Below are 57,671 nucleotides of genomic sequence, written 5' to 3'. Positions count from 1 at the left end.
GTATTTAGCACGTTTTTGTTCGTCACTTAACACTTCATATGCTTCCGCGACTTCCTTAAATTTGTCTTCTGCGGATTTATCTCCGGGGTTTTTATCGGGATGATATTGGACAGCTTTCTTTCGATAAGCTTTTTTAATCTCCTCTACAGTTGCTGTTTTAGACACCTCTAATACTTCGTAGTAGTCTCTTTTTGTTGCCATTGGTATGTCTTCTTCTATTTTATTTTGCAACAATTACTTTTGGGTATCGTATCACCTTATCATCAAGCATATAACCCTTTTGTATACTGTCTACTATTTTATCTTTATCATCTTCCGATTGAGCCGGAACTGTAGTTATGGCTTCGTGCTTATCCAAATCGAAAGGATGGCCTATAGTTTCCATCTCCTTCACTCCATGTTTAGTTAGAAAACCTGCAAATTTATTGTATATCAATTCTATACCTTCTTTTACAGCCTCTATATCTTCTGTTTTAGAAATATTTTCCAAAGCACGCTCAAAGTCATCGACAACAGCTATAACATCTACTAAGACACGTTCGCTTCCCGACTTCAACAAATCAGCTTTTTCTTTCAAAGTACGTTTGCGATAGTTATCAAATTCAGCATTTAAACGTAAATAAGAATTGTTCAATTCATTATATTTCGATTCCCAATCAGTCACATTGTCATTAGCTTCCGTATTTTCAGTTTCTTCAGCCTGATTATTTGTCACATTTTCAGAATCGACAAAATCGTCTTCTTGCAAATCATGTTCAAAACTTTTCTCACTCATATCTCAATATTTATATCATTTTCAAATAATTACATACAAGAATAAGCAAGCCACTTTCTACTATGGCCTACTAATACATATTTTTATAAACAAAAGGCTTGCCAAAATCTTAGATTCTCTTGTTCTGCCATTTACCGCGCATAAGATACAAAACAGAAAATATCAACAATGGCCCCCAATAGAAATACTCCACTGTCCAGCACCAAGTGACAGACATCTGTTTGTAAACCACAATTGTCACCATAGCAATTATATAAATCGCCATAGTAATCATTTCAAGAATAAGGGCTATCCGAGTATTTCCTGTTCCCGAAATAGAATTGAAAGCAACTATACTAAGCGCCGATATAGGAAGAGAAAATAGAAGTACAATCAAAGGGGCCACAGTATCTTTTATTAATGAAATCTGATCCTGAGGAGCTATAAACGATATCCAAAACTCAGGAGCAACAAGTGTAGCGGCAATCATTATAACAACAATACCCAGATTAAGCAATGCCACCTTTTTAATAAGAGGCAATACCCCTTTCACATTCCCCATTCCTATAGTATTGCCAACCAATGTATTTGCGGTAGTAGCCAAAGCGCTCATAGGAATAAAGTAAACCATATAGAAACTACGGACCAGATTGGTTATCTTCAAATCATCTTCCGAATGCTGTTCTATTGCCATAAAGAACAAAAACCAGGTAGACATGGATATGATATACTGCATCATTGTGAAAGATGAAATATGAAGAATACTCCTTATAATTTTGAAGTTAAACTTCATTTTCATAAAGCCATATTTCTTAAAATCGACTGTGGCAAAAGTATATATAGCAAAAAATAAAACTGATGCTATTTCAGACAATACAGCAGCGATTGCAGCACCTTCGATTCCCAGTTTTGGAAAGCCGAAGTTACCAAATATCAACAGGTAGTCTGCGATAATATTTACAACAGCCATAGTAATAGCATTGTATGTCAACACCTTTGTTCGTGCAATCCCTACATAAAACGCCCGAAACATGACATTGATGGCAGCAAAGAAAAATCCATATATCCGCCACGACAGATAAGCCTCTGTGGCAGCATATACTTTAGACGATTTCATAAACATCGACAAGACATTTTCTGCCAGAAAACCGGACAAAAAGAATAGGATGAGAGCAAATGCTTGTAGAAAAATAATTCCCTGAATAACGATACTGCCTATTTTATCGTAATTTTTTTCTCCATTGCGACGGCTAATCATGATCTGCCCGCCAATACTGAAACCGAAGCATACTGTAAATATGGCAATATAATAAATCCCCGCCAACCCCGATGCACTTTGGTAAATACCGGCAATACCCGGCTGTCCCGGATCGGAAACGTGACCGAGGAAAAATGTCCCTGTAAGTTGTACTATATTTTGGGCAAGCAAACCTAACATAATAGGCAAACTTACCTTCCATATATCCTTATACGAATATGCCATTGAAATTTAGCTATAACGATGTATAGCTCTTTTTAATGAAATCTTTATTTTACCAGTTTGTTAGTCTTTGTGTCGGGAAAGGCTACCCATGGTTTAAAAACTTTAGCCTCTTCAAATTCCATTTGGGCATAAGACATGATAATAACAATATCTCCGGGTTGGACAAGTCTGGCCGCAGCGCCATTAAGGCAAATAGCCCCTGAGCCTCTCTCACCTTTTATTATATATGTTTCGAGGCGCTCTCCATTGTTATTATTTACAATTTGGACTTTCTCACCTTCGATCAGGTTTACAGCATCCATCAAATCTTCATCAATCGTGATGCTACCTATATAATTCAAATTGGCTTCGGTCACTGTAACACGATGCAATTTTGATTTCAGAACTTCTACGATCATCTTTTTATTTTCTAAATCAGCTCTTAGCTTTGTATACAATATTGTCAATCAAACGTACTTCGCCACAAAATATGGCGATACATCCCACTATATAATCGGAATCTACCCAATCTGAAATTGATTGCAATGTATATCCGTCTACTATTTCATAATACTCTACCTCCAGCTCATCATAAGCATTGAGAGTGTCGGTAACATTTTTCAAAACTTCTGCGACTGTACAGTCTGCTATCCATTCGCGGCTTTCAAATAATGTTTTGGATATAGCAACAGCTATTCCTTTTTGCTTTTGAGTTAAACGTTCGTTCCGGCTACTCAGGGCTAAACCGCTTTCTTCCCGAACGATGGGCATCGGAACGATTTGCACAGGCAATTCCAACTGTTTCACCATAGCCCGGATAACAGCCAACTGCTGAAAATCCTTTTCTCCGAAGTAGGCTCTATCCGGCTTTACTATATCGAACAAACGACTTACAACCTGCGCCACTCCGTTAAAATGTCCCGGACGGTGAACACCTTCCATCACTTTATCTATCAGCCCAAAATCGAACTGACGAGTATCCGGCTCAGGATATATCTCTTCTTCGGAGGGTGCAAATATGATATTAACACCTTCTTTTTCTAAGAATTGAGCATCTCTGTCGAGATTTCTCGGATATTTCAGAAGATCTTCCTTGTTATTAAACTGAGTTGGATTGACAAATATACTAACAACGCAAATATCGTTATCAGCGACGCATCTTCTCACCAAAGAAAAATGCCCCTCGTGCAATGCCCCCATAGTGGGAACAAATCCAACCGTTTTGCCCTCCGAATGCAGAGATGAAACCACATCTTGCACTTCTCTCACAGTTCTCAATATATCCATTTATCCTATGCAATAAAAGCGGGTACAAAGCAAGCAAATAATTATGGAATCTCGAAATATTAAGAACTTTTTATGCTATTTTTTAACGGGGATAACATCAAAAATGTTAATGAAACAACCTTGACATTAATCGTAATGAAATTTTGTAATGCAAAGTTTGCAAAAAACAAGATTTTTTTTTATTATCTTTGTAGTCTCAATTCAGAAGAGGAAAATTAAATGGGTACAAAGAAGATTTTATACATTACGCAGGAGATTACTCCTTACTTACCGGATTCGCCAATTGCTACAACTTGCAGATACCTCCCTCAAGCCATTCAGGAAAAAGGTCAGGAAATAAGAACTTTCATGCCTAAATTTGGAAATATCAACGAAAGAAGAAACCAATTGCATGAAGTTATACGTCTGTCGGGGATGAATCTAATTATAAATGACACAGACCATCCTCTGATTATCAAGGTAGCTTCAATACAGGCAGCGCGCATGCAAATCTATTTTATTGATAACGATGATTACTTCAAACGTAAGCATACCATAGCTGACGATAACAATGTGGAATTCGAAGATAACGACGAACGTAGTATTTTCTATATAAGGGGAGTTTTGGAAACTATAAAAAAGCTGCGCTGGATACCGGATGTAATCGACTGCCACGGCTGGATGACAGCACTGACCGGATTATATATCAAAACAGTTTATGCAGATGACCCTTGTTTTAAAAACACGAAAATTGTATACTCATTGTATAATGATGATTTCAAACAATCTTTCAATCCAAACTTCATTAATAAATTAAAGTTTGATGGAATAAAAGACAAGAGTATAACCGAACTCAAAGGCACTGTTGATTACGAAACTCTTTCTAATTTAGCCGTCAAATATGCAGATGGGGTCATTCAAAGCGAAGAATCTATCAATAAAAACGTTTTGGATCAGGTAAATAAAACAGGAAAGAAATTCCTTTCTTATCAGGGAAATGTGGACGCTTCGGTGAATGCAATCAATGATTTTTACGAGAATCTTTAAAGTATCTAAAATAAATCTAGAAAAATGCTGTTTTATTTCATGTGAACAGCATTTTTTTAGATATTTGAGGCCAATTAATTTATAGTTAAAAATTTATAGATGAAAATTAAACTTTTACTGAATCTTACAATAGTTCTTTTTGCTATTGCTTTTGTCTCCTGTAACGACGACCTTGACTCAATAGGAGGCAATATACAGCCTGACGGCGACGATATTTCGATATACGTTGACACTGTCGTTTTGACAGCAAAGACTGTCTCCCTTGAAGATTCGGTATTTGCCCGTCATGCATCGGGTCTGATAGGAGAATATACCGACCCGGTCTTCGGTAAAATTAAATCAGACTTCTTAAGCGAACTATATTGCCCCGAAAAATTATCTTTCCACGAGAAGACAACATCTATAGACTCCGTATTTCTGGATGTAATCTCATATGGCTTCTATGGCGACAGCATATCACCAATAGGTATAGCCGCATATCGTGTAGACAAAAAAAATCTGAATAAGGATTTCTTCACCAATATTAAACCGACAGACTATTCTAGTATGAAAGAAGTTATCGGACGAGGCATTTTCACTATAAAAGATGCGGACGCGTACAGCGCGGGTAAAAGATACCGCCTTTCTGCCAGCAATTCTCTTGGAAGTGAGATTTATAATGAATGGAAGAATTCAAACGGAGAAACGTTCACCAATTCAGATCATTTGAGACAATTCTTTAAAGGGATCTATGTTACGACAACGTTGGGTTCGGGAAGCTTAATCGATGTAAATACAAGTATATTACAGATATATTACAGTTATACAGGACGCAATACGGCAGATACGGCAGATTCTACTCATGTAGGCTTGTTCAGGTTGCCGACAACAGGAGAAGTCATTCAACTAAATCAAGTGCAAAATACTACCCCTGACTATCTATTCCAGAATAGTGATACCCGTGCTTATCTGAAAAGCCCGGCAGGTGTTTGCGCTGAAGTGACCATTCCGTTAAAAGAGATTATGAATAAAGCAAAAAAAGAAGGTATTACTAACAAGCTAAATTCTGCGACATTCAAACTAAAAGGATATACCGAAGAAGAAGATAAAATGACACTGAATAGAAGCTCTAATTTATTGTTCATTAATAAAGATTCTTTGGTTAACTTCTTCTCGAAAAATAACATGGCTGATACCAAAACCAGCTTTATTATGATACGGGACGCGACATCAAACACCTATAATTTTAGTTATTCAAATACCACGTCTTCGGTATCGAACAATCTGGCAACTATGGTTAATTATTATGTAAATTACTATAAGGATAAAGAGAATGTGCCTGATCTAAAATTCTTGGTACTACCAATAACAGCTTATAGCCAAAATGTAACATCAGGTTACTCTCAGGTATCAACTTATACGAATGTATATAACCAGATGGTTCCCACATCTGCTATTCTGAGAACAGACAAAGATAATATGAAGATGGCTCTTATATTTAGTAATTATAATTCAGCTAAAACCCAATAAAATAAGTGTCCCAAAATAAAATAAGAAACACAGCGCTAATACTGCTCCTATTATATATAGGCTATTTTGGTTGCGTTTCTTATTTTATACATAGCCTACAATTGCCGCGAACATTCTTTATTGGGCTGAAGATAAATTCATTATAAAAGAACAAAAGATAACTATTAGATTAAAAACAGTTAATAGTTATCTTGCTTTCCACTGCAATGCGTATTTTTCAGGGATTTTAAAGTATCTTTGCAATTATGATGTGGACTAGCGCTATAGAAATGTAATAAATACACACTCTGCTGTCCTGCAAAATTGAGTTAATGATATCTATAATTCTAAATGGGTTATTTATTGGTTTTCTGTCATCTGCACCTATGGGGCCTGTAGGGATGTTGTGTATCCAGAGAACATTGAATGAAGGCAAAACCCATGGCCTGGTCACTGGTTTGGGCGCCACAGCCGGAGACATGTTAATTGCTCTTCTTGCTATTATAGCCGCTCTCGGATTAGGCTTCAGCACCGAATTTATTCAGCAGCATGAAGGCCCTCTGAAAGTTATAGGAAGTATTGTTCTGATAGCATTTGGCTACGTTGTCTATAACAAAAACCCGTCTAAAAACCTTGCTAAAATAAAAGAGAAAACTACATCCTATTGGACAGTATTTGTTTCCTCCCTTTTTCTTACCATTTCCAATATTGCAACATTATTCCTCTACATTGCCCTATTTGCCCGCTTTAATGTGATCGATGCCGATAAACCATTCGGATATGATCTCATTACCATCCTATTCATTGGAGTCGGCGCTTTTTTATGGTGGCTGCTAGTTACTTATTTCGTCAACAAATTGCGTAGCAGATTCAATCCCAGAGGGCTGCAAATTTTCAATAAAATAATAGGTGTCCTACTTATAGGATTAGGCATAGCAGGAATAGTAACCGGAACACTTATGGGTATAGAATTTTTCTAATCTTGAGGAGGTATCAATTTAATCTTTATCCCATAATAACGACTCATCAATTCAGCGGAAAAAGGATCTTCTCCATGTATGTAAATTCCACCTGAAAAACGTTCAAATTCACATTCTGATTTCTCATCCTCTTTAGCCTGTTTTATTATAAGTTCACGTTCTTGCACTATATTTCGAAATGAATTGATTTCTTTAAATGCAAAATGGAACGTAAAAAGGAAGGATAATAGTCCAAACGTAATAATAAGCATTCTCGCCTGACGAATAAAATTATGCCGAAAATCAAGATTATGAAATAAAATCCCTACTCCGATAATAAGATATGTAACAACACCAAATAAAGCTCTGCGCGGGAAGGTAGGCGATAATACCATCGCATATACGGCAATAATGGCGGCAATAGTATAAATCAGGCCCAGCTTTAAGTTGTCATTTTTATTTTTATCGGAAAAACGGTAAAATATGATATACATCGATAGAGTAACGAGCAGCAAAGGACCACAATAAAATAAGAGCATCTGGGTACTGTTAAATAAACGATACGCCAATACAAACAAATCGAGAGAAGCGTCTCCGGCTCTTACATAATTTCCTGGCGCCGCGATCATTAAGAAAAAGCCTGCCATGCTTCCGATAAATCCGGTTATCAACCAAACAGGAATAATCCACTTTTGGGAATAATAATAAGCACAATACAAGATTGAAATAAGCAACATAGCAGCAGCTGTATTTTCATTTGTCCATCCTGCGATTATACCGCATACGAAAATACTCACCGACATCAAAATCAGAGTACCCAAATTACTCTCTTGCCCTTGATACATCCGGAATGGAAGTAAAAATAGCAGGATAAGAGTTGTTCCCCAAAGATAATTAGCCGCGCCTGTAAGCCAAAAGACCGTATCACCCAACACAGGCTGCAAAAACCATACAGCCAGATTGATCAAAATGAACAGGGACAGGCTGTTTTTCCTCCTACCTTTAATATGAAGATAGATTAAGAAGATATATCCCATATAAACAAGGCTATTCAGCAGATCGGCAACATAAGGAGGAAGAATAAGTAAGCCCTGAGCTATAGAATGGACAATACTCCGCCCACCCCACATATAATAATGATTTTTTTGAGACTCTAGTATATCGGCAACCGACGACACTAACCTGTCTTCGCCATAGACAAACATATAGGCAAAATCATCAGAGATAAGAGGTGTCAGTATATTAAGGATAAATATAGCAGAAAAACTCAGAAGAACAGCAGCTATCCACAATAAGGCAGGGGTTTTGCCACTCACGGCTTCTACCTTATCATACGTACTACGCAAAAAGGCGATCATCCAATCAAATTTATTTGTTTCCTGTTCCTCCATCCAAAGTTTACAGCTTAAAATCTTAGCAAAGATAGATATTCAATTCGCTTTTTCGCGCAGGCTCCATTATAATTTAAACGAATCAGCAGTCAGGCACAAGTTTTAACTAAAATGTAACAAACTTCGACAGTAGTCAGTCAACAACTTGTACCTCGTATCTCGTCTACTCGTATCTTTTTAACTAAAAAGTAACAAACTCCTACAGTTAGCAGTAGTCAGTAGTTAGTAGTCAGTAGTTAGTAGTCAGTCAACAACTTGTACCTCGTATCTTGTACCTCGTATCTCGTATCTCGTCTACTCGTATCTTTTTAACTAAAAAGTAACAAACTTCAGTTAGCAGTAGTCAGTAGTCAGTAGTCAGTCAACAACTTGTACCTCGTATCTCGTCTACTCGTAACTTTTTAACTAAAAAGTAACAAACTTCGACAGTAGTCAGTAGTTAGTAGTCAGTCAACAACTTGTATCTCGTATCTCGTCTACTCGTAACTTTTTAACTAAAAAGTAACATTTTCTACACTCATTTTCAAATTTTCTCATTTTCAAATTCGCTCATTTTCAAATTATCAAATTATCTATTATAGATAAAACTAACGCCGGACAATGTTTCATTCTTCATTCTTCACTTTTTTGATGCGGTTGTCCTAATTTGTAACTGATTCCAATATACAACTCCCCACACGGATTATATAAAAGAAATACAAAAATGCTTTAAATTCCCATGTGGTAAGGGTAACTCAGGTTTTCGAAATGACGGAGAAGCTATTGCCCATAAATTGGACGCTTATATCGAAAAGGCTAAATCGTTGATAAAACTGGATTGCAGGGAAGAGGCCATAACTATTTTACTTCATATTATCGGGGAAATAGGGGAAAGCTATGTAGAATATGACGACTATGATGGTGATTTAGGCTGTGTGTGCCAGGAGGCTGCGGAGTTAATAACTGAAATGATTGAAACGGGTTTGCCGGACGGCTTACTGAATAAATTGACAGATGAAATAAGCAAATTGATTAAAAACAGTACTTATGATAATTATGATTTAGCGGACTTAAATCAATTACTTTTTTTGATAAGCCTGAAAACATCAAGCTTTGACAATGGCATCCGTATTCTCGATGAAGCACTAAAAAATGAACCGGACTCTTTTCGTACATTCCCATTAGTAATGTCTAAAATCGAATTCTTAGAAAACGCCGGCAAAAAGGAAGAAGTGGAAAAAGTAATCCTGTCTTATTTGCATCTTCCCGAAATCAGGAAGATCAGGCTGAAGGAATTGATATCAGAAAAACAATACGGGAAAGCGCTTTCCTTGATTGATGAAGGGATAAGCCTTGCCGGGAAGAAAGGACATCCGGGAACAGCGGCTGATTGGAAAGATGAAAAATTATCGGTGTATCAGTTGACGGGAAACAAAGAAAAAGTAATTGAATCAGCGGAAGATTTATTCATTACAGGCAGGGAGAGTATGAAATATTATCATATTTTGAAAACCGTTATTCCAACCGAAAAGTGGGCAGGTTATTTAGATGATTTTCTCTATAAGTCAGCCAAACAGAAAGCATGGAGAATCGGAGGTTATGTATTAGCGCAGATTTATATCGAAGAAGAATATTGGGACAGATTAATAGATTATGTTGAAAAGAATGTTCAGTTAGGAAAATATAGCTCATTGGGGGAATATGAATCTTATTTGAAACTGCGGTATCCGGAACGGATGTTGACATTTTACCGTACACAAATTACCGGTTACGCCGCCCAGAATATGGGAAGAGACCATTACAAATATATAGCAGACGTATTAAAAACCATGAAAGAATATCCCGGCGGGACTGAAATGGCCAATTTGCTTTTGGCTCATTTCAGATCTGTTTATTCCAATCGCCGTGCGATGATGGAGGAACTGAGAAAGTAGTTCTTCCCATCAAAGCAAAAGTCTAATTGAAAATCAGCCAATTAGGCTTTTGTTTTGGGAATTTGTTCCCAAATGGAAGTTATATCCGAAATTTATTCTAAATAATATCATCTAAAATTTTAATCCAGCTTTACCTTTTTTGAATGGTGAAACCCATTGTTTGATTTCTTCTGTTTCGTTCTTTATTCTTGCTCCGATTATGTATTTATATCCCCCCGATTCCAAAAGTTGTATATTGGTCTTATTCATTAGGCCTGAATCGGCAACAACTACAAAATCGTCCAAATCAAAACGTTTGACAAAATTATTAACTATCGGAAGCATGGTTCGTCCTTCATATTGCGATCCATTAAACAATGAATAGGATAACGGATAACCTCCGCTGCTTACCAAAAACCCTAAAACAACCTGAGGCTGTGCATGTTTCCCTTCTTTTGAAAAACCTCGTTCTCTAAAATCATCACTATAATCGCTCTCAAAATACAGTGTGGTCACATCGTAGAATACAAGGCCAATTTTGCCTCCTAATAACTTTCGAGTATGTTCTACACTGAGCTGCTGGACTTTCTCTTGTTGTGTGTTGTGCAAACGGTCTAAGTAACGGTAAATCTTGTGCAGCTCCACATCTTCGTCAAAATAAGATTTCAGATAATCAACCGTTCCCGCCTTGCTGCCAGGCTGACACAAACGGGCAATTACTAAATGTTTTAGAATATCGTCGTCTAGGCATCAAACCCAACAAGCTTAAATACGCGGTTTAAAATCAATTGTGTGCCGTTAAGCAATATGTTTTCAATGTTGCTCAACAAATAATCCATTACCTGTTTCTCCTCAAGTTGATGTTCGTGTTCAGCAAACATATCCTGATCACCACATTGGATCGAAATCCACTTTTTACCCTGGCGATAAAACTCGGTTATCTCTTTCTCGTCAGAACTAACTCCTATAGTTTTCACTTCACGGAATTGACCTCCTCTTTTATCTACAACAACTATGCTTGTTGTTCCTGACCTGTTTTTCTTTTTGCGTACAAACATCCTGCAAAAATAGATTGTTTTGGACTTGCGTCACCCATTTTGGTGACGAAAAATTTATAAACAACTACTAATCAGTATTCTAAAAAAATACCAGTGAAAAGTGTCGAAGTCAGGTGCTTCTCAGAAAGCCCAGAATGCAATAAATAAGGATCGTAATGATAAATGGCTGCTGAAACTTCCTCAGATAATGAAAGAAAAATCGAACCTGATAGCTGTAGGCGCATTGCACCTGGCCGGCGAGGAGGGTTTATTATATCAGTTGGCTAAGATGGGATATAAAATACAGGCTGTAGAATAATCAGACCAAATTCCGGCCTATCCAAAATAAAAGAACTACTATTAAAACGGTAACGGTGGCATTTTTGCCAAATAATATTCTTCTCATTCGGGGGTAATTTTCTTTGCCCCCGAAATATTCAAAGTAAATTCCTGTGAATATATAAGGAATGGCCATGATCAGCAGAGGATTGCTGATCATGGCTTTTTTTATTTCAAGGTGCGTCAGATGGTGTAAAGCCCGTTGCGATCCGCATCCCGGGCAATCTAAGTCTGTGATACTATGAAATGGGCATTTAGGAAAGAATGACGATTCTAAAGGGCTGAACAAATAATAGATTCCTCCGGCAACAAGCAATACTGCAATTATCACCAATAAACGACGTGTGTATTTTTTTTCGATAGTCAACGTAATTCTTATAAGAAAGCTAATATGCCGAACTTAACAAGCGAATAAATTACATAAATAGCAGGCCAGAATAATATTCCGCCAAGTCCCCACATCTTTGCCCTGTTGGACGCTTTTTCAGAGCCCGCATAATCTCTGTTAGAATAAAGTGTTTCTACTCTTATCGCAAAAAACAGGCCGACCAAACTTACCGGTGAACAGCAGATGAAAGTAAATATAACAGCTTCAATTAACCATGTTTTCGGGAGAGGGTGTTGGGGTTCATTTAGAACGTTCCCTTTCTTATCCGATCGAAGTGTTTCCGTACCTAATGATTCCGGTATTTCTTCTAGTTTTTGGGATGCAGAAATGCCGGGGTCAAACAGAAATGCTAACTCAGGCAAAGCTCCCGCTTCTGTCCAGTCGTGCATTCCCGGACACCATACCATAGTCCCGGGGCGAATGTTTTTCCTTAATAATTCGTTCGGATTAAAAGGTCCGCATTGCAATTTCGAGACATCATCGATATAGTAATATTTCAGCATATAGTACTACTTGAACATATTCTCTATTTCAGGAGGAGTTTCTTCCGGTATCACGCCGTCATCTTCATCATTTGCACGGTCACAGATACCATATCCGGGTATCATTGTAAACTGATCGGATTGTGTGTATCCTAGTTTAGGATTAGCCAGCAGCTTCTTCATAAACAATCCCACAACCGGTAAAGCCATACTGGCACCCTGCCCGTCAGATGTGTAATCGAAGTGGATAGTCGGGTCTTCTCCACCTACCCAGCATCCGGTGGAGAGTTTAGGTGTGAAAGCCATGAACCATCCGTCTGCATTTTTCTGCGTAGTTCCGGTTTTTCCACCCATAGATGCAGTAATTCCATAATCGCGCTTGATTCGCCATCCTGTACCTCCGTCTATTACACCACGGAGCATATCCAGCATCTTCATATATGTGGATTCACTGAATACTTCATCCATCTTAGCGGTGAAGTTAGCAATGATGTTTCCAAACTGATCTTCTATATGGGTAACATATACCGGACTCGCTTTTATCCCTTTGTTTGCAAACGATGTGTAAGCAGCTACCATTTCGCCTACCGATACGTCATGTGTACCCAACGCCATTGAAACAACAGGGTCGATTTTTCCTGTGATGCCGAATGAGTGCATCATTCGGACTAATGCATAAGGCGAGGTGCGTCCCATCAGATAGGTTGTAACAAGGTTGTCAGAGTTTTGTAATCCCCATTTGATGGAAACCATTTCTCCGAATTTTGCTGTCCGGCCCCCTCTTGGAGTATAAGACCTTCCCAATTCGTCATAAAGGGTTTGTGGTTCATAGAGCATTTCATCGCAAGGGGTCATTCCTCCTTCCATAGATAAAGTATACAGGAATGGCTTCATGGTTGAACCTATCTGCCTGCGCCCCATATTCACCATATCGTATTGGAAATACTTATAGTCTATTCCTCCTACATAGGCTTTCACATATCCGGTATGGGTATCCATTGCCATGAATCCTGTACGGAGGAAGCTTTTGTGATAACGGATAGAATCCCATGGAGTCATTACTGTGTCGATCTCCCCTTTCCACGAAAAGACTTTCATATCCACAGGTTTCTTGAATATCTGGTATATTTCCTTTTCCGATAAGCCTGATTTTTTCAAATCTCTGAACCGGTCGGTATTTTTCATTGCCCGGTAAAGGATCGAATCTACATTCTTGGCTTCACTGGCCGCAAATGGGGCATAGCTTCGGTTTCTTTTTTCCTTATCGAAAAGAGGCTGTAACTTTTTGCTGAAGTGTTCTGTGACAGCTTCTTCTGCATATTGCTGCATGCGGGAGTCTATACTCGTATATATTTTTAGCCCATCGGTAGACAAGTTGTAGCTTGAGCCATCGTTTTTTTTGTTTTTGTTACACCATCCGTATAAAGGATCGTTTTCCCAACTTAAAGAATCCCTCCTGTATTGCTCTGTTTGCCACGAAGCGTAATTTGATCTGCTTGGCCTCTTCGCAGACATTGTCATGCGGAGATATTCCCTGAAATAAGGAGCTAACCCGTCTTTGTGATCCACTCTTTTGAAGTCGAGAGTCAAGGGAATATTTTTTACAGAGTCGAATTGTTGCTTTGTTATTTTATTATTCTCGTACATAAGTTTGAGAACCATATCCCGGCGTTCTTTAGTCCTTTCAGGGTATCTTTTCGGATTGAAATAAGATGGATTCTTGCACATCCCTATCAATGTGGCAGCTTCTTCCAATTTCAATTCTTTTGGTGTTTTATTGAAATAGACTTGTGCGGCGGATTGTATTCCTACGGCATTGTATAAAAAGTCAAACTGACTTAGGTATAAGTTGATTATCTCTTCTTTTGTGTAATATCTTTCCAGTTTAACTGCAATAACCCATTCTATGGGCTTGCGTAAGAAAACGCGCTCAAATGCATTTTCAGAATCGGGAGAATATAGAAGTTTTGCCAGCTGTTGGGAGATTGTACTACCTCCACCACCGCTTTTATCCATCAGGAGGCCTCTTTTTACCACCGCGCGGGCCAATGCATAAGCGTCTATCCCCGAATGTGAATAGTAACGGGCATCTTCGGTTGATACCAAAGCATCCACCAGATAGGGAGATAAGTCGTTGTAATTAGAGTATATACGGTTGTTTTTGGCAAGAGAATATGTTCCAAGTAGTGCTCCATCAGAGGAATAAACCTGTGATGCATATTTGTCGATAGGATTTTCCAGTTCTTCTACATCAGGCATATAACCGATAATTCCGGCGCTAATGAGAGTGAATATAATCGTGGAAAAAATGATGATGCCGCCAAAAGCAAGCCACATCCATTTTATGATTTTTTTTGTCCCGAATTTCTGAAAAATATTCTGTTTTGTTTTCTTTTCGTTACCCATAAAATATTCTTATAACTTGCTGCAAATTTAAATAAAACGTTTCAATAATGTAGATAAAAAAACTTAGAACCTGTTTAAATTTTATTCGTTCCGATTTTCAGAACTATTTTCAGAATGATTTTTTCTTTTCTGAAGCGCGAATAGCGGGCTATTCAAGCTGAAGAAAGGGAAAAATCAGATAAAAAGAGACTGAAAATGAACGAAAAAAGAGCTATAGCAAAATGTTTTGGTAAAATTTAAACAAGCTCTTAAATGCATAAAATGCTATAGGAGAGAGAGTATGGTGCGTAATTACATAGGGTCTACATCGTAGTGTAGCAAGATAGACTTAAAGATAGGATTGCCAAGTATCTTGTTTTGATGGTAAAATATATTTTCCCGTACCTTCTGAATAGATGCCTGATTCTCTATCTTTATCATAATATGGCAAATATATAATGACTGGATGCGTGAAACAGGAGGTTTGCCCGGACCGAGAATACGATCTCCGAAAGTTTCTTTTAACGACAGGGCAAGTTGTTTAGCTGCATTATCTACCAGCAACCCGTCTCGTCCCCGTAAGACAATATTTATTAATCTGAAAAAAGGTGGGTAGCGAAAAATTTTACGCTCTTCCATCTGTTGGCGATAGAATGATTGGTAATCATTGTGCTTTACAAAAGCAATAACAGGATTGGCAGGGTGCGATGTTTGAAGAAAAACCGTTCCTTGTTTATTTTTTCTCCCCGCACGTCCGCTAACCTGAGTCATTAGCTGAAAGGCTCTTTCGTGAGCACGGAAATCGGGATAGTTGAGCAGGTTATCAGCATTGAGGATTCCAACGGCGCAAACATTGTCGAAGTCTAATCCTTTTGAAACCATTTGAGTCCCGATAAGTATATCAGTTACTCCGTTTTCGAAATCAGAAATTATCCGTTCATACGATTTTTTACCACGAGTGGTGTCAAAGTCCATTCTGGCAAGAGATGCCTCAGGAAAAATTTCTGAGACTTCCTCTTCTATTCGCTCTGTGCCATAGCCAAGATTGTCCAAAGTGGGTGTTCTACATTCGGGACAAACATTCGGCACGTTGTACGTTGAACCGCAATAGTGACAAATCATCAGACGTTGGCTTTTATGATAGGTGAGGCTTACGTCGCAATGTTGACAATGAGGTGTCCACGAGCAATTTTTACATTCTACGATAGATGAGAAACCCCGCCTGTTCTGAAATAAAATGATCTGCTCTTTCTTATCCAGCGCGTCTTTTATTTTTTCTGTCAACGGAGGGGAAAGGATAGACCTCATTTGTTTTTTTCGTCGAAACTCTTTTGTATTTACTACTTCTATATGTGGAAGTTCTATGTTCTCATGCCTTTTAGCCAGAGAAACAAGGCCGTATCTTCCTGATAAAGCATTGTTATAGGTTTCTATAGCCGGAGTCGCTGTTCCAAGAAGAATTTTCGCGCCACATATGCTTCCCAACACAATAGCTGAATTGCGTGCATTGTAACGTGGAGCCGGATCTTGTTGTTTGTATGAGCTTTCGTGCTCCTCGTCTACAATGATAAGATCCAGATTGTTGAATGGCAGGAAGATAGCAGACCGGGCGCCTAAGACAACCTGGACTTCCCTGTTTTTTATCAGGCTATTCCAGACTTCGGCTCTTTCGTTATCGCTGAATTTAGAATGATAGACAGCCAGTTTATTGCCGAATACAGATTTTAATCTGGTCGTTATTTGTGTGGTCAAGGCTATCTCAGGAAGCAAATAGAGCGCTTGTTGCCCTTTAGATATGGCTTCTTTTATCAGTTGAATATATATTTCGGTTTTCCCGCTCGATGTTACTCCGTATAATAACGTTACATCCTTTTCTTTAAAAGACGCTGTTATTTCTTCAAATGCTTTTTGCTGATATATATTTAACGAATAAGCTGATTCCAGACTCATATCCCCGTAATCGAAGCGGCTGATTTCCTGGTCGGATATTTCTAAAATGCCTTTTTTAACAAGCTCGGAAAGGACTGTGGGTGAGATATTAGATTCCTCTAATAATTGTTTTTTGGTGATGATGTCGCAGTTTTCATTTAAATATATAAACGAAGTGAAAAGATGCTGCTGTTTTTTAGCCCTGCTTAGTTCACCTATGATTGTATGTAGATCGTCTTCTGTATACTTCTTCGGGAATCGTACAATAGCTTGCTTTTTTGCTGAATACGTATTCTGTATATCTTCGCTTATAAACACCGCTTGCTTGTCAACCAAAAGCTTTATTTGTGGAACAACATTTGTAATTCCTGACAGCTTTTGTATTTCTGAAATTGTTAAAGGCTTGTTTTCCGGAAGTGAGTAAAATACTTTCAGTTCGTTTTCAGCAAACGGCTCATCCGCTTCAAAATCAGGGTTAAGCAATATTTTAGTCTCACTTTCCAGTTTGAGAGCCGAAGGCAGCGCTGCTCTGTACACATCGCCTAAGGAACACATGTAATACATGGCCATCCACTCCCAAAATTTTAATTGAAAACGAGTGACAATAGGAAAATCTTCCAGTAAAGACGTTATATCTTTTACCGGAAGATCATTTATATTTTGACTGTGAAGTTTAAAGACAATTGCCGTATAGAACTTTTTCTTTCCGAACTGTACAATCACCCGACTGCCTTCTTCAATAGAATTTTGAAACCCGGCAGGTATGGAGTACGTGTAAAGGCCTTGTAGAGGCAAAGGTAGTACTACATCGGCATATAGCATTGATCTTAATAAGTAAGATTATTTTTTAGAAATAATAATTTAAACCGACACTCCACCTTTGATTTTTCTTATTCTGAAAAACGCCGGTATCTATATACTTATCTTTGTAATTTTTGGTGAGATCGCCACGGAAGTATACTCCTATATCTAGCTTACTAAATAAACTAACCCCCGCGCCGGCGCCAATGCCAAAGATAAAATTCTTCGATTTGTATTCTTTCCATACATCTCCTGCGTTTTCTATTTTAATGTCGCCGCCGCTAACTTTTACGTCGCCATACACACCTCCCGAGACAAAAAGGCCTAAGCCAAAGAATCTGATACGTTGTTTGATATTTACAGGGATGCTAATATAATTATAATCAGACAATGTCGCATCACTTTGCAGGTCAGATATTTTATATTCTTTGCGTCCGTATAAGACAGCAACGTCGGCTCCAAATCCTGAGATTGGAACTATAAATTCGAGAGTCGGCCCTATGTAATACCCCAAATGGTTGCTTGCTTTTAGCGTTTTTAAATCAAATTTTTTTGAATCGATATCTACGCCACCTTTAACTCCCAGACGCAATTGTGCGGACGTCGTATTTGTACCTGCTATAAGCAGTACGAGAAAAGCAACGAACGATAATAGATATTTTGTTTTCATTGCAATGTTTTTAGAATTTATACTAATGTAAAACAACTGTTTTTTGTGTAAAGTTTATAGAGAGAGTAGCACAGCCGGGAATCGAACCCGAATCTAAAGTTTAGGAAACTTCTATTCTATCCATTGAACTACTGCGCCTTGTCTTATCATTTTGAAAAATGATCAATAAAGCAATGCAAAAGTAAGAGATTTTCTGACACGAGGCAAGTAAGTTTTATTATTAAGTAAAAAAAAGTTCATTTAATCAAATTGTGTTAAAAGGGTGTTTACTGAATTGCGAACTGCTACAAAAACACCTATATTTGCTAAATAAATCAAAACAGAAAAATCCGTATGTTTCAGATAAACGATACGATAGTCGCATCTGACATAATAGAAGAAAGCTTTATTTGCAATTTGTCCGTCTGTAAAGGCGAATGCTGTGTAGAAGGAGACTCCGGCGCTCCACTCGAAAATGAGGAAGTCAAAATAATAGAAGACCTGTTGCCTCAGGTTTGGGACGACTTATCCCCCGAAGCTCAAAATATAATCAAACAACAAGGTGTAGCATACAAAGATGGTGATGGAGAAATGGTAACCTCTATTGTCAACGGAAAAGACTGTGTGTTTACGTATTATGATGAGTACGGAGTGTGTAAATGCGCGATAGAAAAGGCTTATCGTGAACGGCGAGTGAGTTTCTATAAGCCCATATCCTGTCATCTTTATCCTATACGGTTGCAGAAATATAAAAGTTTTACGGCTGTCAATTATCACCGTTGGGGTATATGTAAAGCCGCTACACTCTTAGGAAAGAAAGAAGAAGTTAGAATATATCAGTTCCTGAAAGAGCCTCTTATTCGCCGTTTCGGAGAAGATTGGTATAATGAACTGACTTTGGTGGCAGATGAATACAATAAAACGAAAGAAATACAAACTTAAATACCGGTAAATTATGCATCATCCTTTATCTCAATTTAAATTCTGCCCGAAATGCGGTTCTGATAAATTTACAGAAAATAATATCAAATCGAAGAAATGTGAGAAATGTGGTTTTGTATATTATTTCAACTCTTGTGCCGCTACAGTTGCAGTGATTATAAATGAGAATAAGGAATTGTTGGTTGCTACCCGTGCACATGAGCCGGTGAAGGGAACATTAGATTTGCCCGGAGGGTTTGTCGATTTGCATGAAACCGGAGAAGAGGCGATGAGCCGGGAGGTAAAAGAAGAAACAGGATTGGATGTAGATGACATAGAATATTTGTTTTCTGTTCCTAATATTTATATTTACTCAGGCTTCGAAGTGCATACTCTCGATCTTGTTTATTTATGCAAAGTAAAAGATACTCATATCTTGAAGGCTGAAGATGATGTAGCAAAATTGGAATTTATAAAGGTTTCAGAACTTAATCCGGACTTATTCGGACTATTATCGATAAAAGAAGTGATAAAGAAAATACAAAAAATGACAATATGAAAACGAGCATGAATAGCGATTCACCAAAGTCTATGATAATTTTGTCATGCGAGTTTCCATACCACCATTAAAAACAAAATTATCGTATGAAAAGAATACTTTTGACTTTGGCTGTTGCGTCTGTTTTGCAGTTGGCGCATGCCCAGAAATCAGCGTATACGGCTATGCCTGACAGGCTTTTTTCGCAGGGAAAGGAAATGTATCTGGACAAAAACTATGTAGGCAGCCAGAATACTCTGCGAGAGTTTAAGAAGTTGTCTAAAGATAGTAAACTTATACAGGAGGCTGACTATATGCTTGTCAGCTCTTTATTTTATCAGGGGAAGGCCAATGCCGGAATGCTGCTGAAAGATTATTTGGATGAATATCCGGAATCATATCATCGCAATCAGATATGTTTTTTTATTGGTACAACCCATTTTAACGAAAAAGACTGGAAAAAGGCTCTCTATTGGTTTTCTCAGGCAGATATGGATTATCTGACTGTAGACGAACAGGAGGATTATAGTTATAGAATGGCATATTCGAGCCTTCAAAACGGAGAGCGTGCCGAAGCTAAACGTCTATTTGGACTACTTTCGCGCAATAGCAAAAAATATGCAGAACCCGCATCTTACTATCTGGCCTATACTAATTTCCAAGAAGGGGAATACGACCAGGCCTTACCTATACTGAGAAGACTGAAAAACAAATCCGAATATAAAGAAACGGCAACATTCTTCCTTATACAAAGCGCTTTCTTACAGGGAAATCTGAATGAGACCATAACAGAAGGCCAAGATTATATATCGTCATACCCTGATAAGGAAAATACTCCGGAAGTATACCGCTTACTGGGAAATAGCTATTATCGTTTAGGTAATACATCGAACGCAATCAGGAGTTATGAGAAATACTTGCAGGGAACGACAACTCCGTTCCGTGAGGATATGTATCAATTAGCAGAAGCATATTATCAGACCGGAGATTATCGCAATGCGGTGAGCGCATTGAAAAATGTAGCTTCCACTACCGATAAATTGGGGCAGGCGGGACAGATGTTGCTCGGGCAATCTTACCTGAAATTGGATGATACGCAAAACGCGGTAATGGCATTTTCGGCTGCTGCCCGTTCAGGGTTTGATCCTTCTATAAGTGAGGAAGCTTTATATAATTATGTAATGATACGTAATAGAGATGGTGGTTCGGCATTCGGAGAAGCAATAACCGCATCGCAGCAATTTCTTGCAGAGTACCCAAATTCGAAATACACGGATAAAGTAAACAGTGTCTTGGCTACAACTTTGTTAGCATCTAAGAACTATCGCACGGCATTAGCTGCTATTAATAATATAAAAGCTCCGGGTAAGCAGATATTGGACGCAAAACAGGTTATTCTATACCAATTGGGTGTTCAGAACTTTATTGACAAGAAGTATGATCTGGCTGCTAGTGACTTCAACGCTGCTATCAATATGGGTAGCTATAATACAGAGGCAAGAAACGAGGCTTACTTCTGGCGTGGAGAAATTGCATATCGTAGTGAAGATTATCAAACAGCAGCGCGTGACTTTAATACGTATTTGGCACAGGCTTCTACTTCGGGCAAAAATTACGCATTGGCTTTTTATAATCTGGGTTATACTAATTTCCAGACAAAAAATCATAGCAAAGCGCTAACAGATTTTAAGAAATATGTCTCAACGGAGACAAACCGCCAGTCGCCAAATTACTCGGATGCGTTGAACCGTATTGGAGACTGTTACCTGTTTACCCGTAATTTTTCAGAAGCTGAAAAATCATATTCGCAAGCAGCGAATGCAAATCCGGCGAATGCAGACTATTCGGATTTCCAAAAAGCTTTTGTGCTGGGGTTACAGCGCAACTATAATGGAAAGGTCAGTGCGTTGAACACCATGATGTCTAAATATCCCGAATCGGAATATTATGACGATGCGTTGTATGAAAAAAGCAGGGCATTGGTTATGCTGGGTAAAGAAACCGAAGCAATTACTGTGTTGGAGAAACTGTTGAAAGATTATCCTAAATCGACCCTGGCGCAGAAAGCAGGAGTTCAGTTAGGACAATTATATTTCAATACCAATAATCCGCAAAAATCTATTGCTGCCTACAAGCAGGTTGTCTCTAACTATCCGAATAGCGAGGAGGCTCGCACGGCAGTAGAAAGTTTGGAGGGCGTTTATAAAGATATGAATGATATTTCGTCTTATGCATCGTATGTAAATTCTTTGGGTAAAGGAACCGTTTTGTCGGCAAGCCGTCAGGATTCACTCACCTATCTGGCTGCGGAAAACGTTTATATGAAAGGTCGTAAAGAAGAATCAAAGACAGCATTCAACAGATATTTACAATCGTACCCGAATGGAGTATTCTCCAGCGATGCCCATTTTTACTTAGGGAATATAGCATTTGAAGCGAAAGATAATAATGCGGCGCTGGAAAACTTCAAAGCAGTGATCAATTCTAATAATCCGAAGTATATAGACAATGCTTTGGTGCTGGCTTCCGGTATAGAATTCGATCGTAAGAATTATGATGCCGCGTATGCTGCATATGAGCATTTAGGGCTTGTTGCTTCAAATACTGAAAACAAAAGCATAGCCGAACTTGGTATGTTGCGTTGCGCTTACTTGTTGAAGAAAGATAATGAAGTAGTTGCTGCGGCTAACAAAATACTGAAAGGTTCTAAAGTTTCTGCTTCTGTTGCCAATGAAGCGAAATTCTATAGAGGGCAATCTTTGAAGAACTTAGGGAAAACAGATGAAGCGATCACAGATTTATTGGCAGTGGCAAAAGATACGCGTACCGTTACCGGAGCTGAGGCTCAGTTCCTGATAGCTGAAGCTTATTATAAGGCTAAATCGTATGATAAAGCGGAAAAACAAGTTCAGACGTTCATGAAAGAAGGTACACCTCACGAGTATTGGATGGCACGGGCGATTATCGTACTGGCGGATGTTTATGCGGCTAAAGGAGATAAGTTTTCGGCTCGTCAATATCTTGAAAGTTTACAGGCAAATTATAAGGGATCCGAAGCAGATGTAGCTACAATGATCTCGGAACGTTTGTCAGCATTGAAATAACTTATGAACAATCAGAAAAAGAAAATATGAAAGCAATATATAAAACTATTTTTGTCTTAGGGTTGGGAATTACAAGTCTGGCAGTTTCGGCACAAAAAGATACAACTCTTACCCGTCAGGTATTGCTCGAACGTGAGTACAATCCTACATTACAGGATGCTTCGAAAATAAATGCAACACCCAATATTTATACGCCTGTAGTAAAACAAGGCAATATAAATTTTGTAAGTTCGACTCCGCAAATAAAATTGGATAACAACCAGTTAGGAGCGTCTGCGCCGGGTGATATTAAAACAAATGTGGATTTCAGTAAAAAGCGAGGCTACTTAATACTTGGTGGAGGAACTAATGGCAATCTTGATGGTGCTGCCGGGTACCGTATCGTAGATGGAGAAAGGGATCGCCTTGACCTGTTTGGCAATTATAACGCAACTTCGGGTAAGATATATTATCTGGATAAAGAAAAATATTTTGATAAAGACGTAAAGGCGAAATATTCCAACGCCGGAGTTAATTTAAAATATCAACATACGTTCGACCCGTCTATACTTACTGTTGGAGCATCGTTTCGCAATACCGGGTATAATTACTATGGAAACTCTTTCTATCCAAAGGGAGGAGCAACAAATCCATATGATTATAAATCGAAGCAAAATGTGAATGTGTTCAACTTTGGCATAGGTTTAAGATCGAGCGAAAATAATGAAGGATCGTTGAAATATATCGGTAATCTCGCATTTACTCATTTTGACAGTAAGTACGGACCGACTTCTCTTAATGACGGATTGAAAGGAGAGCAACTGGATTTAGGCGTAAATGTCTTTACGGAATTTGATACAGATAAAACAATGGGAATCGATGGTAGCATCATGTATCAGACTTTTGGTAAGGAGGACTGGTTCGAGAATGATGATGTATATCATAAATATCTGAATGTACAGGGTACTCCTTATCTGAAGTTTCTTGGTGAAAACTGGGATGTAAATTTAGGTGCCAATGTGAATTTCTTATTTGATGTAAAAGTTGGTTTTTCTATTGCTCCTAATGTAAAAGCGAATGTTCGGATAAATGATGTGAATAAATTCTATGCCGAAATTGGCGGAGGAGTTAATAATAATACATTCCTCGATATTCTTCAGGAAAACCGATACGTAAATCCTGCAACCCGTGTAGAGTACTCAAAAACACTCTATGACGCTAAAATTGGTTTTAGTTCGGGTATTGTAAGTGGTTTAGAATTTGACCTATTCGCAGGATACAAGCAGACTAATAAAGATCATTTGTATGTGTATCAACCTACTGGTGCGAATGATGCTTGGAGTCTTGTTGGAACGCCTTTGTATGCTAATGTTTCGACCGGGCATGTTGGCGGACAATTGAAAACAGCTCTGATTCCATATACAGATTTATCTGCAAAAATTACAGGGTATTTCTATAATGTGAAGTATAGGGATGGCTATGTTACACCGATCGATCCTGTAACTTTTTCCGAAAAGAAAGCCTGGGGGCGCCCATCATTTACAGCAGAACTGAATGCAGATGTGAAGCCGATGGATAAACTGACGTTATCGGTTAATTATCTATATGCAGGAGGGCGTGAGGGTGCTTATCTGGGGGTTCTGTCATCAGTAAATCCCGAGTCAAAGATGAAAGATATTAACGAGCTGAATTTCAGGGGAGAATATCAGGTTACAGATTGGCTGTCGGTAAATGCCAGACTGAATAATATCCTGTATCAACGGTATGAGTTATATTATGGTTATCCTTTGCAAGGATTCAATATACTTGGAGGGGTAAGCCTTAAATTCTAAAGAAGTAAATGAAAAAGTCCTGTATTACACAGGACTTTCTCATTTTATGATAAAATTAATCAGATTTGCTTTCGGTTTACTGTTTTTACCCCATTTATTTTTGCTATGCGGGAACAAAGGGTTTGTAAGTCGTTTACATCGTGAACATAAACTACAATCCGTCCTTCGAATACACCATCAGTCGATTCAATGCTTATATTCTTGATATTTAAAGACCCCGCAGTTATGATCTTCGTTATATCATTGAGCATACCCATGCGGTCTATTCCTGTAACATTTATGGTGGTTATAAAAGGCGATTGGATAAAACTACCCCATTCCAGATTTACAATTCTATTTCCATAACTGGCTTTTAATTTTAGGCCTACAGGACAGTGGATACTATGTACTTCTACCTCATTCTCTTCTGTCAAGTAACCAAAGACTTTATCCCCTGGTATCGGATCGCAACATGGCAGGGTTTTAAAGTTCTTATTAAAAGAGTCTTCCTCTAATACATAAGTTTTTTTTGTGTCTACCAGTTCGTATTCGGTTTTTTCGTTTCTTTCTATTTTTTCTTTTTCTGTTTTTTTAACAGCATGAAACGCCTGTCTCATGTATTTTAGCAGTACGTTGTCCGGGTTCTGTTTCTTTAAGGTAAGTAGTTTTTCTATCTTTTGTGGTAGGGATATATCGTTATTTCCGATGGCATACAACAGGTCTTCTTTACTTGCCCGCTGATAATAATCCAGCATTTTGTCCATTGTATCAGCTGTTATTTCAATGGATGTGCCCTCTATTGCTTTATTTAGAAGTTCTTCTCCTTGCCTGATCGTCTCTCTGCGGAGCTTTCTTAGGGCATATTCTATTTTAGTGCGCGCTTTAGCTGTAGTTATCAAGGTTAGCCATTCCTGTTTCGGTTGTTGCGATTTCGATGTGAGTATTTCTACTTGGTCTCCGCTATTCAGTTTTTCACTCAAAGGTACTAACTTATGATTTACTTTTGCTCCGATGCAATGGTCTCCGATATCTGAGTGCAGGTCGTATGCAAAGTCGAGCGCTGTCGCTCCTTGTGCCAGGGTACGTATTTCGCCTTTAGGTGTAAAAACAAAAATTTCCTGTGAGTATAGATTTAGTTTTATCGTGTCAAGGAAGTCTAATGCGTTAGGGCTTGGACTTTCCAATATCTCTTTAATAGTCTTCAGCCATTTATCAAGCTCGGTATCTTCTTCTATTTTCCCCTCTTTGTATTTCCAATGTGCCGCAAACCCTTTTTCTGCTATATCGTCCATTCTGCGGCTGCGTATCTGTATCTCTATCCATTGACCATCGGGACCCATCACTGTGAGGTGTAATGCTTGGTAGCCATTCGCCTTAGGACGGCTAACCCAATCTCTGATACGATCGGGACGGAGTTTATATATATCTGTTATTACGGAGTATATGTCCCAACATCGTTTCTTCTCATCTATACCCGGTTCATTCTCGAAAAGAATGCGTACCGCAAAAATATCATAAACCTCCTCAAAAGGAATGCCTTTGCTTTGCATTTTGTTCCAGATAGAATAAACTGACTTTTCCCGCGCTCTGATTTCGTATTTAAAATCCAGCTCATTTAGTTTTTCAATAACCGGAGCGGCGAAGTGCTCATAAACATCAGTTCGCATATGGTGTGTATCCCGGAGTTTACTTTCAATCTCCTGATATACCTGTGGGTTTTCCCATTTGAAGCTTAATTCTTCCAGTTCCGTTTTTATAGCAAAAAGCCCAAGCCTGTGAGCAAGAGGAGCGTATATGTACATTGTTTCCCCTGCGATTTTGTATTGTTTAGCCGGAGCCATGGAGCCAAGGGTACGCATATTGTGAAGGCGATCGGCGATCTTTACCAGAATAACACGGATATCGTCCGACATGGTAAGTAATAGTTTGCGGAAGTTTTCTGCCTGGGCAGAAACGTCTTGTTCTTCAAACATGCCACTCGATATTTTAGTCAGCCCGTCTACTATTGCCGCTATTTTTTCGCCAAACAGGCCTTTTATGTCTTCTACTGTGTATTCAGTGTCTTCTACGACATCGTGAAGTAATGCGGCGCATATAGATGTTGATCCCAGACCTATTTCTTTACATACTATACGTGCTACAGCGATGGGATGCATGATATATGGCTCTCCTGACCGCCTGCGCGCACCTTTATGCGCCTCTTTCGCCAGGAGAAAAGCCTTGGTAATAATTTCTATTTTCCGTCTGTGGTTTGTCTTCAGGTAATCGTCAATCAGAGCATTGAATTCCGACTCAATCAAAATATCGTCCTGAGTATGTATATTCTCTTTCGCCATAAAAATTCAGTAAGATACAAAAATAGTAAAATGAATTATAATCGGATACATAGCACCCGATTATAAAATCGTTTTAACAAAATATATTTTTGTCCTTCTTTTATTTATCGGCGGAAAACGTATCGTTTGATGATTTGTCGGCTACATTGGCCGCTTCTTTTTCCGGTAGAAGGATTAGAAGGCGTTGCCCGACTTTAGCCGTTTTTGACGAAAGTTTATTCCAAGAAATGATGTCCTTTTGTGATACATTGTAACGTGCCGCAATCTGCGTCATGGTTTCACCTATTTTTACTTTGTGGTAAATCAACTTTGTATCATCTGTTTTTTTTCGGCTAGGGATTTCATCGGTAGCCGAAATATTGATGAGAGGAAGAGATGCCTTATCCATATCCACTTTTTTCAGGTAATTGTCGAAAATATCGATAGTAAAGGTTGAATCTATCTCGACATAGGCCAATTCAGGTTCAGGACGTTTTGGCTCTTCGATCACAGGGACTTCTACATATTCTATTTTTTGTATTTTCAGTGTTTTTCCTGCGATCAGGCTATTATTTCTGATATTATTCCACTTTTTAATGTCGGAAACAGTAACATTGTTTCTTTGAGCTATTTTAGTCCAGGTATCGCCTTTGCGAACCTTATAGTATGTCGTGGTTGTTTTAGCTTGTTTTTCTACGGCAGCATTGCTTCCCTCGATAGGAGTTCCTGTATACTTCCCTTCTATATTAGATGCCGGTTCGGTGTTCAATGTTGTTTTAGCTACAGGCGCTGCCGTTTTATATATCTCCAGGCGCCTGCCCACGTTTAGCTTATTGGAAGATAAACCGTTCCAGCTTTTTATTTGTGCTGATGAAACCCCATACCGGCTGGCTACTTTGGCTAGAGTGTCTCCTTTCTTTACGCGGTGAGTAATTGTTTTTGTATTGGAAGAACTGCCTCCGCTTACGACATCCAGTCCGGCAACTTTTCTGTGAGTCAGAAATTGATCGGGTTTATATGCGAAGATAGATTCTTCTTTATCTATGAATGCTGTTAGTTTATCCATTGGTAAATTTAGCGAATAGCCTTTGTATTCGCCCGGAATCACATCACTTTTGAATTGTGGATTATAACGCCGTATATCGTCAATTGGGATATTTAGCACATCGGATATTTGCTGGAAATGAAGATTTTTGTTGATTACGACAGAATCCATCGATGCAGGTTTGGTTCCTGTGGATGGGTCTATTCCATGTTCATGATAGTAGTTCATGATGTAAGTAGCGGCAATGAAAATAGGGACATAGCCTCTGGTCTCTCTGGGGAGATATGGGTAAATACTCCAGTAATCAGTTAACCCACCGCTTCTGCGTATGGCTTTATCTACATTTCCGGGACCACAATTGTATGCGGCGATAACTAAATTCCAGTCATTGTATTTTGAATATAACGATTTCAAGTATTTAACAGCAGCATCAGTCGATTTGCGCGGATCGAACCGCTCATCAACCAAGCTGTTTATTTCCAGGTCGTACATTTTACCTGTGGCAGCCATGAATTGCCATAAGCCCGATGCCCCTACCCTTGAGCGTGCTATAGGATTGAGCGCGGATTCTATTACCGGCAAATATTTAAGTTCGAGCGGCAAGCCTTCCCGGTCAAGGGCTTCTTCGAAAATAGGAAAGTAATATTTCCCTTCGCCGAGCATATAGCTGACTTGCGATTTTCTGCGTCCGGCATAATATTCTATTTGTTGTTTTACCACAGGATTAAAAGCCAGTTCCATTGTTGTTGGAAGTGAGTATAAACGTTTTATATAAGTAGAATCGTCGAATATAATAGTACCGTTAGAATAATTACCTTGCACCGGACTTGCTCCTTTTTTAGAAAGAAGTTGTTCGTAAGCGCGTTCAAATTCGGGAGGTGTGTCGTCCCCCTCGGGTTTGTTTGATTGGCCTGCTGCTATAAGGGTACAACCAACAAAGATTCCTGAAATAATTAATTTTTTCAACATAAGCTTTCTTTTAGGGATACAGGATTTTGTAAAGATATAAAAATCCGTGTATTTAAAAATTTATTTTGCATTGAAGCCCGATAGAGGCTTGCGAGTATGGAGTCGGCATCCAGATAGCGGGTTCTACCCGCATAGAAAGATCCGGAGATATATCAAAGTCATATAGCTGAGCGTCAACATAGGCGTCTATCATGCATAATGCGTATACTCCGACTGCTGCTATTATAGACAAATCACGGTTTCTTCTGTAAAAGTCTTTACCTCTTTTTAACCGGGAAGTTAAAGACTCTCGCATCGATGCATTATTTATGTAATCCTCCTTACTTTCATTCGGTGAAATGAAATCGTGCCAACTGGTGGTGGTTGTCGGATTCAAAACTAAATCTCTGTAAGCATCTCTATATTCGTTATAACGGCCTCCATTCCACGTTATTGCGTATGTCAAACCAAATGCGCCACCCAATACAAATGGTAATTTCCAATACTTTTTGTTATAAAACTGGCCTAATCCGGGTAAAATAGCTGAATATATGAGTGCTTTCTTGGAATCAGGTTTGAATTCGGGTTTATTAAATACTATAGTGTCTAATAAAACTGCTGTCTTTTCGCGAGACACAGTATCCTTTTTTGTCGGTCTTACCGATTGTTTACTGAGACTAGGCGAATCTTGCACAAGGGGCTCCTGAGCGTTTATGTTCATAGAGAGACTTCCCAGAAAACAAAGTGTACAAATTGTAAGTCCTATCCTCATAGTGATATTACGTAGAATATCTTGGTTTATTTTTTTAATTGATCAAAAATCTCTATGATTCTTTCCAGCTCTTCTTCAGATTTGAAAGGAATACTTATTTTTCCTTTTCCCTGCTCGTTACAGGTTAATTGTACTTTAGTAGAAAAAAACTTTGAAAGATGATCTTTTAATAGTTCAAATTCTTCGGGAGTTGCTTTTTTAGCACCTGATTTCTTTATTGTTTCTACGGCTTTTTCTTCTTTAAGCAATTCTTCCAGTTTTTCTCCCTTGCTGATTGCTCTTACATACTCTTCAACTTTACGTACCGATAATCCTTCTTCCAGTATGAGTTCGTAAACTTCCAGCTGAGTAGGAGCATCTTCCAACGTTACAAGAGTACGGGCATGCGCCATGTCTATCTTTTTATCTCTCAGTCCCATTTGTATTTCAGCCGGAAGCTTAAGCAAGCGCAGGTAGTTGGCTATGGTAGTTCTTTTTTTACCTACCCTTTCGCTTAGCCTTTCCTGTGTAAGGTTGTAAGACTCGATCAGGTTTTGGTAAGCTAAGGCGATTTCTATGGAGTTCAGGTCTTCTCTCTGGATATTTTCCACAAGAGCCATTTCCATTACATTTTCGTCCTCTGCCGTCTTTATGTAAGCCGGAATAGTTTTCAGGTCAGCTAATAATGAAGCTCTATAACGACGTTCTCCTGCTATGATCTGATACGAATCGTCATTTATTTTTCTTAATGTTATAGGCTGTATAATACCTATCTGGCGGATAGATGTCGCTAGTTCTTGCAAGGCTTCCTCGTCAAAAGCCCGGCGGGGCTGATCGGGATTAGCCTGTATTTTCGATAATTCTATTTCGTTGATTGAAGAAGAACCTTCTGTTTTTACTTCATCAATGGTGATAAGAGCATCGAGCCCCCTGCCTAGAACCATTTTTTTAGTCATAACAATAATTATAAGTATTTACAGAACTACAAAGTTAAGAATTTTTCTCAATAAGTTCCTGCGCCAGTTGCATATGATTGACAGCTCCTTTCGATGAAGCATCGTATACAAGTACAGGTTGTGCAAAACTTTGCGATTCGCTTAATTTGATATTCCGCTGTATCACAGTAGTGAAAACTAATTCCTGAAAATGGTTTTTAACCTCTTCGTATATCTGATTTGCCAGTCTTAGACGGGCGTCATACATGGTCAGCAAAAACCCTTCTATTTCAAGTGAAGGGTTAAGTTTTGATTTTATTATTTTTATTGTATTCAGTAGTTTGCTGATGCCTTCCAGTGCGAAATATTCGCATTGTACAGGGATGATAATAGAATCGGCAGCGGTCAGAGCATTGACTGTTATTAATCCAAGTGAAGGTGAACAGTCGATCAGTATGTAATCATAATCTGATTTCAACGGAGTAAGTACAGCAGCCAGCTGTTTTTCTCTGTTTTCCACATTGAGCATCTCCAGTTCTGCCCCAACAAGGTTGATGTGCGATGGCAATACATCGAGGCGCTCTATCTCTGTTTTTACGATAGCCTCTTTAGCAGAAGTAGATCCTATAAGGCATTCGTAAATGGTTTTGTTTACTTTTTTGATATCGACACCTAATCCTGACGATGCATTCGCTTGGGGATCTGCGTCTACTACCAGTACTGTCTTTTCCATAGCCGCTAACGAAGCTGCTAAATTTATAGTGGTAGTAGTTTTTCCTACACCTCCCTTTTGATTGGCTAATGCTATTATTTTACCCATAGAAGCTAATAACTGTTTTTTTAGATGACAAATTAAATAATAAAATGCAGGAAATGAATGTTAAATATGTGTAACAATACATATCATGTTGAAAAGTCAGATAGATTGTTAATAAAGTGGGGGTCTCATACTTATTGAATTGGTATTTGTTTAGAACATCCTTTGGAATTGTTACCCCGCAAAGATAGCTTTTAAAGTGGTAAATGTTACCTTTGCAAAAATATTTTTTATGGCTTCAGTATTACAGGTAGACGGATTGACAAAAAGTTTCGGCGATTTAGTATTGTTTCGCGATATATCTTTTGGCGTGGCAGAAGGAGAGCGTATCGGCCTGATCGCGAAAAACGGATCGGGAAAGACTACATTGCTTAATATTATTACAGGTAAAGAGTCGTATGATCGTGGTTCTGTTGTGTTTCGCAGAGATGTACGTATTGCTTACCTGGAACAAGATCCTGTTTATCCCGAAGGCTTGACTGTGCTGGAAGCCTGCTTTCAGTCAGGAAATGAAGTAACCGATTTGATCGCGGAATACGAACAGGTGATTAACTCTAAAGATCAGTCTTCTCTTGATGCCATACTCCAGAAAATGGATATTTTACAAGCCTGGGATTATGAGCATCGGGCAAAACAAATATTGGCTCAGCTTAAGATTACAGACTTTGATCAGAAGATAGCTCAATTGTCGGGAGGGCAACTCAAGCGTGTAGCATTGGCTAATGTCCTGATTACAGAACCCGATTTGATTATTCTGGATGAGCCTACCAACCACCTCGATCTGGATATGGTAGAATGGCTCGAAGGTTATTTGCAACGATCCCGATTGAGTCTGTTGATGGTAACGCACGACCGTTATTTCCTCGACCGTGTGTGTAATCAGATTATCGAAATAGATCAACAACAAATATTTGAATATAAGGGTAATTACTCTTATTATCTTGAAAAAAGAGATGAGCGTGTAAGCGCCCAAAATGCAGAGTTAGACAGGGCGAACAATCTGTTGCGCAAAGAACTGGAATGGATGCGCCGTCAACCTCAGGCCCGGGGTACAAAAGCGAAGTCGCGAATAGATGCATTTTACGATTTGGAAAAAAAGGCTAAACAAGCCAGGTATGCGGGAGATGTGCAGTTGCAGATGAAAGGCTCGTATATAGGCAATAAAATATTTGAGGCTCAGCATATTTACAAAGCATTTGACGATGTCAAGATACTCGAAGATTTTAATTATGTTTTCGCCCGTTACGAAAAGCTTGGCGTTGTGGGCAACAATGGCACGGGCAAATCAACCTTTATAAAAATGTTGATGGGTGAAGTTACTCCCGACAAGGGGGGCTTCGATATTGGCGAGACTGTGAAGTTTGGTTATTACAGCCAAGATGGCTTGAAGTTTGACGAACAAATGAAGGTGATCGATGTTATTCAGAATATAGCGGAGGTGATCGATTTGGGTAATGGCAATCGCTTGACGGCATCACAGTTCCTTCAACACTTTTTGTTCCCGCCGGAAAAACAGCATAATTTTGTTTATAAGTTGTCGGGGGGTGAAAAGCGCAGGCTGTATCTGTGTACAGTATTGATAACTAACCCTAACTTTCTTGTTCTGGATGAGCCTACCAACGATTTGGATATCGTCACACTCAATATATTGGAAGAATATTTGCAGCAGTTCAAGGGTTGTGTTATCGTTGTGTCGCACGACCGCTACTTTATGGATAAGGTTGTCGGTCATCTGCTCGCTTTTCAGGGAAATGCGAATATAAAAGATTTTCCGGGAAACTATACGGAATATCGTGAATGGAAAGAAATACAGGACGCTCTGGAAAAAGAAAAGCAACAAACAGTCAGGCCAAAAGAAGAGAGAGCCCAAATCCCGATAAAGGAAGAAAAGAAAAAACTTTCGTTCAAAGAGAAACGTGAGTTTGAAGAGTTGGATGCCTCGATTCCCAAGCTTGAAACTGAAAAGTCACAGATTGAAGGGGAATTGTCCAGCGGAACGCTTTCTACAAACGAATTATTAGAAAAATCGAATCGCATAAGTGATCTCATCGAAGAAATAGATGAAAAAACAATGCGTTGGATGGAACTTAGTGAATTGATGTAATTCAGGGCAACCGCGTCAAAAAAGTGAAGAATGAAGAATGTCGCGAAGCGACAATAACAGTCAACAGTTAGCAGTCAACAGTCAACAATGGCGCGAAGCGACAAAAGCTTATAACTTGTAACTAAATTAGTTTTATCTATAGATGTAGTGATAATTAGCAAATTTGAAAATGAGAAAATTAGCAAATTAGCAAATGGCGCGAAGCGACAGTAACAGTCAACAGTTATCAGTCAACAATGGCGCAAAGCGGCAAAGGCTATAAGCTAACGGCTAATTGAGTGTAGAGTTTGTTACTTTTTAGTTAAAAAGTTACGAGTAGACGAGATACGAGGTACAAGTTGTTGACTGCTGACTACTGACTGATAACTGTAAGAAGTGTGGAGTTTGCATAGTACATGACAAAAAATATTACAAAATCTTATATTGCCCTTACAGGGCGCGGTTTCAGGGAATTTCGTTTTCTCACCCAAGGCGTTGCCATTGGGCTATATTATGTAGCCCCTTCAGGGCATCAAGGAAAGAAACAGGCTGAAGGCCTGATATATTCCAGCCCGGGGTAACACCCCGGTGAGATGACAGACTAGGGAACCGTGCCCTGTAAGGGCAATATAATAAGCCTTTTAAATATATATAAAATATTTTTTGTCATGTACTATGGGAGTTTGTTACTTTTTAGTTAAAAGGAGGAAGGAGTTTTTCTCTCGTCATTGCGAGGGTTCTCCCGAAGCAATCCATTAATAATCAATACTCTGGATTGCTTCACTCCGTTCGCAATGACGAAAAGGTCGACTGTTTACTGACTACTGACTACTGACTACTGTTTACTGTAGAAGTTTGTTACTTTTTAGTTAAAATGAAAAGTAAGGGTCAAAATTTTGACGCGGTTGCCCTAGATGTAATTCGAAGGAGACAGGTACTCTGAAGTAATTTAGCTAAATTTGTAAACTATTTCAATAAACAATATCAAAAATGAAACTATATCCATTAAAATTTAAGCCTATCCTCAAATCCATCATATGGGGAGGAGATGAAATATGTAAATTCAAGAAAATAACACCTGTTGAAGATGGGCTAGGTGAAAGCTGGGAAATATCGGGTGTCGAAGGAAATATATCCGTAGTAGCTAACGGTGAACTGGAAGACAGGAGCCTCGATGAACTCATATCTTTATATAAAGAACAGTTAGTAGGCAAAAAGAATTATGAATCATTTGGGGCGAAGTTTCCGTTGCTGATCAAATTTATCGATGCCCGAGACAATCTTTCTATTCAGGTGCATCCTGATGATGAATTGGCGAAGAAAAGACATGACTCTTTTGGTAAAACTGAAATGTGGTATGTGATAAATGCTGCTCCGGGTGCGTTTTTGTATTCCGGCTTTGAGAAACCGATTACTCCCGACTCGTATGTGAAAAGTATTGAGGATAATACTTTTGTCGATTATTTGGCTAAGCATGATGTAAAAAAAGGAGATGTCTTTTTCTTGCCTGCCGGACGTGTGCATGCTATTGGTGCAGGTACATTCATAGCAGAAATACAGCAAACATCGAATATTACATACCGTATCTATGACTATAACCGTAAAGATGCGAATGGCAACGGACGCGAATTGCATACAGAGTTGGCAAAAGATGCAATTGATTATGGTGTGTACGATAACTACCGTACATCTTATGTAAGAAAAGAAAATCAGCCGGTACAGTTAGAATCGTGTAAATATTTTACAACTAACCTGTTGGATGTAACAAAAGATATAACCCGGGATTATGTAGATACAGACTCTTTCGTTATTTATATCTGTATGGGTGGAGCGTGCAGTATTAGGGATGATAAAGGAAACGACCTCTATATTAAGCAGGGAGAAACCGTTCTCATTCCGGCTGATACCGAGAGTGTAATTATCAGCCCCGATGCGAATGTATTGTTATTAGAAACCTACGTTTAGGCTGAAACTATGAAGGGGGTTTTGTTAGTCAATACAGGCAGTCCGGAGACATGTGCGCGAAAAGATGTAAAGTTCTTTATACGAGCCATGCTTTCCGATCCGTATGTAATGACAGTGCCGGATTGGTTTCGCCCGATTTTGGTAAACGGTATAATTGTTCCGTTCCGGCAATTTGCTTCAACAAAGCATTATGAGATGATTTGGAATAAAGAGATCAAGGATTCTCCATTGTTATATCAGGCTAAGCAGCTTGCGGAAAAGCTGGAGGTGGCAACAGAGGTACCGGTGGCGGTAGCAATGAGGTACGGACAGCCGGACGTTACGGCGGGTCTTGATAGCCTGATGGCAAAAAATAACAGACTTCACGAGGTGATCGTATTGCCTTTATTTCCTCAGTACGCAGAATCTTCTTATAAGACCGTTGTTGATTTTGTTGGAAGACAGTTTTTTAAACGTCCGTATCCTTTCAGACTGAAATTTGTTGAACCATATTTCAAGCATCCGGATTATATCTCGGCATTGGCGCAAAGTATAAAGCCATATACAGATCAGCCGTTCGATAAGCTTATTTTCAGTTTCCACAGCCTGCCGTTAAGCCATGTGGAAGAAGGCTGGAAAAAAGGCAAGGAGTTCGATTATGTTTATCAGACAAAAGAAACTATCCGGTTAGTGATAAACGAATTGGGGATAGATACGAAGAAAACCCGGTTGACCTATCATTCGGCTATGGGAAAAGATTGGCTCAAGCCCGATCTGGATGAGACAGTAAAAGAGTTAGCCGAAGAAGGATTGAACAAAATATTGGTTGTGGCTCCGGGCTTTGCCGCGGATAATCTGGAAACGCTTTATGATATTAAGATAAAGACACAAGAAACTTTCTTGCAGCATGGAGGTACAGAGTTCTCTTATATCCCATGTCTGAATAGTAACGATTATTGGATAGATGCCGTAATGAAAATTATATCCTGATTTCGGATGAAACGCATATTATTTTTCAACGATGGAATGGAGATGGGCGGTACTGAAAAACTTTTAGTTGGCTTGCTCAATCATTTCGTTACAAAAGAATGTCGTATAACACTTCTTTTGCCGCAGCCATCTGAGAAAAATATATTATTGAAGGAACTGTCCGAAAGCGTTACTGTAGCTTACCTGTATAAAGGGAATACTTCTCATCTTAAACGAAAAGTGGGTGAGAATATAATGATCTTCTTTCCTCGTATTTTTGCTTCAATGAAAGGGTTGAAATCCGGAAATTACGATCTTGTTATTTGTTTCAAGGAAACTTTCTTCGCCCGCATTTTCAGTAAGATGAACAGTCCCAAAATATTGTGGATACATAATATCTTGTATAAGCGGAAATATGAGGTCAATTCTTTTAGGGAACGTATATCGGTATGGCTAAATAAGAAACAGCTAAGAGTAGCGCAAACGTCATACAGTTGTTTTAATACGGTTGTTTGCGTTTCCGATGCGGCAAAAAATGCCTATCTGGATGTTTTGCATGATGGACGTATGCCGCAGCAGGATATCAGGGTTCTTTACAACGCTGTTGATTTTTCCGGATTGAAACAGAAGGCCAAAGAGCCGGCCTCCGATTTGCCGCAAGGACAAACCAACTTTATTTTGATAACCCGGACTTCTCCCGAAAAACGGACTGACAGGTTAATAAACGCTGCATCTCGGTTGAAAGATGAAGGATATAACTTTCATATTTATATCATGGGAGAAGGAATGGATAGTGGGGTTATGACGAAAACTGTATCAGATTTAGCCTTGTCGGATATGATTACTCTGATTGGGAGAACAGAAAATCCCTACCCATACATACTTCAATGCAAGTGGTCATTATGTGTTTCCGAGCGGGAAAGCTTTTCTCTTACCTTGTTGGAGTCTATGGCATTGAATACGCCTGTGATAACCACCGATTGCGGAGGCCCCCGTGATATTCTTGACGGTGGAAAATATGGTTTGTTAGTGGAAAATAGCGGGGAAGGAGTGTACAAAGGGTTGAAGGCTGTTTTAGACGATCCTTCATTATCCGTCAGGTACAGCAAGGATCTGGATAAAGCTATTGCCCGTTTCGATTATCAGGGATGGCTGAAAAGTATTGAAAATCTACTAGACATACATTAATCTTCTTCAAAATTTATCCTTAGCTGGATAGCATCGTACCAACCAATATCATTTTCATTATTCTTAATTCCCAGGCCAATAAGCCTTACTTTAGGCGATAGATCTACATTTTCGAGTAGTTCGTATCCGGTTTTGTAAAAAGTTTCGTAATCAGTAATATAACCGGGGAACGTTTGGCTGCGTGTAATGATTTTAAAGTTGGCATATTTTATTTTTAATGTGATTGTACGTCCTTTAAATCCTTTTTTGTCAATATCGGTAAATGCATCTTTAGCCACTTCGTCCAAAATGATAGCAAGTTCGTCCAGATTGTCTATATCTCTGTCGAAAGTAGTCTCCGAACTGACGGATTTCCTTATCCGGTGCGATTCTACCGGACGGTCGTCTGTGGCACGTGCATTCTGATAGTATATATGTCCTGCTTTTCCGAATATAGAAACTAATTCGTTTTCAGATCGTTGCTTCAGATCCCATCCTGTTTTTATTCCAAGTTGATGCATTAGCTTGGCTGTCACTTTTCCCACTCCGAAGAACTGTTCTATGGCTAAAGTTTCGACAAACTGTTCCGCGACTTTAGGTTTTACAATGAATATACCATTAGGCTTATTTTGGTCGGATGCTATTTTTGCAAGAAATTTATTGAATGATACTCCGGCAGAGGCTGTCAGGTTTGTCGTTTCGAATATCTTTTGTTTTATTTCCTGTGCTATCTGGGTGGCTGATGATATATTCTTAAAGTTTTCTGTAACATCCAGAAAGGCTTCATCTAACGACAACGGTTCTACAAGGTCTGTATATTCATGAAAAATATCCATTATTTGCCTTGATACAGACTTGTATACATCGAATCGCGCAGGAACAAATATCAATTGAGGACATTTACGCAATGCTGTTTTCGAAGCCATAGCCGACCTTACTCCATAACGCCGGGCTTCGTAACTGGCTGCCGCAACAACTCCTCTAGGGCCTGAATAACCGACAGCTAAAGGCTTACCTCTATAAGCGACATTGTCGCGCTGCTCTATAGATGCATAAAAGGCATCCATGTCTATATGGATTATCTTTCGCATAGAAGTAAGAACCAATTTAAACTAAATATTATACCATCCAGATAATTGTAGATAACACCTAGACTCGTCTTCTGAATTAGGGCGATTCCACCATCTCGCCAAAGAGACCCGAACTAGTGTTCCTGCGGGAATTTTATCTATAGCTTCTTGTAAGCCAACAAAAGAAATATATTTGGTACCAGAATCAACTGCGAAACTCCATAAATCATCATTTCGAGAATCTAAAGAATCATGATAAACATATCTGATTTTGTCTCCATAATCGTTACGAATCAAATCTTTATCTGTAATCCAGAAACCAGTACTTTGACTTGGAATAGACCCTAATTTGGAGATATAACCACTCCCGGACTTTGTCCAATGCAGACTCCCGTTAAAAAGAGATTTAATATTTCCTTTCCATATTTCTAATTTTGATTTTTCCTTTATGAAGGAGATTATTTGAGCGACAGTATTAAATTTAAATTTAAATTGTTGATTTATAACTAATATATCTTCTACATGCGGAGTTTCAACGGGGGTACGTTCAATATAACTAATAGTATAAACATCCCCAACATTAAACTCTGTATTTATATCTTGATTATATCCATTAGCATTCAATAGTCTCACTGATAGGCCGTTCGCTAACAATCCGCCGACACAAATCCCATGTAGCATCTTAGTTTTAGAGATAATCAATACATCCATAAACAAATCACAAATGAGTTATTTTATATCCAAGTTTTTCCAATTCATCCGCAACAAGTGACCTATGGCATGCTTTAGGTTTTTCTTCAACGCAAAATAATACAACTCTATTAGCTCCAATATCTTCTAGTTTCTCAATGAATGCACCAAAGTCAAATTTGCTTAGTATTTTATCTTTATATGCAATTGAAAATATTTTACCTAATTTATTTCTATCTCGTTTCCGCTCGCCAGATTGTAAATCAGCTTGCTTCTGAAGTTCTCGGATCTCTGTTGTAGGTGCTAAATCCAATATATGACCGTATTTTATATCTAATTCATATAATTTTTTTTGCAAATGGTTGCTGTTCACAAAGTTATATTCTGAGCCACGGACACCTCTCCTTTGTCGAATATCGCAAAAAGTATCAATATTATTTTTTGCTAATTTCTCAAAAAACTCTTGCTCCGTAGAGCAATATACTCCTATTGTAAAGAATTCCATTCTAATATGATTTTCGTGATGTGAAATCTGTCTTATTTCCAAACAAATCGGTTACACCTAACCCCTCAGTCAATTCCTCAATAACAAGCTCTTGAGTCTTTATTTTATCCTCAGATATAATGTGATTTATTGATATGCCAAGTTTCAGCAACTCTTCTCCTATTAGTTTACTTCTATGGCATTCTTCGGGTTTAGATTCACTGCACATAATAGCAACCCTAATTCCCTTTTGAGATGCTGTTATCAGCCTATTTAATCCGTCTTTAAAAAAATCTTTTTCTTTTATTAGTTCATAAACAACTTTACCATTATAATTATAACAACTCCTATCGTCAGGCAACCCACCCAATTTGTCCCCAAGAAACACGTATTCTATATGATTATTCTTTATTACGGTTTTCAGTGGCGCTTGATTAAATTGAGGGTTCCACTTCGAGTATGGTTTAGATCTTATATCAATTAGAAATTCTATATCAAATGATTGTAACTCTTTAATAAGTTCCTCTACATTTTTGCTTCCATGACCAATTGAATATATTGTTGATTTCATTATTATGGAGTATTTATCTTCTGTAAATTTAGCATATTATTATGAAGTATAAGACAAAAGATGTAGTAAAAAAGCATATTTGTCTTTCAAATAGAATCTATTCGAGAGTTACTCTCTCAACTTCTATTTCCTTATTTAGGAAAATCGTAGCTGCTTCGGAAAATTTTTCCGGCGATTCTGTTGTAAAATAACGTGTTGTCGCGCCTTTTGTACATATCTGCTCCATTTCAGGGTGTCGCGATAGGTAATCTTGCAGGCTGTGCGCGATATATTCTCCTTGTGGGATAGCTGATATTCCTTCAGATAGGAAAGCTTTTATCTTATTCAGTAATAGCGGATAATGGGTGCAGGCTAGTATGATCGTATCTATTTTAGGATCTTTCCCCAAAATGTTGTTCAAATTCTTTTTTACAAAATAGTCGGCTCCATCGCTTTCGTATTCACGATTCTCTACCAACGGAACCCACATAGGGCAAGCTTCGCCGGTTACGATAATGTCCGGAAAGAATTTGGCTATTTCGATAGGGTAGGATTCCGATTGAATTGTCCCTACGGTTCCCAGTATACCTACATGCCGGCTTTTTGTGATAGAACCAATGATTTCTGCCGTAGGGCGAATAACTCCCAGTACTCTTTTATCAGGGTCTATGTTCGGCAGATCTTTTTGTTGTATACTCCGGAGAGCTTTAGCCGATGCCGTATTGCAGGCCAGAATTATAAGATTGCACCCCATATCGAACAGGGTATTTACAGCTTGTTTTGTAAATTCATAAACAATATCGAATGAACGGGGGCCATATGGGGCCCGTAAATTATCTCCAAGATAGCAATAATCATATTCCGGCATCAAAGATTGGATATGAGATAACACGGTGAGTCCGCCGTAGCCGGAGTCAAAAACACCGATAGGTCCTGGTTTTAGCATTTTCATTTTGTTTTTGTAAAGATAATTACATTTTCGATGCCAGTCATATTTCCTTCGTTAAACCTTCTTTTTTGTAAAAAAACTTTCAGTAAACAGTAAACAGTAAACAGTAGTTAGTAGTTAGTAGTTAGTAGTTAGTAGTTAGTAGTCAGTAGTCAGTAGTCAGCAGTCATCAGTCAACAACTTGTACCTCGTATCTCGTCTACTCGTAACTTTTTAACTAAAATGTAACAAACTCCCATAGTACATGACAAAAAATATTTTACATACATTTAAAAGACTTATTATGTTGCCCTTACAGGGCACGGTTCCCTAGTCTGTCATCTCCCCGGGGTGTTACCCCGGGCTGGAATATATCAGGCTTTCAGCCTGTTTCTTTCCTTGATGCCCTGAAGGGGCTACATAATATAGCCCAATGGCAACGCCTTGGGTGGGAAAACGAAATCCCCTGAAACCGCGCCCTGTAAGGGCAATATAAGATTTTGTAATATTTTTTGTCATGTACTATGCAAACTCCACACTCAGTAGTCAACAGTAAACAGTAAACAGTCGGCCTTTTCGTCATTGCGAACGGAGTGAAGCAATCCAGAGTATTGACTATTAATGGATTGCTTCGGGTAAACCCTCGCAATGACGTGCGACAGTCATCAGTCAACAACTTGTACCTCGTATCTCGTCTACTCGTAACTTTTTAACTAAAAAGTAACAAACCTCTACAGTCAGTAGTCAGTAGTTAGTAGTCAGTAGTTAGTAGTGAGTGAACAGTCATCAGTCAACAGTCAACAACTCGTACCTCGTCTACTCGTATCTTTTTAACTAAAATGTAACAAACTTCTACAGTAAACTTGTACCTCGTATCTCGTCTACTCGTAACTTTTTTAACTAAAAAGTAACAAACTTCTACAGTAAACAGTAGTTAGTAGTCAGTAGCCAGTAGTAAGTAGTTAGTCATCAGTCATCAGTCAACAACTTGTACCTCGTATCTCGTCTACTCGTAACTTTTTAACTAAAAAGTAACAAACTCCACACTCAATTAGCCATTAGCTGTTAGCCGTTAGCTTATAGCCTTTGTCGCTTCGCGCCATTGTTGACTGTTACTGTCGCTTCGCGCCATTTGCTAATTTTCTCATTTTCTCATTTTCAAATTCGCTAATTTTCTCATTTTCAAATTACCACTATCTATAGATAAAACCAGCATAATAAGAGTAGTAAACATTTTGTCCACTTGATTTGTTTTAATTTTATCAACACACATCATTATGAAACCTTTTATAACAGCTACTCTATTCATGTTTTTATTGCTGGGTTGCAAGTCCGGCGATAATTTGTCAAAGGAAGAGGCTATCTCTTTGATGAACGAAAAAGTCGCATCATCCCGCTATGTCTTTGTTCCGCAGACGGCTATTCCTATGAGCGGACGATCGATAAGTTTGGATAATTCATATTCATTGAAGGTTTCAAAGGATACAATTGAATCATATCTTCCCTATTTTGGCAGGGCATACACAGCTCCAATATCTTCTTCTGATGGAGGAATAAAATTTGTCAGCACTGATTTTAACTATAATATTTCTGACAAAAAGAAAAGAATGTGGGATGTAACCATCGAAACGAAAGATGTTCCCGTTCGATATAAGTTATTGTTAAAAATAGGCGACTCGGGATACGGTACTTTGATAGTACAAGAAACGAATAGACAAAGCATTTCTTTTTATGGAAAGATTGAATAAATAATAATATTTCGTACTTTCAGCCGTTTTTTAAGCATAAAAGTCATATATTTGGAAAATTATTATTTATTTCGCGTCTTGAAAAAGGCACTGTTTTTTATTTAGTCTATTTTTATGCAAGTATCCTTCACTGCGGAGCAGATTGCTACAGTCTTAAAAGGTACAGTTGAAGGGGATCCTTCTATAAAGGTGAATAACTTTTCGCCTATAGAGGAAGGAAAACCCGGTACATTGACTTTTTTAGCGAACCCTAAATACATCCATCATATTTATACTACTAAAGCGAGTATTGTTTTAGTAAATGAGGATTTTAAGCCCGAACAGCCGGTTCAGGCGACTCTTATCCGTTGTGCTAACGCTTATGCCGCATTAGCCGTATTGATGGACATGGTAGAAAAAGCAAAACCCCAAAAGGTTGGCATAGAGCCAATGTCGTATATCGCAGACAGTGCATCTGTCGGTACAGATGTATATATTGGGGGATTCGCTTATATCGCGGATAACGCGCAAGTAGGAAATAATGTGAAAATATATCCTCAGTCGTATATCGGAGATGATGTGAAGATTGGCGATAACACTACTATATATCCGGGTGTGAAAATATACTCGGGATGCGTCGTTGGTAGTAACTGTATTATACATGCCGGGGCTGTTATTGGCAGCGATGGCTTTGGTTTTGCTCCTGAAAATGGAGTGTATAAGAAAATCCCCCAAATGGGAATAGTCATTATAGAGGATGATGTTGAAATAGGCGCCAATACTACTATTGACCGCGCCGTTATGGATGCTACCATTATTCGCAAGGGGGTGAAGTTGGATAATCTTATCCAAATAGCTCACAATGTTGAAGTTGGGGAAAATACCGTGATGGCGGCTCAGGTGGGTGTGTCAGGATCTACCAAAATAGGTAAGCATTGCATGTTTGGAGGCCAGGTAGGTTTGGGAGGCCATATTACCATTGGCGATAATGCTAATATTGGAGCCCAATCAGGGATAATAAGCAATATAAAACCAAATGCCCAAATATTAGGTGCGCCTGCGATTCCTGTAAAGGATTTTTTCAAATCGAGTATTATATTTCCTAAATTGCCGGAAATGTACCGCCAGATAGCACAGTTACAAAAAGAAATAGACGCTTTGAAATCTAATAAACAATAATTAATACATTATAAAACAGAAATGAGTAAACAGCACACTCTTAAAAGCAGCTTTACATTGCAAGGAAAGGGCTTACATACCGGATTGCCGATAACAATAACATTTAATCCGGCTCCTGATAATTTTGGATATAAAGTTAAGAGAGTCGATCTTGAAAACCAGCCTGTAATAGATGCTTTCGCCGAAAATGTGGGTAATACTCAACGTGGAACAGTATTGATTAAGGATAATGTGTACGTAAGCACTATAGAACATGCGATGGCAGCCCTTTATGCATTGAGGGTGGATAATTGCCTGATAGAAGTAGACGCGCCCGAATTTCCTATACTGGACGGCAGTTCGAGTAAGTATGTCGAGGCTATAAATGAAGTTGGACTGGAAGAACAATCAGACGATAGGGATTATTTTGTAGTACGTCATAAGATGGAAGTCGTAGACGAAGAAACAGGTTCAAAGCTGACTCTTCTTCCCGATGACCGTTTTTGTATAAATTCGTTTATCGAATTTGAATCGAAATATATTCCGAACCAATCGGCTTCGTTAGAACACTTGAATGATTTTGTTAAAGAAATAGCCGGCTCCCGTACATTTGTTTTTGTTCGGGAAATACAAAAATTACGTGAAGCAGGTTTGATAAAAGGAGGAGATTTGGATAATGCTATTGTAATTTATGAACGTCAGATATCGCAACAAGAATTAGATAGCCTTGCCGATTTATTGGGCGTTCCTCATAAGGATGCTACAGAATTGGGATATTTAAATAATCGTCAGATTACATACCCTAATGAGCCGGCTCGTCATAAGCTCCTTGATGTCATCGGAGATATGGCGTTAGTAGGAAAACCTATAAAAGGGCGTATTATCGCTACACGTCCGGGACACAAGATTAATAACAAGTTAGCACGCCTTATCCGTAAGGAAATAAGACAAAATGAAGTGCCGGCTCCAATATACGACCCCAATAAAGAGTCTGTTTTTGATATTAATCGTATCAAAGAATTGCTTCCTCACAGATATCCTTTCCTGATGGTAGATAAAGTGATAGAAGTGGGACAGAAACATATTATAGGTGTGAAGAATATCACTATGAATGAGCCGTATTTTCAGGGTCACTTTCCTCAAGAGCCTGTTATGCCGGGCGTATTGCAGGTGGAAGCAATGGCTCAGGTAGGGGGGATACTTATATTATCACAGATAGAAGACCCTGCAAGATATTCTACCTATTTTCTTAAAATAGATAATGTTAAATTCAGGAACAAGGTAGTTCCCGGCGATACCCTCTTATTCAGGTTAAATCTTATATCGGAGATACGTAGAGGAATAGCCAATATGAAAGGTTATGCTTTTATTGGCGATAGGCTTGTTTCCGAAGCTGAATTTACCGCTCAAATTGTGAAAAATAAATAATTATACTTATGTCAAGTATTTCTAATCAGGCATATATACATCCTGAAGCAAAGATTGGAGAGAATGTTACTGTAGAGCCATTTGCTTTTATCGACCAAAATGTAGAGATCGGAGAGGGGACTGTGATTATGTCAGGAGCTAATATTAGATCAGGTTCCCGTATCGGAAAAAATTGTAAAATATTTACGGGGGCTGTTATAGCTGGAATACCTCAGGATCTTAAATTCAGAGGAGAAGACAGTTTAGCTATTATAGGCGATAACACTATGATTAGAGAATGTGTTACTGTAAACAGAGGGACAGCTTCGAAGGGGTGTACAGTTGTTGGTAAAAATTGTTTATTGATGGCCTATAGCCATATAGCCCATGATTGTATCCTTAGCGATTCTGTCATAATAGGAAATGCAACCCAATTGGCAGGAGAAGTAGAGGTCGATCACCATGCTATTTTAAGTGGGGGCACTCTTGTTCATCAGTTTTCCCGGATTGGGGCGCATGTTATGATTCAGGGCGGAACCCGGTTAGGTAAAGATATTCCCCCGTATGTTATAGCGGGTCGTGAACCGGTTTGTTACTCGGGACTCAATCTTGTGGGGCTTCGCAGGAGCGGATTCTCAAACGAGAAAATCAACGAGATACAGGAAATTTATAGAACTATCTATCAGGCCGGATTTAATTTTTCCGACGCAGTCAATAAAATTGAGAAAGAATTTGAGGAAACACCGGAGATGAGGTTGATAGTGGACTTTATAAAAAGTTCGCCACGGGGAATAGTTCGAGGCTATATGGGATGATAATATCTCTGACTATGGAAAATATATAATCCATTTAGATATCTAAATGGATTTTTTATTTGTACCTTTGCACCCTCAAATAATTTATATGCAAAATATCAGAAATATTGCGATAATCGCCCACGTCGATCATGGTAAGACGACCCTTGTAGATAAGCTACTTCTTGCCGGACAACTTTTCAGAGATAATCAGACATCAGGAGAACTTATACTTGACAATAATGACCTCGAACGCGAACGGGGTATAACAATCCTTTCAAAGAATGTTTCGATTAATTATAAAGGAACCAAAATAAATATTATAGATACTCCCGGGCATGCCGATTTTGGCGGGGAAGTAGAGCGGGTACTCAATATGGCTGATGGCTGTTTGCTGTTGGTAGACGCATTTGAAGGTCCTATGCCCCAGACTCGTTTTGTCCTTCAGAAGGCTATTCAGATAGGGCTGAAACCGATTGTTGTTATCAATAAAGTAGATAAGCCAAACTGTCGTCCCGACGAAGTCCATGAAATGGTTTTCGACCTGATGTTCAGTCTGGACGCAACAGAGGAACAGCTTGATTTTCCAACTATTTACGGTTCGGCCAAACAAGGATGGATGTCTGAAGATTGGAGTAAGCCCACAGAGAATATATCTGCATTATTAGACGCTATTGTAAAATATATCCCGGCTCCTGAAATATTGGAAGGAACACCCCAGATGTTGATAACATCTCTCGATTATTCTAAATATGTAGGACGTATAGCTGTGGGACGTGTACATCGCGGGTCGCTGAGAGAAAATATGGATGTGTCTCTTTGTAAGCGGGATGGATCTATTGTGAAAACTAGAATAAAAGAATTAAATACATTTGAGGGATTGGGACGTACAAAAGTATCGAGTGTCGAATGCGGCGATATTTGTGCCCTTATCGGTATCGAGGGTTTTGAAATTGGAGATTCGATAGCGGATATAGAAAATCCTGAATCGTTACCGACAATAGATATTGATGAACCTACAATGTCGATGTTATTTACAATCAACGACTCTCCGTTTTTTGGTAAAGATGGTAAGTATGTGACTTCCCGTCATATTCACGATCGTTTAATGAGAGAATTGGACCGTAACCTTGCATTACGGGTCGAACCGACAGAGGGTTCCGATTCCTGGATCGTTTACGGTAGGGGTATTCTTCATTTATCTATCTTAATTGAAACGATGCGCCGTGAGGGTTATGAGCTGCAAGTAGGTCAGCCCAAGGTGATCATAAAGAATATAGATGGCGTGAAATATGAGCCTGTTGAACAATTGACTATTAACCTTCCGGAGGAGTATTCCAGTAAAATTATAGATTTAGTTACACGTCGCCGTGGAGAACTGACGATGATGGGAAGTAAGAAAGATCGTGTTTATCTGGAGTTTACCATTCCTTCGAGAGGTATTATAGGATTGAATAATACTGCTCTTACCTTGTCGGCGGGAGAGGCTGTAATAGCTCACCGGTTCTTGGAATTTCAGCCGTGGAAAGGAGATATAGATAAAAGATCGAATGGGTCTATTATTGCCAGCGAATCGGGAAATGCATATGCGTATGCTTTAGATAAGCTGCAAGACAGAGGGCATTTTTTTGTGGAACCTCAGACCGATATATATATGGGGCAGATAGTTGGAGAAAGTAATAAAGAAGGCGATTTAGTCGTAAATCTGACAAAATCGAAGAAACTGACAAATGTCCGGGCCTCAGGAACCGATGATAAGGCAAAGTTAGCTCCGGCTATAATATTCAGTCTCGAGGATGCTCTCGAATACATCAAAGATGATGAATATGTTGAGGTAACTCCAAATGCCATACGTCTGCGTAAAATCTATCTGGATGAAAATGATAGAAAAAGAATGACCAAGAAAGCTTAGGCTTATTTCTCTCTATTCTTCATAAATTGTCTATTTCGGATACTTGTTATATTCCGAACGATATTCGCTCGGTGTTTTTCCGGTATATTGTTTAAATATTCTGTTGAAATATGATATGTTGTCTATCGATAATTCAAAGGCAATTTCCCTGATTGGAGTATCGGTAGTAAGAAGAAGCAATTGTGCTTTCTCTATTCTTTTCAGGTTGATGTATTTAAGCGGGGTATATCCCATCTCGTCGCGAAATAAACGAATAAAATGGTCTTCCGAAAGGCAAGCTATATCAGACAGGTTCGATACTGATATATCCTTGTCTATATTTTCATGAATATATTGCAAGCCTTTACTTATACGGGCATCTCTATCGCTTGTTTTAATCGTGGCCGCTTCCAGAAATTTCGACATAAGTTGGTATAGTATACCTTGGGTCTCTATTGAAGAATGCATTGACACTCGGTTGTTATCTGCGATATATTGCGAAAATGTAGGCGGATTATCATATAATTTAGGATCGTAATGTCTTAAGTGCCGGTCTGGATTTATATATAACAATCGTTCGGTCAATAATGAATCCAGAACGCTGGCTTTTATTTCGATGGGAAATTCATAAATATCAAATATTGATTCTTTATATAAGGCTTTTTCAAAAAAATGAATGTAGTATAAAGAAAAATAACTATCGCATTCGTCATCATGCAGGGTGAAAGGTGGGGTCAAATATAGGTGCCCGGGCTGCAAAGGGTATATTTTTCCTCCGATTCGTGTTCTTGCTTTCCCGCTTTCAACATAATATATTCGTGCAAACGGACTGTATATTCCCTTCCAATTCCAATTCGCGTTTAATTCCGAATGGCCTACATTGAGCAGTATCAGGTCTGGCTTTCCGTACATATCAGAACGTCGCTTTTATATTATGTTTTTAATATGTAAATGTACTAATTTATAGTAAATAGTGGAATATTATTTAACTATAATATCGAAAAAGTGTTATCGGTTCATCGGTATAGTGAAAGTAATTGTTGTCTTTTAGGTGTATGTTTGTTACACCTGAATCAATATCGTGTAAACCATGAAAAAATTACTGCTATTGACTGTGCTTTTGCACATTCTTATCCCTACTTTAATTAAAGGGCAAACTTCTAGTAGAGAAATTGAATCATTTAGGGATCATAAATTTGGTTTGTTTATCCATTGGGGGTTGTATTCACAGACTGCTGGGGAATGGAAGGGAAAACCTTCGAGGGGTGGCGAGCACTTTATGTTATACGAACGAATACCGCTCAAAGAATATGCTAAGATAGCCGATGGTTTCAATCCTGTAAATTTTAATGCCAGAGAGTGGGTGGCAGCAGCAAAGCGAGCCGGAATGAAGTATGTTGTATATACAACCAAGCATCACGATGGCTTTGCTATGTATGATTCGAAGTGTAGCGACTATAATATCGTAAAGAAAACTCCATATGGGAAAGATCCTTTGAAAGAATTGGCTCAAGCTTGTCGTGAAGGAGGTTTGAAATTGGGGTTGTATTACTCCCTTGGGCGTGATTGGGAAGATCCGGACGTGCCCACTAATTGGCCGGAAAAAGCCGGGCGAAGTAATACTTGGGATTATTCTAATGAAGATGCTAAAGTTTTATCACGATATATAGAACGAAAAGTAAAGCCCCAACTCAAAGAGTTGTTGACAGAATACGGTGATATTGCCATGATGTGGTTCGATACACCAGAGCTGGTGACGAAGCAGCAAAGTCAAGAGTTGAGGAGATTGATCAATTCGATACAGCCCAATTGCATTATAAATAATCGCATCGGTAATGGTATAGGGGATTATGCCATTGTTGAACAACGACTAATGGATAAGATAGATAATCGTGCGTGGGAAGCCTGTATTACTATGGGACGAAATTGGGGATACAACAAATTCGATACCATATATAAAGCACCCGAGGAGCTGATCCGCCATTTAGCAGATATTGTAAGTAAAGGTGGAAATCTGTTGCTGAATATTGGGCCAACCGGAAAAGGAGATTTTCCTAAACTGACAAAACCCGGGCTGGAAGCATATCATAAATGGCTGAAAGCAAATGGAGAGGCTATTTATGGAACAAGACCTTGGACTGTATTCGGTGAAAATTTATACGGCTTATCAAACGAAGCGGTTAAGACAGATTTTCATGATGCTGAGTTCGATGGAACTCCTAAAGATCGGATAGCCGACTTTCGGTTTACTTCTAAAAGCAAAGTAATATACGCAATAGCGCGCGATGTAACCGAGAAAAACTATAGAATCAAATCCATAAATAAAGAATATAAAGTAAAAGGGGTCAGGCTGCTTGAAAATGGTAAAGCAGTAAAATGGTCGCAGACAGATCAAGGATTGAATATACAATTTAATTGGGTTGGTAAAACGCAATATCCTATTTATGTACTGAAAGTAGAACTAGAATAAAAATAATTAACTGTTTAAATCTAAAATATCATGACTAGAAAAAGATTTCAAGGCGAATGGCCTAAAATTGGTATCCGTCCCACTATCGACGGACGTATGGGTGGGGTGCGTGAATCACTCGAAAGTCAAACAATGAACATGGCAAAGAGTGTGGTTGATCTATTGACTTCGACTCTGAAATATCCTGACGGGACGCCTGTTCAGTGTGTTGTTGCCGACTCTACTATCGGCCGTGTAGCCGAGAGCGCCGCTTGTGCGGAAAAATTCCGTAAGGAAGGCGTTGGTGTAACTATTACCGTGACTCCATGTTGGTGCTATGGTAGCGAAACGATGGATATGGAGCCTCATACCGTGAAGGCTGTTTGGGGATTCAACGGGACAGAACGTCCGGGAGCTGTTTATTTAGCAGCTGTTCTTGCCGGTCATGCTCAAAAAGGATTGCCCGCTTTTGGTATCTATGGACATGATGTGCAAGATGCAGGGACAACAGAAATTCCTTGCGATGTGAAAGAAAAGCTACTTCGCTTTGCTAAAGCCGGATTGGCGGTTGCGACAATGAGAGGCAAATCTTATCTCTCTATCGGCGCCGTATGTATGGGTATCGCCGGCTCTATCGTAAACACAGATTTCTTTGAAGACTATCTGGGAATGCGTTGTGAAGGCGTAGATGAAGTGGAAATCATTCGCCGCATGACAGAAGGCATTTACGATAAAGAAGAGTTTGAAAAAGCTTTGGCCTGGGCAAAAGCTAATTGCAAAGAAAACGAAGATATATGCAATAGGCAAGACCTTCAGAAGAACCGCGAAGGAAAAGACCGCGATTGGGAGTTCGTTGTAAAAATGGCTCTTATTATGCGCGACTTGATGGTCGGCAACCCGAAACTGAAAGAAATGGGATTCGGTGAAGAGGCTCTAGGACACAATGCTATCGCGGGAGGCTTCCAGGGACAACGCCAATGGACAGACTTTTATCCTAACGGAGACTTTGCCGAGGCTATATTGAACTCTTCGTTCGACTGGACAGGTATCCGTGCACCTTATGTTCTGGCAACAGAAAACGATGCTCTCAATGGTACTGCCATGTTGTTCGGTTATTTATTAACAAATACCTCTCAGATATTTGCTGATGTACGTACCTATTGGAGCCCTTCGGCTGTAGAACGTGTAACCGGTAAGAAACTTGAGGGGCAGGCGGCAAATGGAATTATCCACCTTATCAATTCAGGCGCGGCTACACTCGATGGTTCGGCGCAACAAAAAGGTAAGGATGGCAAGCCGGCGATGAAACCTTTCTGGGATATTAGCGAAGCGGAAGCTAAAGCTTGCCTGGATGCTACAAGATGGGTTCCTGCCAACCGTGAATATTTCCGTGGAGGTGGCTTTTCCTCTAAATTCCTTACCCGTGGAGGAATGCCATGTACAATGGTACGCCTGAATCTGGTAAAAGGCTTAGGGCCTGTGCTTCAAATAGCAGAAGGTTGGTCTGTGGAACTCGATCCGGCTGTTCACAAAATACTGGACGACCGCACAGATAAAGGCTGGCCTACAACATGGTTTGCGCCTCGCCTTACAGACGATCCTAACTTTAAGGATGTATATTCGGTGATGAACAATTGGGGAGCAAATCACGGTTCAATAAGCTTTGGCCATATTGGGGCTGACCTTATCACATTAGCCTCTATGCTTCGTATACCGGTTTGTATGCACAATGTAAATGAAGACGACATCTATCGTCCTGCCGCATGGGCTGCCTTCGGTATGGATAAAGAAGGCGCTGATTACCGTGCGTGTCAGACTTATGGGCCTCTTTATAAATAAAACTATATCTTACAGTAGCGGCTTTTAGTCGCTGCTGTATTTGATTTTACTAACCAGCAAAAATTAAACCATGATAAATAGATTTGTTCTGAACGAGGTGTCTTACTTTGGCCCGGGAGCACGACAAGTATTACCGGATGAAATTAAGAGAATAGGGTTGGGTAAAGCTCTTGTCGTGACAGATAAGGACTTGATAAAGTTTGGTGTGGCAGATAAAGTTCTTTCTATACTTGATGCCGCGAATATTCCGTATGATATATTCAGCGAAATCAAACAAAACCCCACAGTAAAGAATGTAAAAGACGGCTTGGCGGCTTATGCTGCATCCGGCGCAGATTTTATCATAGCTATCGGTGGCGGTTCGTCTATCGATACAGCTAAGGCGATTGGGATTATCTCCAACAATTCCGAATTTAGCGATGTTGTATCTTTGGAAGGTGTGGCTCCTACCAAAAAGAAATCCGTTCCTGTTATTGCACTGCCAACCACAGCCGGTACAGCAGCCGAAGTAACGATCAACTACGTGATAACAGATGAGGTAAATCAGAAGAAGATGGTATGTGTCGATCCTAATGATATTCCTATTGTCGCGATCGTAGATGCCGAGTTGATGTACACGTTACCTAAAAGCCTTACCGCGGCTACAGGTATGGATGCTTTGACTCATGCTATAGAGGGATTGATTACGAAGGGAGCATGGGAAATGAGCGATATGTTTGAGATAAAGGCCATTGAAATGATTAATCGCTATCTGGTAACTGCCACATTCGAGCCAAATAACGCGGAAGCTCGTAATGGCATGGCTGTTGCTCAGTATATCGCAGGTATGGCATTCTCCAATGTTGGATTAGGTCTTGTTCACGGTATGGCTCATCCGTTGGGCGCTATTTTCGATATACCCCACGGTGTTGCGAATGCGATGCTACTTCCTACTGTTATGGAATATAACGCTCCTGCCGCTATCGACAAATATGTGATTATAGCTAAGGCTATGGATGTATATCAATCAGGTAAGACTAAGGAAGAAAACGCGCGATTAGCAATCAAAGCAGTGAAAGATTTAGCCGTAAAGGTAGGTATACCGGAGCATCTAAACGAATTTGGTATCACAGAAAAAGATTTAGACAAGCTGTCCGAAGCTGCTATAAATGATGTGTGCACACCGGGTAATCCAAGAGAAATAACAAAAGACACTATTATAGAATTATATAAAAAAGTATTATGATAACTCAGGAACAGATAGATAAATTTATAGAGCAAGCTCATCGTGTAGGAAAAGAACGGTTACAACTTTGCAGTAGCGGCAACCTGTCTTGGCGGGTGGAGGATAATGTAGCCCTTGTGTCAGGCACAGGTTCGTGGCTACCTCGTTTGGCAAAGGAAAACGTCGCAATTTGTGATATTTCTACGGGGATGCGTATCGATGGCCCGAAACCTTCGATGGAGAGTGTATTTCATCTGGGCGTTTTGCGTCAACGCAAAGACATGAATGTTGTACTTCATTTTCAGTCGGAGTTTGCTACGATTGTCTCTTGTATGAAAAATAAGCCTGAAAACTTTAATGTAGTTGCCGAAGTGCCTTGTTATTGCGGAAAAGAGATTCCTGTTATTCCTTATTATCGTCCGGGATCGAAAGAATTAGCCGGGGCTGTAACAGAAGCGCTGACCGATCATGATTGCATTTTGATGAGCAAACATGGACAGGCTGTATGTGGAAAAGATTTTGACGACGCTTTCCAAAAAGCTGTATTTTTCGAATTGGCATGCAGCATCATTGTCCGGGCAGGCGAAGGAAATTATTTAACTCTGACGGAAGATGAAATTCGCGATTTGGAGGTCTATGTATTAGGAAAAACCGCAAAATAAGCGCTATGGCCTATTTAGCTTTGGATCTTGGAGCCGGAAGCGGACGCGCTATTGTCGGAACAATAGAAGACGGTCGTATCCGTTTGGATGAAGTTCATCGTTTCAATAACGAGCCTGTGAAGCTCGGCGATACATTGTATTGGGATTTCTTGTCTCTATTCCGGAATATTAAAGAAGGTATACATCAGGCTATAAACAAAGGATACGATTTGCGGGGTATTGCTGTCGATACATGGGGTGTAGATTTTGGATTGATAGATAAAAAAGGACGGCTGATATCTAATCCTGTCTGCTATCGCGATAGCCGTACACAGGGTATGATGGGTAAAGCGACATCCAGGATTTCGAAGGAAAAGCTATATACTATTACTGGAATCCAACAGATGGAAATTAATTCTGTTTTTCAACTGTTAAGCCTCGAAAAAGATGATGATTTGACTTTACTTGTCGCTGATAAGCTATTGTTTATACCCGATTTGATTAATTATTATCTCACCGGAAAAGTATATAATGAATATACAATAGCTTCTACATCTCAATTGCTGAATGCTAAAATAAGGGATTGGGAACTTGATTTATTCGATCAGTTGGAACTCCCCTCTCATCTGGTGAGCGACATTGTACATCCGTGCTCTGTAATAGGAAAACTAAAAAGAGAGTTTGCCGGGGAAGCAGGAACTTCTGAAATCCCTGTGTTTGCTGTAGGTTCACACGATACGGCAAGTGCTATTGCTGCTATCCCGTCAGTAGGAAGCGAATGGGCTTTCCTGAGTTCCGGAACATGGTCGCTGTTGGGTATACAGGCCGAAGAACCTATTCTTACGTCCGAAGCAATGATAAATGATTTCACGAATGAAGGCGGAGTTGACAACAAGATACTGTTTATGCGTAATATCACAGGGTTGTGGTTGCTGCAACGACTGATTGCCGAATGGGAAAGAGGAGATGAAGATTGTTCTTACGATCATCTATTATCGGAATGTTCAAAGAGTGAACCGTTCGGAAGCGTTGTAAATACCGATGATCCGGCATTTACCCATCCGGTATCCATGTCGAGAGCTATTCAGGAATATTGTAATAAAACAGGTCAGTTATTGCCTGAAACAAAAGGAGAACTGGTGCGATGCGTGCTCGAATCGTTAGCTTTGAAATATCATTTCGTAATGAAAAAATTAGAGGCATGTTCCGGTCGGAGTATTAAGCATTTAGCAGTTGTAGGAGGTGGAAGTCAAAACGAATTGTTGAATCAGTATATCGCTGATGCTTTGGGAGTTGAGGTTGTTGTCGGTATGACCGAGGCTACGGCGATAGGAAATATTCTGCAACAAGCTGTAACCGATAAAGCAATAACAAATTTGGAGGAAGGTCATCTCATTGTGAAAAATAGTTTTAACTTTAGAAGTTATTATCCCGGAAGTAATTTAGAGTGGAAAGCTTTTGCATCTAAAGTGAGCCACTTGTTTAAATGATAAAACGAATCTAATACCAAAATGAACGACAAAACGAAAAAATCTTTATTTAAAGGAAGTCAGGGGCAAAATTATCTGTTCCCTTTTATCCTTATAACGAGCCTGTTCTTTATGTGGGGATTTGCCCACAGTTTGCTCGATGTGCTGAATAAACACTTTCAGGATGCTTTACACTTGACCAAAGCGCAATCCGGGGTTATACAAATGTCTGCATATGGCGCTTATTTCCTTATGGCGCTTCCCGCAGGGTATATTGCCCGCCGGTTTGGGTATAAGACCGGTATTATCGTGGGGCTTATCCTGTTTGCCACAGGAGCTTTCTGGTTTGTGCCGGCAGTGGGTATTAATGCCTTTTGGGCTTTTTTGCTAGGCTTGCTTATCTTATTCGCGGGATTAACTTGTCTCGAAACTGTTGCAAATCCTTATACGATAGTGCTGGGTTCACCCGAAACTTCGGCCAGCCGTATCAATTTAGCTCAGACATTTAATGCGCTTGGTTGGGTGTTGGGCCCCATTGTCGGTTCGCTTCTAATATTCAAGAATGAATCGGGTAAATCGATATTTGAACTATTTGGAGAGGCTGTTTCCAAGGTCTTTTTAGGAGCCGGAGAGGTTGTACGGGGAGTTGCTGAAACAATAAAAGGGCATACGACCGATAATTCTGTCCTTATACCCCCTTACGTGGGATTAGGTATATTGGTTCTGTTGGTATTGATATTGTTCCTGTTTACAAGATTGCCGGAAATAAGTCCGGAGGAAGATGGTAATACCACTTTAAACGGAGATAGTAAACCATTGATAAAACAAAAGCATTTTGTATTTGCCGTCCTTGCCCAATTTTTATATGTAGCTGCTCAGACAGGCATAGGCAGTTTCTTTATCAACTATACTGTTGAGGTAAAAGAATTACAGTTGAATGAGCTTCAGGGAGGTTTATTACTGGGAATCGGAGGAATGGGCTTGTTTGCTGTCGGGCGGCTTACAGGAAGTATTCTTATGCAAAAAGTTAAGCCCGGAATGCTCTTGGGTACTTTTGCGGCGATTAATACACTTCTGATGCTTTTTGTAACAATGAACCATAACCGATTTGGTGTAATTGCTTTGATCGCGTCTTACCTGTTTATGTCGATCATGTTCCCATCCATTTTTGCTCTTGGAGTCAGGGGATTAGGAGATAAAACAAAAACAGCGGCGTCTATATTAGTCCTTATGGTTGTGGGCGGGGCAATAGCTCCGTGGCTGATGGGGCATATAGGTGCTGTAAGTATGAATGTAGGCTTTGTTATACCTCTGCTTTGTTTCCTTTATATCTCATTCTTTGGTTATGTAGGAAGCCGGGTAAAACCTTGATTTCACTATAGTATTATGAATAATGCCAATCAGCAGTTAATGCTATTCCTGTTGGATGAAAACGTTCGATTATCTTGAGCAGATAAACGTCTATTGCTTATATTCTCAACATATGCTCATCACTGCCGCGCCCTATCGGGCTTGCCCTTACTTTTGGCATTGCCCAAAAGTAAGCAAAAAGCTAGCGCTTCGTCCCTCGGCGACCCACAATCGGTTTGCCGGCTGAAAGGGACGAACGGGCTATCGCCCCGTCCCTTTCTACGCCGCCTGCACCGTGTGGGTGCCCCCAATGTCATTAAGTTAAGGATTTATAGTATTGATTATTAGGCGTATTCGCTTTGATTTGTGATATATTTTTATTATATTTAAGTAGTAATTAACAAGTTATTATAATGCAAAAAAA

At 39.2% G+C, this 57,671-nt stretch carries 51 protein-coding genes and 1 tRNA gene (1 of these 52 running past the window's edge); 26 read left to right on the top strand and 26 right to left on the bottom strand.

All coding sequences use genetic code 11. The annotated features are described in order from the left end of the window. From dnaJ to panC, 5 genes are all read right to left on the bottom strand, one after another. A protein-coding gene (gene dnaJ, locus ACYPZI_RS03305) for a molecular chaperone DnaJ (protein WP_459598573.1) crosses the window boundary here: on the bottom strand, positions 1–201 show its start. Its footprint begins 918 nt before the window's first position; 201 of the gene's 1,119 nt are visible here — the first part of the coding sequence; it begins with the start codon at positions 199–201; its stop codon lies off the left edge, out of view. 19 nt (positions 202–220) lie between these two features. Continuing rightward, positions 221–775, bottom strand: coding sequence for a nucleotide exchange factor GrpE (locus ACYPZI_RS03300; RefSeq protein ID WP_459598571.1), 555 nt, complete (start codon positions 773–775; stop codon positions 221–223). A 109-nt stretch (positions 776–884) separates the two neighbouring features. Then, entirely contained in the window at positions 885–2,237 is a 1,353-nt protein-coding gene (locus ACYPZI_RS03295; protein WP_459598569.1) for an MATE family efflux transporter, read from the bottom strand. A gap of 44 nt (positions 2,238–2,281) precedes the next feature. Next, a complete protein-coding gene (panD, locus tag ACYPZI_RS03290) occupies positions 2,282–2,635 on the bottom strand; it encodes an aspartate 1-decarboxylase (RefSeq protein WP_459598567.1) in 354 nt (117 codons plus the stop codon). A gap of 16 nt (positions 2,636–2,651) precedes the next feature. Then, positions 2,652–3,503, bottom strand: a complete 852-nt coding sequence (gene panC / locus ACYPZI_RS03285) for a pantoate--beta-alanine ligase (RefSeq protein WP_459598565.1) — start codon at positions 3,501–3,503, stop codon at positions 2,652–2,654. Between the two features lie 219 nt (positions 3,504–3,722). Between panC and ACYPZI_RS03280 the strand changes: the two genes are divergently transcribed. The 3 genes from ACYPZI_RS03280 (at position 3,723) to ACYPZI_RS03270 (ending at position 6,997) form a co-directional block, all read left to right on the top strand. Further along, positions 3,723–4,529: a glycogen/starch synthase gene (locus ACYPZI_RS03280; RefSeq protein WP_459598563.1), complete on the top strand. Its 807-nt coding sequence runs from the start codon at positions 3,723–3,725 to the stop codon at positions 4,527–4,529. 99 nt (positions 4,530–4,628) lie between these two features. Further along, the gene (locus tag ACYPZI_RS03275; protein WP_459598561.1) at positions 4,629–6,038 is read left to right on the top strand and encodes a DUF4270 domain-containing protein; all 1,410 of its coding nucleotides are present in this window, start codon (positions 4,629–4,631) and stop codon (positions 6,036–6,038) included. 311 nt (positions 6,039–6,349) lie between these two features. Then, complete coding sequence (locus ACYPZI_RS03270; protein ID WP_459598559.1) at positions 6,350–6,997, top strand: LysE family translocator; 648 nt, start codon at positions 6,350–6,352, stop codon at positions 6,995–6,997. Here the strand turns inward: ACYPZI_RS03270 and ACYPZI_RS03265 are convergent. Beyond that, complete coding sequence (locus tag ACYPZI_RS03265; RefSeq protein ID WP_459598557.1) at positions 6,994–8,334, bottom strand: DUF3329 domain-containing protein; 1,341 nt, start codon at positions 8,332–8,334, stop codon at positions 6,994–6,996. The genes ACYPZI_RS03270 and ACYPZI_RS03265 overlap by 4 nt on opposite strands. Before the next feature lie 806 nt (positions 8,335–9,140). Between ACYPZI_RS03265 and ACYPZI_RS03260 the strand changes: the two genes are divergently transcribed. After that, positions 9,141–10,280, top strand: a complete 1,140-nt coding sequence (locus tag ACYPZI_RS03260) for a hypothetical protein (RefSeq protein ID WP_459598555.1) — start codon at positions 9,141–9,143, stop codon at positions 10,278–10,280. A gap of 111 nt (positions 10,281–10,391) precedes the next feature. Here the strand turns inward: ACYPZI_RS03260 and ACYPZI_RS03255 are convergent, their stop codons facing one another. Next, on the bottom strand, positions 10,392–10,994 hold the full coding sequence (locus ACYPZI_RS03255) for an IS1634 family transposase (protein WP_459598785.1): 603 nt from the start codon (positions 10,992–10,994) through the stop codon (positions 10,392–10,394). Positions 10,995–11,002: 8 nt separating this feature from the next. After that, a complete protein-coding gene (locus ACYPZI_RS03250; protein WP_459598553.1) occupies positions 11,003–11,317 on the bottom strand; it encodes a hypothetical protein in 315 nt (104 codons plus the stop codon). Between the two features lie 100 nt (positions 11,318–11,417). Between ACYPZI_RS03250 and ACYPZI_RS03245 the strand changes: the two genes are divergently transcribed. Next, on the top strand, positions 11,418–11,615 hold the full coding sequence (locus ACYPZI_RS03245; RefSeq protein WP_459598551.1) for a TraB/GumN family protein: 198 nt from the start codon (positions 11,418–11,420) through the stop codon (positions 11,613–11,615). Here ACYPZI_RS03245 and ACYPZI_RS03240 read toward each other — a convergent pair whose 3' ends face one another. The 6 genes from ACYPZI_RS03240 to ACYPZI_RS03215 all read right to left on the bottom strand — a co-directional run bounded on the left by ACYPZI_RS03240 (position 11,616) and on the right by ACYPZI_RS03215 (position 18,428). Next, positions 11,616–12,002: a DUF2752 domain-containing protein gene (locus ACYPZI_RS03240; protein ID WP_459598549.1), complete on the bottom strand. Its 387-nt coding sequence runs from the start codon at positions 12,000–12,002 to the stop codon at positions 11,616–11,618. It lies immediately after the preceding gene. Positions 12,003–12,010: 8 nt separating this feature from the next. Next, complete coding sequence (locus tag ACYPZI_RS03235) at positions 12,011–12,526, bottom strand: CD225/dispanin family protein (protein ID WP_459598547.1); 516 nt, start codon at positions 12,524–12,526, stop codon at positions 12,011–12,013. Between the two features lie 6 nt (positions 12,527–12,532). Beyond that, positions 12,533–14,911 (bottom strand): transglycosylase domain-containing protein, encoded by a 2,379-nt coding sequence (locus tag ACYPZI_RS03230; protein ID WP_459598545.1) that lies wholly within the window; start codon positions 14,909–14,911, stop codon positions 12,533–12,535. 291 nt (positions 14,912–15,202) lie between these two features. Beyond that, entirely contained in the window at positions 15,203–17,641 is a 2,439-nt protein-coding gene (gene priA, locus ACYPZI_RS03225; protein WP_459598543.1) for a replication restart helicase PriA, read from the bottom strand. Between the two features lie 25 nt (positions 17,642–17,666). Then, positions 17,667–18,290, bottom strand: coding sequence for an outer membrane beta-barrel protein (locus tag ACYPZI_RS03220; RefSeq protein ID WP_459598541.1), 624 nt, complete (start codon positions 18,288–18,290; stop codon positions 17,667–17,669). Between the two features lie 66 nt (positions 18,291–18,356). Beyond that, positions 18,357–18,428 (bottom strand) — tRNA-Arg (locus ACYPZI_RS03215). A gap of 195 nt (positions 18,429–18,623) precedes the next feature. On the opposite strand from ACYPZI_RS03215, the gene ACYPZI_RS03210 reads away from it, so the two are divergent. From ACYPZI_RS03210 to ACYPZI_RS03195, 4 genes are all read left to right on the top strand, one after another. Then, positions 18,624–19,211 (top strand): DUF3109 family protein, encoded by a 588-nt coding sequence (locus ACYPZI_RS03210; protein ID WP_459598539.1) that lies wholly within the window; start codon positions 18,624–18,626, stop codon positions 19,209–19,211. A gap of 13 nt (positions 19,212–19,224) precedes the next feature. Continuing rightward, positions 19,225–19,749: an NUDIX domain-containing protein gene (locus ACYPZI_RS03205; RefSeq protein WP_459598537.1), complete on the top strand. Its 525-nt coding sequence runs from the start codon at positions 19,225–19,227 to the stop codon at positions 19,747–19,749. Between the two features lie 86 nt (positions 19,750–19,835). Then, entirely contained in the window at positions 19,836–22,832 is a 2,997-nt protein-coding gene (locus ACYPZI_RS03200; RefSeq protein WP_459598535.1) for a tetratricopeptide repeat protein, read from the top strand. 26 nt (positions 22,833–22,858) lie between these two features. After that, positions 22,859–24,643 carry a TonB-dependent receptor gene (locus ACYPZI_RS03195; RefSeq protein ID WP_459598533.1) on the top strand — a complete coding sequence of 595 codons (1,785 nt, stop codon included), beginning with the start codon at positions 22,859–22,861 and terminating at the stop codon, positions 24,641–24,643. 59 nt (positions 24,644–24,702) lie between these two features. Here the strand turns inward: ACYPZI_RS03195 and ACYPZI_RS03190 are convergent, their stop codons facing one another. From ACYPZI_RS03190 to ACYPZI_RS03170, 5 genes are all read right to left on the bottom strand, one after another. Continuing rightward, positions 24,703–26,958: a RelA/SpoT family protein gene (locus ACYPZI_RS03190; protein ID WP_459598531.1), complete on the bottom strand. Its 2,256-nt coding sequence runs from the start codon at positions 26,956–26,958 to the stop codon at positions 24,703–24,705. 100 nt (positions 26,959–27,058) lie between these two features. Continuing rightward, on the bottom strand, positions 27,059–28,951 hold the full coding sequence (locus ACYPZI_RS03185; protein WP_459598529.1) for a LysM peptidoglycan-binding domain-containing protein: 1,893 nt from the start codon (positions 28,949–28,951) through the stop codon (positions 27,059–27,061). A 52-nt stretch (positions 28,952–29,003) separates the two neighbouring features. Then, positions 29,004–29,567, bottom strand: a complete 564-nt coding sequence (locus ACYPZI_RS03180) for a DUF5683 domain-containing protein (RefSeq protein ID WP_459598527.1) — start codon at positions 29,565–29,567, stop codon at positions 29,004–29,006. A gap of 161 nt (positions 29,568–29,728) precedes the next feature. Beyond that, complete coding sequence (locus ACYPZI_RS03175) at positions 29,729–30,637, bottom strand: ParB/RepB/Spo0J family partition protein (RefSeq protein WP_459598525.1); 909 nt, start codon at positions 30,635–30,637, stop codon at positions 29,729–29,731. A gap of 34 nt (positions 30,638–30,671) precedes the next feature. Beyond that, the gene (locus ACYPZI_RS03170; RefSeq protein ID WP_459598523.1) at positions 30,672–31,436 is read right to left on the bottom strand and encodes a ParA family protein; all 765 of its coding nucleotides are present in this window, start codon (positions 31,434–31,436) and stop codon (positions 30,672–30,674) included. A gap of 229 nt (positions 31,437–31,665) precedes the next feature. On the opposite strand from ACYPZI_RS03170, the gene ACYPZI_RS03165 reads away from it, so the two are divergent. The 5 genes from ACYPZI_RS03165 to ACYPZI_RS03145 all read left to right on the top strand — a co-directional run bounded on the left by ACYPZI_RS03165 (position 31,666) and on the right by ACYPZI_RS03145 (position 37,617). Beyond that, entirely contained in the window at positions 31,666–33,537 is a 1,872-nt protein-coding gene (locus tag ACYPZI_RS03165; RefSeq protein ID WP_459598521.1) for an ABC-F family ATP-binding cassette domain-containing protein, read from the top strand. 395 nt (positions 33,538–33,932) lie between these two features. After that, positions 33,933–34,097, top strand: coding sequence for a hypothetical protein (locus ACYPZI_RS03160; protein WP_459598519.1), 165 nt, complete (start codon positions 33,933–33,935; stop codon positions 34,095–34,097). A gap of 409 nt (positions 34,098–34,506) precedes the next feature. Further along, positions 34,507–35,481: a type I phosphomannose isomerase catalytic subunit gene (locus ACYPZI_RS03155; protein ID WP_459598517.1), complete on the top strand. Its 975-nt coding sequence runs from the start codon at positions 34,507–34,509 to the stop codon at positions 35,479–35,481. A gap of 9 nt (positions 35,482–35,490) precedes the next feature. Beyond that, entirely contained in the window at positions 35,491–36,450 is a 960-nt protein-coding gene (gene hemH, locus ACYPZI_RS03150; RefSeq protein WP_459598515.1) for a ferrochelatase, read from the top strand. Between the two features lie 6 nt (positions 36,451–36,456). Next, positions 36,457–37,617 carry a glycosyltransferase gene (locus tag ACYPZI_RS03145; RefSeq protein ID WP_459598513.1) on the top strand — a complete coding sequence of 387 codons (1,161 nt, stop codon included), beginning with the start codon at positions 36,457–36,459 and terminating at the stop codon, positions 37,615–37,617. Here ACYPZI_RS03145 and dinB read toward each other — a convergent pair. The 6 genes from dinB to ACYPZI_RS03115 form a co-directional block, all read right to left on the bottom strand. Continuing rightward, positions 37,614–38,687 (bottom strand): DNA polymerase IV, encoded by a 1,074-nt coding sequence (gene dinB, locus ACYPZI_RS03140; protein WP_459598511.1) that lies wholly within the window; start codon positions 38,685–38,687, stop codon positions 37,614–37,616. The two genes, ACYPZI_RS03145 and dinB, sit on opposite strands and share 4 nt — an antisense overlap. A gap of 21 nt (positions 38,688–38,708) precedes the next feature. Then, positions 38,709–39,377 (bottom strand): dual OB domain-containing protein, encoded by a 669-nt coding sequence (locus tag ACYPZI_RS03135; RefSeq protein WP_459598509.1) that lies wholly within the window; start codon positions 39,375–39,377, stop codon positions 38,709–38,711. Between the two features lie 7 nt (positions 39,378–39,384). Then, positions 39,385–39,861: a DUF488 domain-containing protein gene (locus ACYPZI_RS03130; protein WP_459598507.1), complete on the bottom strand. Its 477-nt coding sequence runs from the start codon at positions 39,859–39,861 to the stop codon at positions 39,385–39,387. Between the two features lies 1 nt (position 39,862). After that, positions 39,863–40,411: a DUF488 domain-containing protein gene (locus ACYPZI_RS03125; protein WP_459598505.1), complete on the bottom strand. Its 549-nt coding sequence runs from the start codon at positions 40,409–40,411 to the stop codon at positions 39,863–39,865. A gap of 97 nt (positions 40,412–40,508) precedes the next feature. Beyond that, positions 40,509–41,336, bottom strand: coding sequence for a glutamate racemase (murI, locus tag ACYPZI_RS03120; protein ID WP_459598503.1), 828 nt, complete (start codon positions 41,334–41,336; stop codon positions 40,509–40,511). Positions 41,337–41,672: 336 nt separating this feature from the next. Next, positions 41,673–41,837: a hypothetical protein gene (locus tag ACYPZI_RS03115; protein ID WP_459598102.1), complete on the bottom strand. Its 165-nt coding sequence runs from the start codon at positions 41,835–41,837 to the stop codon at positions 41,673–41,675. Between the two features lie 758 nt (positions 41,838–42,595). Between ACYPZI_RS03115 and ACYPZI_RS03110 the strand changes: the two genes are divergently transcribed. The 5 genes from ACYPZI_RS03110 (at position 42,596) to typA (ending at position 48,316) form a co-directional block, all read left to right on the top strand. Beyond that, positions 42,596–43,066, top strand: coding sequence for a DUF4251 domain-containing protein (locus tag ACYPZI_RS03110; protein ID WP_459598501.1), 471 nt, complete (start codon positions 42,596–42,598; stop codon positions 43,064–43,066). Positions 43,067–43,180: 114 nt separating this feature from the next. Further along, complete coding sequence (gene lpxD / locus ACYPZI_RS03105) at positions 43,181–44,224, top strand: UDP-3-O-(3-hydroxymyristoyl)glucosamine N-acyltransferase (RefSeq protein WP_459598499.1); 1,044 nt, start codon at positions 43,181–43,183, stop codon at positions 44,222–44,224. A 21-nt stretch (positions 44,225–44,245) separates the two neighbouring features. Then, positions 44,246–45,631: a bifunctional UDP-3-O-[3-hydroxymyristoyl] N-acetylglucosamine deacetylase/3-hydroxyacyl-ACP dehydratase gene (locus tag ACYPZI_RS03100; RefSeq protein WP_459598497.1), complete on the top strand. Its 1,386-nt coding sequence runs from the start codon at positions 44,246–44,248 to the stop codon at positions 45,629–45,631. Between the two features lie 8 nt (positions 45,632–45,639). Then, positions 45,640–46,425 (top strand): acyl-ACP--UDP-N-acetylglucosamine O-acyltransferase, encoded by a 786-nt coding sequence (lpxA, locus tag ACYPZI_RS03095; RefSeq protein ID WP_459598495.1) that lies wholly within the window; start codon positions 45,640–45,642, stop codon positions 46,423–46,425. Positions 46,426–46,513: 88 nt separating this feature from the next. Continuing rightward, complete coding sequence (typA, locus tag ACYPZI_RS03090) at positions 46,514–48,316, top strand: translational GTPase TypA (protein WP_459598493.1); 1,803 nt, start codon at positions 46,514–46,516, stop codon at positions 48,314–48,316. Positions 48,317–48,346: 30 nt separating this feature from the next. Here the strand turns inward: typA and ACYPZI_RS03085 are convergent, their stop codons facing one another. Further along, complete coding sequence (locus ACYPZI_RS03085) at positions 48,347–49,207, bottom strand: helix-turn-helix domain-containing protein (protein ID WP_459598491.1); 861 nt, start codon at positions 49,205–49,207, stop codon at positions 48,347–48,349. Positions 49,208–49,385: 178 nt separating this feature from the next. On the opposite strand from ACYPZI_RS03085, the gene ACYPZI_RS03080 reads away from it, so the two are divergent. The 7 genes from ACYPZI_RS03080 to ACYPZI_RS03050 all read left to right on the top strand — a co-directional run bounded on the left by ACYPZI_RS03080 (position 49,386) and on the right by ACYPZI_RS03050 (position 57,595). Then, positions 49,386–50,765: an alpha-L-fucosidase gene (locus ACYPZI_RS03080; protein ID WP_459598489.1), complete on the top strand. Its 1,380-nt coding sequence runs from the start codon at positions 49,386–49,388 to the stop codon at positions 50,763–50,765. Between the two features lie 30 nt (positions 50,766–50,795). After that, positions 50,796–52,583: an L-fucose isomerase gene (locus ACYPZI_RS03075; RefSeq protein ID WP_459598487.1), complete on the top strand. Its 1,788-nt coding sequence runs from the start codon at positions 50,796–50,798 to the stop codon at positions 52,581–52,583. 70 nt (positions 52,584–52,653) lie between these two features. Then, positions 52,654–53,808, top strand: a complete 1,155-nt coding sequence (fucO, locus tag ACYPZI_RS03070) for a lactaldehyde reductase (protein WP_459598485.1) — start codon at positions 52,654–52,656, stop codon at positions 53,806–53,808. Beyond that, positions 53,805–54,449 carry a class II aldolase/adducin family protein gene (locus ACYPZI_RS03065; protein WP_459598483.1) on the top strand — a complete coding sequence of 215 codons (645 nt, stop codon included), beginning with the start codon at positions 53,805–53,807 and terminating at the stop codon, positions 54,447–54,449. The genes fucO and ACYPZI_RS03065 overlap by 4 nt, the downstream gene beginning before the upstream one ends. A gap of 5 nt (positions 54,450–54,454) precedes the next feature. Further along, positions 54,455–55,918, top strand: a complete 1,464-nt coding sequence (locus tag ACYPZI_RS03060) for a rhamnulokinase (RefSeq protein ID WP_459598481.1) — start codon at positions 54,455–54,457, stop codon at positions 55,916–55,918. Positions 55,919–55,939: 21 nt separating this feature from the next. Next, on the top strand, positions 55,940–57,268 hold the full coding sequence (gene fucP / locus ACYPZI_RS03055; RefSeq protein ID WP_459598479.1) for an L-fucose:H+ symporter permease: 1,329 nt from the start codon (positions 55,940–55,942) through the stop codon (positions 57,266–57,268). Between the two features lie 93 nt (positions 57,269–57,361). Further along, positions 57,362–57,595 carry a hypothetical protein gene (locus ACYPZI_RS03050; RefSeq protein WP_459598477.1) on the top strand — a complete coding sequence of 78 codons (234 nt, stop codon included), beginning with the start codon at positions 57,362–57,364 and terminating at the stop codon, positions 57,593–57,595. The last annotated feature ends 76 nt before the right edge of the window (positions 57,596–57,671 follow it).

This window comes from Dysgonomonas reticulitermitis, from assembly GCF_054601275.1.
This window is presented reverse-complemented; position numbering and strand designations above follow the sequence as displayed.

Excerpts from the sequence above, each read along its gene's own strand:
- ACYPZI_RS03060 (WP_459598481.1), top strand. The coding sequence starts at position 54,455 with ATGGCCTATTTAGCTTTGGATCTTGGAGCCGGAAGCGGACGCGCTATT.
- hemH (WP_459598515.1), top strand. The coding sequence starts at position 35,491 with ATGAAGGGGGTTTTGTTAGTCAATACAGGCAGTCCGGAGACATGTGCG.
- ACYPZI_RS03085 (WP_459598491.1), bottom strand. The coding sequence starts at position 49,207 with ATGTACGGAAAGCCAGACCTGATACTGCTCAATGTAGGCCATTCGGAA.
- ACYPZI_RS03280 (WP_459598563.1), top strand. The coding sequence starts at position 3,723 with ATGGGTACAAAGAAGATTTTATACATTACGCAGGAGATTACTCCTTAC.
- ACYPZI_RS03300 (WP_459598571.1), bottom strand. The coding sequence starts at position 775 with ATGAGTGAGAAAAGTTTTGAACATGATTTGCAAGAAGACGATTTTGTC.
- ACYPZI_RS03200 (WP_459598535.1), top strand. The coding sequence starts at position 19,836 with ATGAAAAGAATACTTTTGACTTTGGCTGTTGCGTCTGTTTTGCAGTTG.
- ACYPZI_RS03205 (WP_459598537.1), top strand. The coding sequence starts at position 19,225 with ATGCATCATCCTTTATCTCAATTTAAATTCTGCCCGAAATGCGGTTCT.
- lpxA (WP_459598495.1), top strand. The coding sequence starts at position 45,640 with ATGTCAAGTATTTCTAATCAGGCATATATACATCCTGAAGCAAAGATT.
- lpxD (WP_459598499.1), top strand. The coding sequence starts at position 43,181 with ATGCAAGTATCCTTCACTGCGGAGCAGATTGCTACAGTCTTAAAAGGT.
- ACYPZI_RS03250 (WP_459598553.1), bottom strand. The coding sequence starts at position 11,317 with ATGTTTGTACGCAAAAAGAAAAACAGGTCAGGAACAACAAGCATAGTT.
- ACYPZI_RS03075 (WP_459598487.1), top strand. The coding sequence starts at position 50,796 with ATGACTAGAAAAAGATTTCAAGGCGAATGGCCTAAAATTGGTATCCGT.
- ACYPZI_RS03160 (WP_459598519.1), top strand. The coding sequence starts at position 33,933 with ATGACAAAAAATATTACAAAATCTTATATTGCCCTTACAGGGCGCGGT.
- panC (WP_459598565.1), bottom strand. The coding sequence starts at position 3,503 with ATGGATATATTGAGAACTGTGAGAGAAGTGCAAGATGTGGTTTCATCT.
- ACYPZI_RS03135 (WP_459598509.1), bottom strand. The coding sequence starts at position 39,377 with ATGGATGTATTGATTATCTCTAAAACTAAGATGCTACATGGGATTTGT.
- ACYPZI_RS03170 (WP_459598523.1), bottom strand. The coding sequence starts at position 31,436 with ATGGGTAAAATAATAGCATTAGCCAATCAAAAGGGAGGTGTAGGAAAA.
- dinB (WP_459598511.1), bottom strand. The coding sequence starts at position 38,687 with ATGCGAAAGATAATCCATATAGACATGGATGCCTTTTATGCATCTATA.
- ACYPZI_RS03210 (WP_459598539.1), top strand. The coding sequence starts at position 18,624 with ATGTTTCAGATAAACGATACGATAGTCGCATCTGACATAATAGAAGAA.
- ACYPZI_RS03080 (WP_459598489.1), top strand. The coding sequence starts at position 49,386 with ATGAAAAAATTACTGCTATTGACTGTGCTTTTGCACATTCTTATCCCT.
- ACYPZI_RS03100 (WP_459598497.1), top strand. The coding sequence starts at position 44,246 with ATGAGTAAACAGCACACTCTTAAAAGCAGCTTTACATTGCAAGGAAAG.
- ACYPZI_RS03230 (WP_459598545.1), bottom strand. The coding sequence starts at position 14,911 with ATGGGTAACGAAAAGAAAACAAAACAGAATATTTTTCAGAAATTCGGG.
- priA (WP_459598543.1), bottom strand. The coding sequence starts at position 17,641 with ATGCTATATGCCGATGTAGTACTACCTTTGCCTCTACAAGGCCTTTAC.
- ACYPZI_RS03195 (WP_459598533.1), top strand. The coding sequence starts at position 22,859 with ATGAAAGCAATATATAAAACTATTTTTGTCTTAGGGTTGGGAATTACA.
- ACYPZI_RS03235 (WP_459598547.1), bottom strand. The coding sequence starts at position 12,526 with ATGCTGAAATATTACTATATCGATGATGTCTCGAAATTGCAATGCGGA.
- ACYPZI_RS03185 (WP_459598529.1), bottom strand. The coding sequence starts at position 28,951 with ATGTTGAAAAAATTAATTATTTCAGGAATCTTTGTTGGTTGTACCCTT.
- ACYPZI_RS03165 (WP_459598521.1), top strand. The coding sequence starts at position 31,666 with ATGGCTTCAGTATTACAGGTAGACGGATTGACAAAAAGTTTCGGCGAT.
- fucO (WP_459598485.1), top strand. The coding sequence starts at position 52,654 with ATGATAAATAGATTTGTTCTGAACGAGGTGTCTTACTTTGGCCCGGGA.
- murI (WP_459598503.1), bottom strand. The coding sequence starts at position 41,336 with ATGCTAAAACCAGGACCTATCGGTGTTTTTGACTCCGGCTACGGCGGA.
- ACYPZI_RS03190 (WP_459598531.1), bottom strand. The coding sequence starts at position 26,958 with ATGGCGAAAGAGAATATACATACTCAGGACGATATTTTGATTGAGTCG.
- fucP (WP_459598479.1), top strand. The coding sequence starts at position 55,940 with ATGAACGACAAAACGAAAAAATCTTTATTTAAAGGAAGTCAGGGGCAA.
- ACYPZI_RS03265 (WP_459598557.1), bottom strand. The coding sequence starts at position 8,334 with ATGATCGCCTTTTTGCGTAGTACGTATGATAAGGTAGAAGCCGTGAGT.
- ACYPZI_RS03155 (WP_459598517.1), top strand. The coding sequence starts at position 34,507 with ATGAAACTATATCCATTAAAATTTAAGCCTATCCTCAAATCCATCATA.
- ACYPZI_RS03065 (WP_459598483.1), top strand. The coding sequence starts at position 53,805 with ATGATAACTCAGGAACAGATAGATAAATTTATAGAGCAAGCTCATCGT.
- panD (WP_459598567.1), bottom strand. The coding sequence starts at position 2,635 with ATGATCGTAGAAGTTCTGAAATCAAAATTGCATCGTGTTACAGTGACC.
- ACYPZI_RS03275 (WP_459598561.1), top strand. The coding sequence starts at position 4,629 with ATGAAAATTAAACTTTTACTGAATCTTACAATAGTTCTTTTTGCTATT.
- ACYPZI_RS03175 (WP_459598525.1), bottom strand. The coding sequence starts at position 30,637 with ATGACTAAAAAAATGGTTCTAGGCAGGGGGCTCGATGCTCTTATCACC.
- ACYPZI_RS03270 (WP_459598559.1), top strand. The coding sequence starts at position 6,350 with ATGATATCTATAATTCTAAATGGGTTATTTATTGGTTTTCTGTCATCT.
- ACYPZI_RS03220 (WP_459598541.1), bottom strand. The coding sequence starts at position 18,290 with ATGAAAACAAAATATCTATTATCGTTCGTTGCTTTTCTCGTACTGCTT.
- ACYPZI_RS03115 (WP_459598102.1), bottom strand. The coding sequence starts at position 41,837 with ATGACAAAAAATATTACAAAATCTTATATTGCCCTTACAGGGCGCGGT.
- ACYPZI_RS03130 (WP_459598507.1), bottom strand. The coding sequence starts at position 39,861 with ATGGAATTCTTTACAATAGGAGTATATTGCTCTACGGAGCAAGAGTTT.
- ACYPZI_RS03125 (WP_459598505.1), bottom strand. The coding sequence starts at position 40,411 with ATGAAATCAACAATATATTCAATTGGTCATGGAAGCAAAAATGTAGAG.
- ACYPZI_RS03145 (WP_459598513.1), top strand. The coding sequence starts at position 36,457 with ATGAAACGCATATTATTTTTCAACGATGGAATGGAGATGGGCGGTACT.
- ACYPZI_RS03295 (WP_459598569.1), bottom strand. The coding sequence starts at position 2,237 with ATGGCATATTCGTATAAGGATATATGGAAGGTAAGTTTGCCTATTATG.
- typA (WP_459598493.1), top strand. The coding sequence starts at position 46,514 with ATGCAAAATATCAGAAATATTGCGATAATCGCCCACGTCGATCATGGT.
- ACYPZI_RS03110 (WP_459598501.1), top strand. The coding sequence starts at position 42,596 with ATGAAACCTTTTATAACAGCTACTCTATTCATGTTTTTATTGCTGGGT.